The organism is uncultured Sphingomonas sp. (assembly GCF_964021865.1).
Taxonomy (GTDB): Bacteria; Pseudomonadota; Alphaproteobacteria; order Sphingomonadales; family Sphingomonadaceae; genus Sphingomonas.
This window is the reverse complement of the sequence record NZ_CAXIAM010000015.1, coordinates 1-55,495: the sequence shown is the minus strand read 5'-3', so window position 1 is coordinate 55,495 and position 55,495 is coordinate 1. Positions and strand designations below refer to the sequence as shown.

Below are 55,495 nucleotides of genomic sequence, written 5' to 3'. Positions count from 1 at the left end.
GGCTCGGGGCTGGGACTGTCGATGGTCTATGGCTTCGTCAAACAGTCCGGCGGGCATGTGAACATCTATTCGGAGCCTGGGCACGGCACGACGATCCGCCTCTATCTGCCGCGGGCGATGGAGCGCGAGGACGTCGAGGTGGTGCTCGACAATGGCCCGATCGCGGGCGGCACCGAGACGGTGCTGGTTGTGGAGGACGATGACGAGGTCCGCGCCACCGTGGTCGAGATGCTGGGCGATCTCGGCTATCGCGTGCTCAAGGCAGTGGATGCGCAGAGCGCGCTGAGCGTCGTCGAGAGTGGCATCGCGATCGACCTGCTCTTTACCGACGTGGTGATGCCGGGGGCGATGAAGAGCCCGGAGATGGCCCGCAAGGCGCGAGAGCGGCTGCCCGACATCGCGGTATTGTTCACCAGCGGCTATACCGAGAATTCGATCGTGCATGGCGGACGACTGGATGCGGGCGTCGAACTGCTGTCCAAGCCGTACACGCGCGAGGCGCTGGCGCGGAAGGTGCGGCATGTCCTTGCCCAGCAGGGGCAGCGCCGCGAGAGCGTCGCGCCGCGCCCGCAGCCGATGCCGCGCGTCGCCGAGCCGACGAGTGAGCGGCGTACGATCCTGTTGGTCGAGGACGATATGCTGATCCGCAGTGCGACCGCCGAGGTGTTGCAAGAGGCGGGGCATGTCGTGGTCGATGCCGCGAGTGCCGAGGAGGCGATGGCGGCGTTGCAGACCGCGCCGATCGACGTGCTGGTCACCGACGTGCACCTGCCTGGATCGTCGGGGTTGGAACTCGCGAGCCGTGCGGCGGAACTGCATCCCGGGATCCGGATCGTTGTGGCGAGCGGGGACATCGGTGCGGTTGAGGTGCAGGAGCCGAACATGCATCTGCTCGCCAAGCCATATGGTGCGCGGGAGCTGTTGGCATTGCTGGACGTGGAGGCCGAGCGCGAAGTTGCGCGCGAGGGTGAGGGGGACATGGTTTAGGTTCACGCCTTCCCTTCAGGGGAGGCCGGGAATGGGCATCTTCCGGACGCCGAACGCTGGCGAACTAGCCCTATTCCAACCCCTACGTGAAGGAGATGAGCTTTTTGCGGGTCGAGTTCGGGGCGACACTTCAACCCGCGGTGAAGGTCATCCCGGCGCGCGCGATCAGGCGTTGGCGGAGCGGCGCGCCCATGATCGCGCCCGGCGTCCAGATACCGCCCGCGGTGTCAACGTCGCGGAGCAGGCACAAAGCGCTTTCCGCCAGCATCTTCGACGTACAGCCGTAACCGGGATCGCTGTCGCCGGTGACGACCGCGTCGATCCGTGTGCCGTCGGGCATCAGCCCGGCGAAGAGGATGTCGAAATGGCCGGTGTCGCGCTCTTCCTTCGAGGGGCCTTCGCCGGGCTTCGGACCCTTGTCGCCCGCGAAGGGATTGAGTTTGGCCAGCGCCTCTGCCGCGGCCTTGCCGAGATCGCCCAGCCCGGCGACCACCATCTCGTCATAGACCAGATCGCCCCAGCGGTAGCCTAGCAGGAAATTGGTACGGTGGACGTTCTTGGTGTTGATCGGCGCCATGATGAACGGCGCGACCCAAGACTGGAGCGTCGGGTCGTACTCGGGAAGCAGGCTGCCCGGCTGAGGCGGGCCAGCATGGCCCGGGGTGAGCGCGAACGGGTCGCGGAGCAGCCCCAAAAGCGACGGCTGGCGCGCGGCGGCGGCGAGCGTCGCCTTGAGGCTGGCCGCGGTGCCGCCGGAGAAGCCACCCTTCATGTGCCGGACACGCGCCTTGATCCGCGGAACCGGCGTGCCGAAGCGGGCGAGCGCGGCCTCCTGCAAGGTCAACACGCCAAGATCGAACGGGATCGAATCAAAGCCGCACGAGAAGACGATTCGGGCGCCACTGCGCTGCGCCTCCTCGTGGTGCGCGTCGATCATCCGACGCATCCATGCCGGTTCGCCGCACAGATCGACATAGGCGGTGCCGGTCGCGGCACAGGCGGCAATCAGCTTGCTCCCGTGGAGCTGATACGGTCCAACGGTGCTGATGACGACCGCGGTTCGGCGGCACATCGCCTCCAGCGCGGCGGCGTCGTGACTGTCCGCGATAACGATAGGAACGTCGATCGCGAGTTCGTCGCGGGCCGCAGCGAGCTTGTCGGCAGCGCGCCCAGCGATCGCCCAGTGTAGCCCATCGGGATCACGCTGCGCGAGACAGTCGGCGACCAGCTTGCCGGTGAAGCCGGTCGCGCCGAACAGGATGATGTCGAACTCGGACGCCAAACGTCAGTCTTTGCCGACACCCGTCAGTGGTGCGCCGGAGCCGCCGGGGCGATCGTCGCTCGGGTCCTCGCCGTCATGACCGCCGCCGGCGCTTGCGCCGCTACCGCGGACCGCGCCCGTTGCAGGGTCGAACGAGGCGCGGCGACCTGCATCGCCTTCCGAAGGAGCGAGCTGCGACGGTCGGTTAGATACGGAGCCGGCGGGCATGTCGGCGGCGAGCTTGCGCTCCTCGTCAAGCGTGTAGCCCTGTCCGAACTTGCCGGTGTCCTTGTCGAAGGCGGTCCGGCGGCGATGCTGGGGGTCGACGGGGTCGGTCATGGTTGGGGGAACGCGCGGGTTGGGGTGACGATCCGTTGGCCGCCGTTGTTCCTTTACGGGCCAGAAAGGCGCGGTCCCGGATCAAGTTCGGGACAACGGGGAGACTATCGCTGCGCGGGCTGTTCCGCGGCGAGCGCCATTGCCTGCGCCGTTCCGGTGGCGGGTTTGACGCGAGCGGCGGGTTCGTTGCGGCCGAGCGTCAGATAGAGGACGCCTACGATCAGGACGCAGATTGCGAGCAGGGCAGGCCAGCCGGCGCTGCTGCGCTGGCCGATCGGGCGATGGTCGTGCGACATGGCTGTTCTCCGGCGATCAAAACAATCGTCGGGTGTAATAACCTGTGTTGCGGGCGTGTTCCGGGCTGGAAGGTGAGGTTTTGTTGCTGTCAGGCCGCGTGCTGATGCGCGTCGCGCGTCGACAGCGCCGCCTCGGCCTGCGCCAAGGCGCGGGCGTCGTCGACGTCGAGCCACCAGGCGTCACCGATGTCGAGCACTTTGGCGTCCCCGCGCTGTGCGAGCGCCTGAACCCCGGCCGAGATCGATCCCGGGCCGCCCGCCGCGATCGAGGCACGCAGCGCATCGTGGAAGCGGGCATCGACCGCGAAAACGCCGGTGTCGAAGCAATTATAGTCGGGCAGGTGCTTGCCGATCGCGACGATCCGGTCGTCCTCCGCCCGCACGCGCGTGACGTCGTCCATGTCGACGAGCGGATTGTCGAGCCGACAGTCGACGCCGAGCGTCAGCGCCGCCTCGGGCGCTGCGATCACAGAGGCGATCAGCGCGGGATCGACGAGATGGTCGGCCATCATCAACAGATGTCGCCGCGCACCGATCGCCTCCGCGCCGGTCAGCACCGAATGGCCGTTCGACAGCGACCAGTCGGGGGTACGCACGCAGCGCACCGGCAGGTCGAGCGTCGCGGCGGCCAGCGCCAGATGGCGTTCGAGCCGCTCCGCTTCATGGCCGGTGACGACGGTGACGTCGGTGACGCCGCCTGCGCAGGCGGCGCGCAGCACGCGCTCGATCAACGCGACGCCGTTCACCAGCGTCAGCGGTTTCGAGGGTGACACCTCGCGCAGCCGGCTGCCATAGCCGGCCGCGACGATCAGCGCGTGCAAGGTCGAAGGGCCTTATTCGGCGGCGAGGCGTGCGTCGGCGTGGATGAACTCGTTGGTCATCGCGGCCGCCACATCGTCGGTCACCTGCTGCGGCGGGTGCTTGCAGAAGAACGCCGACGGGCCTTCCAGCGCGCCACCGATCCCACGCTCCATCCCTAGCTTCACGCAGCGGATCGCATCGACCACGACCGCCGCCGAGTTCGGCGAATCTTCGACCGACAGGCGCAGCTCGAGATTCATCGGCACGCCGCCGAACAGGTCGCCCTCAAGCCGCAGGAAGCACAGCTTGTTGTCGCCCAGCCAGGGGATGTAGTCCGACGGGCCGACGTGGATGTTCTCGTCCGCCAGCCGCTCGGCGATCACCGCCTGCACCGCCTCGGTCTTCGACTCCTTCTTGCTCGCCAGCCGGTTGCGGTCGAGCATGTTCATGAAGTCGGTGTTGCCGCCGGTGTTGAGCTGATAGGTGTGATCGATCGTCACGCCGCGCTGGCCGAACAGGTTCGACAGCACGCGGTGAACGATCGTCGCCCCGACCTGCGCCTTCACGTCGTCGCCGATGATCGGCAGGCCGGCGTCGGCGAACTTCTTCTCCCACTCCGGGCGCGACGCGATGAACACGGGCATGCAGTTGACGACGCCGAGGCCGGCCTCAAGCGCGCACTCCATGTAGAATTCGGTCGCGTCCTGGCTGCCGACCGGCAGAAAGTTCACGAGGATCTCCGCACCCGAGTTCTTCAGCTCGGCAATGATCTCCGCCCTCTCGGCATCGCGGGTGTCGTTGATCTCGAAACCGCGATCGTTGGCGGCGGTCAGCATGTGCGGCGCGACGCCGTCCAGCTTGGCGCCCATCTTCACGATCGTGCCGGTCTTGGGCACGTCGGCATGGAAGACCTTGGTGCAATTCGGCTTCGCGAAGATGGCTTCACCCAGATCAAGCCCGACCTTGCGCGAGTCGACATCGAAGGCAGCGACGAATTCCAGATCGCTGACCTTGTATCCACCGATGTCCTCGTGGATCAGGCCCGCGGCGGTATTGCTGCCGGCATAGTGATATTTACCCTGAATTAGGCTGCTTGCGCAGTTGCCGACACCGATAACCGCAACCTTGATCGTCGCCATTCTACCCCACTTGCCGACGCTTAGTCGGACGAAAAGCCATTTTACGTTGCCGCTTCGTGACAGATACGTGGCATCTGTCAAGCGAGCCGATGCGCTGTATAGGCGCACCGGGGCAATCTCGCGAGGGACCGCGTGAACGAATCTGAAACGGCTGTGGCGGGAAAGCCGCGTGAGCTGCAAGGTTTTTTGAACAGGGTGCTGTACCATCCGCTGGCGCATCGGCTGGCGAAGGCGCTGGTGCCGACTCCGGTGACGCCGAACATGGTGTCGATCGCGGGCGCGGTAATGGTGATGGTGACCGCGGTGCTCTACGCCTGGGTCGCGACCCCGATGGCGATCGCGGTCGCCTTCGCGCTGCATTGCGGGTGGCATGTCGTCGACGGCGCGGACGGTGCGCTCGCGCGGATGTCGGGGCGGGCTTCGCCGTCGGGCGAGATCGTCGACGGCCTGTGCGACTATGCCGGGCATGGCGTGCTCTATCTGTTGTTGGCGGGGACGCTGGACGACACCGTGGGCTGGATCGCGTGGCCCATCGCGATCGCTGCGGGGCTGAGCCGCGCAGTGCAATCGGTGTTCGCAGAGAGCCAGCGACGGACCTATCAATGGTGGGCGTACAATACGCCGTGGCTGCAGAATGCGAAGGCAGACGGGCGCGGGATCGGGGTAGCGCTGTCCAACCTTTATCTCAGCGTGTGGCACGCGCTGTCACGCCCGACGCAGCGCGTCAACGCGCTGGTGGCGAGCGCTGAGGCGGATCCGCCCGAGCGGCGACGGATCGCGGCGATCGCGCGCTCGATCGGGTCGCGCGCGCTGCCGCTGCTGGCGGCGCTGGGCGCCAACCCGCGCACGATCCTGTTGGGGCTGAGCATGATCGCGGGGACGCCTTTGTGGTTCTTCCTGATCGAGATCGTGGTCCTCAACATCGGACTGGTGCTGGCGATCATGCAGGCCGCCTATCTGGGGCGGCGGATCGCGGCGCTGATCGCGGATGGCCATCAATGACGCTGCCGGAACCCGCCCGCACGACAGCGGGTTGGCGCGGAAGATCATAGGCCGAAGATTATAGGGAGGAGCGACGATGCGACAGGTTGTGACGTTGACGGGGATCGGATTGGCGGCGCTGATGCTGGCGGCGTGCAATGATGAGGGCAAGATGGACACCGGCACGCCGGTCGCCGGCGGCGCGCGCGCGGTGGCGATGCTGGCGACCGCTACCGGCGCGCCCGTCGGCCGCGCGAGCGCGACGGATGTGGCGGGCGGCGTGCGCTTCACGATCGATGCAACGGGGATGCCGGTGGGGACGCATGGCGCGCACGTCCACATGGTCGGGCGTTGCGACGCACCGGACTTCACGAGCGCGGGCGGTCACTGGAATCCGACGCAGAAGAAGCACGGAACGATGAACCCGCAGGGGCCGCATCAGGGCGATCTGCCCAATCTGGTGATCGGCAGCGACGGTCGCGGGACGATCGGCGCGGTGATCCCGGGCGCGACGCTGGCCGGGCTGCTCGACGCCGATGGCGCGGCGATGGTGATCCATGCCGGGCCGGACGACCTGATGACCGACCCGAGCGGCAATTCGGGTGGCCGGATCGCGTGCGGGGTGTTCCAGGCGTCGTGAGCTAGATTGGCTCCCCCGCTGTCCGCGCACGCTCTTCACGTGTGCGCTCGGCGGCGGGGAAGCGCCGGTAGGCGATCAGCCCTGCCGTAACGGCGATTGGCACGCTGAGCAGCAGCGACAGCATCCCGGTCGACAGGTTGCCGCTGAGCGTCGAAATTCGCCCGGCCAGATACGGGCCGAGCGCCAGCCCGATCAGCGTCGTGCCGATGAAGAAGGTCGCGGTCGCCGTGCCGCGCATCCGGGGCAGTACGAGGTCTTGCGTCGCAGCGGCCGCCGCACCGAGCCCCCAAGCCGCGAACACCTGCGCGCAGAACACGCAGACATAGAGCACCGTCGGCACCGCGGTGGTGTAGCCGGCGATCATGAATGGGACCGGCAGCACCGCGCTGGCGAGTACCGGCACCAGCCGACCGGCCGGGTTGGTGCGCCGCAACCGGTCGGCGATCAGCCCGCCGGTGGTGACGCCGATGAACCCCGCTGCCGCGCCCGCGCCGCCGATGAACAGCCCGGCCTGCGCGGGTGCGACGCCAAGCACACGGATCGCGTAAGGCGCGGCCCAGAAGCTGGAGGCATAGGCCATGAAGGCGTTGAGCCCATAAGCGACCACCGTGCAGAGGAAGGCGGGCGTGCCGAGGATCAGCGTGAAGGTCGGCGGGTCGCGATGCCGCAGCGCGCAGGCCCAGGAGAAGACCGCATAGCCGCCGACACCGACCGCGATCCACTGCGGCAGCGGCTCGCCGAGTGCGTGAAGCAAGGCGACGAGCGCCACGGTGATCGTGAGCCCCGCGAGGTTGACGAGCAAGGCGCGTCGCCCGAGCCGCGCCGCGCCGATCAGGGTGAGCGGCGGCAGGATCGTGATCAGTTCGTCGCGGAACGCGCGGAACGGGGCCGGGTGCGGCGGTGGGGTGGGGAGCCCCTCGACCGCGCCGCGCGCCGGCTCGCGCAGCGTCGCGACGACCAGTGCGAGCACCAGCCCCGGCACGCCGACCGCAAGGAACGCCGCCTGCCAGCCGGAGAGCCCGAGCGGGCCGCCGCCGGGGTAGGCACGGTTCCAGTTCTGGACGATCAGCCCGCCGATGAACAGCGAACAGCCGCCGCCGACATACAGCCCGGCGGAATAGATCGACAGCGCGGTGGCGCGCAGCCGCTTGGGGAAATAGTCGGAGATCAGCGAATAGGCGGAAGGCGACGCGGTTGCTTCGCCCACTCCGACTCCGACGCGCGCGGCGGCGAGCTGCGCGCCGTTGGCGGAGAGCCCCGACAGCGCGGTCATCGCCGACCACAGCGTCAGCCCGGCGGTCATCAGGCGGACGCGATGCCAATTGTCGGCTAATCGCCCGAGTGGGATGCCGAACAAGGCGTAGAATACCCCGAAGGCGGTGCCGTAGAGGAAGCCGAGATCCTCGTCACGCAGGTTCAGATCGCACTTGATGTCCTCGGCGAGGATCGAGATTACCTGACGGTCGACGAAGTTGAGGACATAGACCAGGAACAATAGCCCCAGCACATACCACGCATAGCCGCTCGCGCGGGCGTCCTGCTCTCCGGCCATGCATCCTCCCGATTTTCCGGCAGCGTATCAGAGTAATGAGGCGAGGGAAGAGGATGCTCCCGCTTTTCTTCGTCATCCCGGATCAGGTCCGGGATGATCGTCACTCATCCAGCGGCCAGCGGGCCACCGCCTCGTAGCGTGCGCCCTCGTGGCCGAGGATGCTCTCGAAAAGCGTCAGATGCGGCATCGTGAAGTCGGGAGAGGCGAGGGCGGCATGATCGGCGATCCAACGGTTGATCAGCACCGGGTCGCCCGCTGTGCGCGAGAGGCGTGCGAGCGTGACATGGGGCAAGTAGCGGCGCGGATCGGGGGCGACGTCGGCGCGGGCGAGCGCCTGGTCGACCTTGCGGTGGAGCGCGGCGAGCGGCTCGGCAGGGACGACGCGCGCCCACACCGTGTCGATCCTACCGCGTTTATCGAACGTGCCTGCGCCATCGATGCGCACCGTCGGGGCGGGGGCGGCGATCCGCGACAGCGCGATGGCGACGTCCTCGGCCTGTCGGCGATCAACCTCGCCGATGAAGCGCAAGGTGAGGTGAAGCTGTTCATCGTCCTGCCATCGCGCACCGACGAGGCCCTCCATCACCTCGAGCAGCAAGGCACGGATCGCCGGTGGCGCGCGCAGTGCGACGAACAGGCGGTGCATGGTGCTGTAACGAACCTTTGCTGGATCGGATGCGCCGCGGCGGTCGCTTGAAAAGCCGGGACCGACGCGCGATATTCACCCTATCCGATCCATTCGTTCGGATGAAGGAGCAAAGAGACAATGGCCAATTGGTCCGATCCCCGGCCCTCCGCTGCCCCGTTTGGCGGGGCCGCGTCGGGCACCCGCACGGAGGCGCGCGACGCCGGCCTGCGGTCGTACATGCTGTCCGTTTACAACTACATGGCCTCGGGCGTGTTGCTGACCGGCATCGTGGCGCTTGGCTTCGCGCTGTCGGGTTATGCCCAGGCAGTGTTCGGCACGCCGTTGCGCTGGGTGGTGGCGCTGGCGCCGTTGGCGTTCGTGTTCGCGATGAGCTTCGGACAGGGCAAGTTCTCAACCTCGACGCTCAAGGCGATGTTCTGGGGCTTTGCGGTCGCGATGGGCCTGTCGCTGTCGTCGATCTTCTTCGTCTATTCGCCGCTCGCGATCGCGCAGGCGTTCGCCGCCACGGCAGCCGGTTTCGCTGCGCTGAGCCTGTACGGCTATACGACGAAGCGTGACCTGTCGGCGTTCGGCACGTTTTTGATCATCGGCCTCGTCGGCTTGATCGTCGCGAGCCTGATCAATCTGTTCGTCAATTCGGGGCCGCTCGGCCTGCTGATCTCGCTGGTCGGCGTGCTGCTGTTCGCGGGACTTACCGCCTACGATACGCAGCGTACCAAGAGCCTGTATTTCCAGGTCGCGGGTTATGGCCCGGAGATGGTGGGCAAGGCGGTCGTCATGTCGGCGCTGAGCCTGTATCTCGACTTCATCAACATGTTCCTGTTCATCCTGCGCCTGTTCGGCGGGAACCGCGACTGATCCGCGGGATTGAGCGACGGAACGTCACAGGGCTCGGCGGGTGACCGCCGGGCCCTTTCTCTTATGTGGAAGGGGCGAGATGCGCCTGTCGATCGAAGCCGTGCTGGATTACGGCTTTCCCGCCCCCGCCGATGTGTTGCTGCAAATCGAGGTGGCGGCGCTGCCCGACCAGTTGCTGGAGACGCAGTCGCTGGTGATCGAGTCGGATCAGGCGATCCGCGCGGTCGCGGGCGAGGACGGGATCGGGCAACGCTGCTGGGCACGAGCCGAGCACCGGCTGGTGGCGCGGTACAATGCGATCGTCGCGATCGACCGCCCGGCCGTCCGGCTCGACCTGTTGCCCGCGACCCCGGCGGCGCGGCTGCCCGCCGCGACGATCCCCTATCTGCTACCGAGCCGCTATTGCGAAGCCGACCGGTTCGATCATTTCGTGCGACGTACCTTCGACGGACTGAGCGGCGGCGCGCTGGCGGTGGCGCTCGCCGATTGGGTGCGCGACAATCTCGATTACGCCCCAGTCGCGCCCGGTGGTGGTGCACTGCATACCTTTGCGGAGCGGCGCGGGGTATGTCGCGACTATGCGCATCTGGTGGTCGCCTTGGCGAGGGCAGCGGAAATCCCGGCGCGCTGCGTGTCGGTCTATGCGCCAGGTGTCGATCCGCCCGACTTTCACGCTGTCGCCGAGGTGTGGCTGGACGGCGCGTGGCATTTGCTCGACGCCACCGGCATGGCACGCCCTGACGAAATCGCCTTGGTGGGGGTCGGGCGCGACGCTACCGACATCGCGTTCATGACGATCTTCGGCACCGCCAGCTTGTGGGAGCAGCGCGTCCGGGTGACACGGTTGCCGTAGGAACGGGCGCCATAGGAACGGGGGCGCATGAGCGGCGTTGGGATGTGAACCAATGTGTCCGGATGAGGAGGGTATGATGACCGAAGCGAGCCCGATCGACGAACGCGCGCTCGACAGCCTGTCGGTGGCGCCCGATGCCGGCAATGCTGGCGGATCGAAAGACGCGCGACAGGATGCCGGGCAGGACCGGTCCATCGATAAGAGATTGGCCAAGCACCCGAGTAGTGAGGATGCGCGGCTGGACGCAGGGCTCGACGAGACGATGGACGCGTCGGACCCGGTGTCGATTACGCAGCCCGGCCGTAGCGAGCCTGCGCCATCCTCGGGCTTCGATGCCGCAGAAGAAGCGGAGCGTCAGCGCGACGCGTGACGCTGGTATGTTCATGTCGGCGATCCGAATCGAAACCGGATCGGCGGCATGTTGATTCTTGCGCAACGTCATCTCAAGCCTTCATATCTGACGTAACTACTCCATTCGTCGCATCTATGTTGCGGTGCGGCACAGGTCATGCTGATTTGTGACAGTCGGAAGACGGCGCCGTTAAGCCAGATGTTAACCACTTTGGCGCACTCTTCCGGGCATTGGATCATGCACGGCGGGGTGTGACGATGGGTAGAATGAAGGCGGCCGAAGGGGCGATGACATTGGCCGAGATGAAGGAGTTCGCGACCTTCCCGGCGGCGACGCAGCGGTACATCCGGCGCAGCCTCGATGTCGGTCTCGATCGTGACGACGCACTGGCGCGCTGGTCACGCGACATCGTCGAGGCAGCGAGCATCCGCGCGCAAGCGCAGCATTATCGCCGCCTTGCCGGCATTCGCGCGCTGGTTCCCGATGATAGCGGACTCGACGCGGCCGAGCAGGTGCTCGCTCCGCTGATCACGCTGGCGGCGTTCGACCTGGGGCAGGGGCGGATCACGTCCTTCTCGGCGTTCCGCTTTCTATTCGAACGGCTGGTCGGTGCGAAGGTCCGTCCGTGGCTCCCCTCCGCGTTCTGCTCGGCGGCGGCGATGCCGCACCTGCACCCGGAATTGCGGCGTCAGTTGCTCCAGTCGATCAGCGAAGCGGCGGCGACCGCCTCGGGCTGGTCGTCACGGCAGCCCGCCTTCTTCCCGCATTGGGTCGAGAAGGTCGACACGGCCGCGCTGCCGCACTGACGCTCAGATGAAGCGGAAATCGATCGTCATACCCGTATCGCGCGCGGCATCGGCGAACACGCGGCGGACGCGGTCGAGATAGGCGGTCAGTGGCTCGGGGAGGGGCGTACTGACCGCGATCTCGATGGTGAGTGGCGGTCGGACGCGATTCTCTCCCGCCACCAATCCGTCGTACAGCGCATCGAGGTTGGGGCCGTGCCAATCGGGCGCGCCCAGCGCCGGGAGCAGCGCCGCCCAGAAGTCCGCGCGGCAATGCCAATCGCGCGCATCAAGCGATATCAGCGACATGCGCGCCAGCCTTTCTCGCCCCTCGCGGCCTGATCAAGATGGAAGTGATCGCGGTGCGCGGCATTGTAATCGGGCGACAGCACCGTCGCGAACAGCCCGCAGGCGCCGTCGCGAACCTCGCGCAGGAACGCGGCCTTTTGTCCGCTGCCGTTCCAGTCTCGCGCGACGCTGATCCGTGTGCCGTCCGACAGGCGGAAGCCGGCGATGTCGATCGCGTCGGCGGTTGAATGTTCGCTCCACGCCCCGGCATCGCGGCCGTAGAGGCGACGACACGAATAGCTGCCGTAATGGTCGATGCGGGTGACGCGCGCGTCGAAGTGGCGGCGCGCGGCGGGGACGAGCACGTTCCACTCCCACATCACCAGCGCCGCCGCGACCGGGCAGGAAATGCCGAGGTTGGCGGGTGACAGCGCCGTGCTGTGCGCGCCGCCAGCGGTCAGCCGCACCGCATCGTCATAGCCGCACTGGCCGTCGCGGCGCACAGGCAGGGCAGTGAAACGCACCCCGGCCTGTGTCAGCAAGCCACGACATAAGGCGGCATCGCCGGTCAAGCCGGCCAGCTTGCGCCCGGTGAACAGCCCCACGGGTTGGCCGAGGTCGAGCGGCGTCCACGGTAGATCCTGTGGACGTCCTCGCAGCGTGCCCCAGGCGATGAGGGCGAGCGTGCCGATCAAGGCGAGCGCGACGGTCCAGCCGGTGAGGCGGCGAACCGCGCGTGCTACCCGCGCCGGACCAGATCGCGGCGCTCGGCGGTGACGGGGTAGCCGAGATCGTCGGGAATGCAGAGATATTCCTCCCCATCGCGGGTTTCGGACCACGGCACCACGACGCGGATTGGATAGGCGCGCGCCTGCGCCACCGCTGCGGCATGAGACGGGAACAGGGCAAGCCGCTCGAGGTTGCGGCGGGTCGGAAAGATCAGCGACAGGCGTCCCGCATCGGCATCGTCGAGCACCGCCTGTGCGCTCGACCAACAGAGGCGGACATTCTCGGTCCCGTCGACCTGCGGTGCGGGCGCGTCGGGGGGCAAACGGGCGACGTAAAAACGCGTATCGTAGCGTCGAACGGGGCTAAAATCAGGGCACCAGCGCGCGAACGGGACCAGCGCATCGAGGTTCAGCGTCGCTTTTATCGCACGCAGTGCCTCCCGGAAGCGCATTTGGCCGCCGAGCGCGGCGCGGATCGTCGCCGTTGCGGCGGCGTCGGGGGTGCGCGCGAAGCCGATCGGCAGCCCGGCCTCCTCGATCGTTTCGCGGATCGCGGCGATCCGGGCAGCGGCCTCGTCGATGTCGGCTGAACCGAGCGCCTGCGCGAGATCGTGGTCGCCGGGATCGACGCGTCCGCCCGGGAAGACCATCGCGCCCGGCGCGAACGCCATCACGCCGGCCCGCTCGACCATCAGGATGTCGGGCGCCGCATCGGCACGATCGCGCATCACGATCAGCGTGGCGGCGGGACGGGCCTCAGGTGATTTTGAGCGAGGTTCGGTCATCGGTGGCGGGTGGTGGAGCTGAGGGGAATCGAACCCCTGACCTCTGCAGTGCGATTGCAGCGCTCTCCCATCTGAGCTACAGCCCCGCCAGCCGATACCCGGCCTGGCCGGGAGCGACGCCCTTAAACGCGATCCGCGGGTGACGCAACAGGGGTTCGCGCCGAAATTCGAAAAATCATCGACGGCCAGCCGGTGCACGCACGCGACGAAAACAATGTTGTGCGAGTGTAACGACAGGAACGAACTGCGCCAGATCAGCTTTCTGATCGCACTGGCGTGACGCCGCAACGCGGTGCGCGACCCGTGTCTGACGCAGGAGAATCATGATGGGCTACGAACGCTATCCGCGCGGTACCGACCCCAAGGGCGATTATTACGGGCGCAGCGAGACGCAGGATTATGGCCGTGACTATGGCGCCGGTCGCTCCGGCGGCTATTCGAGCGCGCGCGACTATCAGGCAGCGGGCGCATTCGACCGCGACGACGATCGCGGCGATCGCAGCCGTGGTCAGCGCGACGATTATTCGCAGCGCGGTTACGGGCGCGACAGCTACGGGCGCGACAGCTACGGACAGGGCAGCTACGGCCGCGACAATTACGGTCAGCGCGAGAGCTATGGCCGTCAGCAGGGCGGCTTCGGCAGCTATGATCGCGATCGCGAGGATCGCGGCTATTCGAGCGGCCAGCGCAGCGACTATCGCGATCGCTACAGCGAGCGCTCGGGCGGCGGCTATGGCCAGCAGCAGCGTTACGGTCAGTCGTCGGGCTATGGCCAGGGCGGCGAGTATCACGGCAGCTACGGTTCGGACGGGCGTCGTTTCAACGACGTCGGATCGCATCGCCACGACGACGACGATAACTATCGCGGCGGCGCACAGAGCCGTCATCGCGACCGCGGCGCGGATTACGGCCGCCAGCCGCAGGGCTACGACTATGACGATCGCGGCTTCTTCGCCCGCGCCGGCGACGAGGTCCGCAGCTGGTTCGGCGACGAGGATGCCGAGCGTCGTCGCGAGGCCGACAGCCGCTATGACGAGCGCTATTACCAGCAGCAGGGCCGCTCCGACCGTGACGGGGACTATCATAACTGGCGTTCGGGGCAGATCGCCGCGCTCGACCGCGACTATGACGAATATCGTCAGGAAAACCGCTCGCGGTTCGAGAATGAATTCTCGACCTTCCGTACCGAGCGACAGACGCAGCGCGCCTCGCTCGAAAAGGTCGAGGAGCATTTCGAGGTGGTCGGTTCGGACGGCAGCCATGTCGGCACCGTCGACAAGGTGCGTGGTGACCGCATCCTGCTGACCAAGAACGACGTCGACGCCGGCGGTCAGCACCATTCGATCCCGTCACGCTGGATCAAGTCGGTCGAGGACAAGAAGGTGACGCTGTCCAAGACCGCCGACGAAGCCAAGCAGCACTGGCGCAACGAAGAGTCGAACCAGGCAATGTTCGGCTATGGCGATCGTGGCAATGATCGCGACCGGTCGCAGGGCTCGACGACTGCTACGTCGTCGACGACCGCCAGCGGCACGACGACGACCGGTTCGAGCACCTCGGGCACGACCACCGGTGCGACCGATCAGAAGGACACCAATCTGAACAGCAGCTTCTCCGGCACGTATTGAGCTGGTGCGGCACGCGCCGCCGGAGGGTGGCGCGGCTGTAACGGAAGGCCCCGGACCGGATGGTCCGGGGCTTTTTCGTGCGCGGCGGCAAAGGTGGCATTTCACGGTCGAAAGCCCCACATCAATCTTGCATGATGTATCCCCGCCGCACGCAATCGCAGATCATCCGCGTCATTGATCTCGAAACCACCGGCGCCGCCCCGCCCGCGCACGCGGTATGTGAGGTCGGCTGGCAGGATGTCGCGTTGGGAACGGACGGGCGCTGGGAGCTGTATGGCGACGGGGGCAACATCCTCGTCAACCCGGGCCGCCCGATGCCTGCGATCACGCAGGCGGTCCATCATATCCGCGACGAAGATGTCGCCGAGGCACCGTGGTGGCACGATGTGGCGCGACAGGTGCTCGATCCCTATCCCCGCCGCATCGCGCTGGCGGCGCATCGTGCGGCGTTCGAGGAGCAATTCTGCACGCCCGCGCTGACGCATGGGGCGGACTGGATCTGCACCTGGAAGTGCGCGCTACGGCTGTGGCCGGATTCGCCCAGCTATTCCAACCAGGTGCTGCGTTACTGGCGCAAGCCGGTCGGGCTGGATCATGAACGCGGGCTGCCCGCGCACCGCGCTTTCCCCGACGCCTATGTGACCGCGCACCATCTGCGCGATCAGCTGAACGAGGCGTCGGTGGCGCAGTTGATCCAATGGTCGAGCGAGCCGGGGCTGCTGCCGCGCGTCCGCTACGGGCCGGATCGCGGCAAGGAATGGCGTGAGATCGAGGAGGAAAGCCTCGTCAAGTTCATGACCGACCGTGACCCCGACGTTCGCTTCACCGCCGAGACCGAGATGGCGCGGCGGCGTGGCGGTGGGCATGTCGGGCGGATGACCGCGCAGGAACTGCTGCTCTAGGACCGATCGACATCCGACGTCAGGATGCCGGGCGTCAGGCGACGGGTTGGATCACGCGGAGACGCGAGGAACGCGGCGCTATACCGCGTAGGGCAACCGCACCCCTGTCGTTCCCGATCGCGAGTGGATGAGCGACAGATGCGGCGAGCGCACCAGCTCCGCGTCTTCCGCGCCTCCGCGTCGAATCTCTTACCCCTTGCGCCTTCTTTTGACGCTGAATGTCGATCGGTCCTAGAGCGTGATGACGTCAACGCGATTCGTCATTGCGAGCGCAGCGAAGCAATCCACGGCGTCCCGGTCCGGCTCTGGATTGCTTCGCTGCGCTCGCAATGACGGATGGGCGCTTCCAGCCCATGTCATGCCGCTCCAGCGTCCACGACGGGTTCGGCCCAACTTACGTCAGTGGCGCTGCATCTTCGCTGGCGCGGCACGCCGGCAAGCGATAACGGAAGCGTAATGGCCGATCCGCCTGCCGCCGCTCCGACCAATCGCACGCTTGCGCGGCGCATGACCGCGTTGATGGCGTTCGGCTTCATCGCGCTGCTGCTGGTCGGCTATGCGGCGGTGCGGGTCATGCAGCGAAACGAGCTGCACACGGGGCTGGTCGAGCACACCTATCAGGTCGAACGCGCGGTGCTGGATGTTCGCCGGCTCGTCGAGGAAAGCGAGGCGGCACGTCGCGGGTTGATGCTGATCCCCGATCGCGCCGTGACGCGGGCCAATTTCCAGCGCGCGCGCGCCCAGATGACGCCCGCGCTGGCGCAGATCGAAGGGCTTATCCGCGACAATCCGGCGCAGCGCCGCTACCTGCAGGGATTGCGGCTGCAGCTGGGCAGCCTGCTGGCGCGTCAGGACCGGACACTCGCCTTGCTGGGGGCGGGGGATCAGCGCGGCGCGATCCTGGCCTTTGCCGACGATGCCGAGGTGCGCGACATCGTGACGATCCGCAACGTGCTCGATCGGATGGCGCAGGTCGAGCGGCGGCTGATGACGCATCGGGACGCCGAGCTGCGTGCCAGCCAGCGCGCCTTTTACACGTTGATCGTGCTGGGCGGCGTCGTGCTGGCGGTGGTGGCGGTGATCTCGACGCTGACGATCCTGTCCTACACGCGCGACCTGTCGCGTTCGGACGAGGCGTTGCGCGAGCTGAATGCCGGGCTGGAGGATATGGTCGCGGCGCGCACCGAGGACCTGACGCGCGCCAACGAGGAAATCCAGCGCTTCGCCTATATCGTCAGCCATGATCTGCGCTCGCCTCTGGTCAATGTGATGGGCTTTACCGCCGAGCTGGAGACCGCCGCGTCGTCGCTGCGCGCGCTGGTCGAGCGCGTCGATGCCGAGGCGCCCGCGGTGGCGAGCGAGGAAGCGCGGCTGGCGGCGCTCGAGGATTTGCCCGAAGCGATCGGCTTCATCCGCACCTCGACGCAGAAGATGGACCGGCTGATCAATGCGATCCTGCAATTGTCGCGACAGGGGCGGCGCGCGCTGGCGCCCGAGAAGATCGACGTCGCCGCGCTGATCCAGCAGATCGGCGAAACGCTGTCGCATCGGTTGTCGGAAACCGACACCATCCTGTCCGTCGAGGGATCGTTGCCGGTGGTGGTGAGCGATCGCCTCGCGCTCGACCAAATTTTCTCGAACCTGATCGAAAATGCGGTGAAGTATCTGCGGCCGGGCGTGCCGGGCCGCATCACCGTGAGCGGACGGCGCGGGCGCGATCGTCTTCACTATACGATCCGCGACAACGGCCGCGGGATCGATCCGCGCGACCATCAGCGCGTGTTCGACCTGTTCCGCCGGTCGGGCGCGCAGGATCGGCCGGGCGAGGGGATCGGGCTGGCCACCGTCCGCGCGCTCGTCTTCCGGCTGGGCGGCTCGATCGACGTCGTCTCCGAACTCGGGCAAGGGGCGGCCTTCACCGTGTCGCTGCCGCTTGTCGTCGCCAAACAGGAAATCAACCCATGAATGCGCCGCAATCCGTCAATATCGTGATGATCGAGGATGACGAAGGTCATGCGCGGCTGATCGAGAAGAATATCCGCCGTGCCGGGATCATGAACCCGATCCGTCATTTTACCGACGGCACCAGCGCGCTCGACTATATCTTCAACGATACCACCGGGCCGCAGCTCAACGGCCCGGCGCTGGTGCTGCTGGACCTCAACCTGCCCGATATGAGCGGGACCGACATCTTGGCGAAGATCAAGACCAGCGACGGCCCGGTGAAGCGCACCCCCGTCGTGGTGCTGACCACCACCGACGACAGCCGCGAAATCCAGCGCTGCTATGATCTGGGCGCCAACGTCTATATCACCAAGCCGGTGAATTATGAGAGTTTCGCGCAGGCGATCCGCCAGTTGGGGTTGTTCCTGTCGGTCATTCAGGTTCCCGACCTGGGCGACGCGACCTGACAATGGACGCGCCGCGCATCCTCTATATCGACGATGATGCGGGCATCCGCCGGCTGGTGACGCGTGCGCTGGAGCGGCGCGGATACAAGGTGACGGTCGCCGATGGCGGCGAGGCGGGGGTGGCGCTGGCCGCGGCCGAACCGTTCGATGTCGTCGCGGTCGACCATTATATGCCGGGGATCGACGGGCTGGAGACGATGGCGCGGCTGTCGGCGCTGCCCGATGCGCCGGCGATGGTCTATGTCAGCGGCTCGGAGGAGACGCAGGTCGCGCTGGCGGCGCTGCGCGGCGGCGCGGCGGACTATATCGTCAAGACGCCGGGCGACGACTTCTTCGACCTGCTCGACGCGACGTTCCGGCAAGTGATCGAGCGCGCGCACCTCACCCGTGCCAAGGCGCGCGCCGAGGACGACCTGCGCGCGAGCAATGCGCGGCTGGAGGCGTTGCTGGCGGAGGTGAACCACCGCGTCGCCAATTCGCTGCAACTGGTGTCGGCGATGGTGCGGATGCAGTCGAGCGCGCTGACCGACGAGGCGGCGCGCGCCGCGCTGGAGGATACGCAGCGTCGGATCAGCGCGATCGCGCAGGTCCACCGGCGGCTGTACACCGGCGACGATGTCGAGAGCGTCGACATGCTCGATTATCTGACGCAGCTGATCGACGAGCTGACGCAGACCTGGTCGACCGACGAGTGCCCGCGCGCGCTGGTGCTGCATGCCGAACCACTGCGGCTGCCGACCGATCGCGCGGTATCGCTGGGGGTGATCGTCACCGAGCTGGTGAGCAATGCGTGCAAATATGCCTATCCCGGCGGCCCGGGCGAGGTGCGCGTGCGGCTGTCGCGCGATGGCGACGCGCGGTTCCGGCTGACCGTCGAGGATGACGGGATCGGGCTGGGCGACGAGCCGCCGAAGGGGACCGGTGTGGGGACGCGGTTGATCCGCGCGATGGCGCAGAGCCTCGATTCGATCGTGGAATATGATCGTACCCACGTGGGCACGCGGGCGATCGTTGCGGCGGCGATGGGCTAGGTCTTCCTCGCTGTGGGCCGTCGCCCCTGCCTGCGCAGGAACGACGGTGATTTTGGCGACCTGACCGCGGTCAATCGAGGTTGGGGCGGAGCAGGCGGGTGGCGCGCTCCTTGTCGACGCCGAGCCGCTGGGCGTAGTCCGCCAACTGGTCCTCGCCGATCCGCGCGACCCCGAAATATTCCGCCTGCGCATGACCGAAGTAGAAGCCGCTGACCGCCGCGGTCGGCAGCATGGCGAAGCTTTCGGTCAGTTCCAGACCGACGTTCTTCTCGGCATCGAGCATCTCGAACAATCGCACCTTGAGCGAATGTTCGGGGCAGGCGGGATAGCCCGGCGCGGGGCGGATGCCGCGATACTGCTCGCGGATCAGCGCGTCGTTGGTCAGTTGCTCGTCGGGCGCATAGCCCCATAGTTCCTGACGGACATGCTGGTGCAGCGCCTCGGCGAACGCCTCGGCGAGACGATCGGCGAGCGCCTTCAGCAGGATGTCGTTGTAGTCGTCGTTGTCGGCCTTGTAGCGCGCGAGGTGCGCGTCGATGCCGTGGATGCCGACCGCGAAGCCGCCCATCCAGTCGCCCGCCGGATCGATGAAATCGGCGAGGCACATATTGGCGCGGCCCTCGCGCTTGGCGATCTGCTGGCGCAGGAACGGCAGCCGCGTCGAATGTTCGTTGCGGCGGTCGAGATCGGGGACGTTGAAGCCCTCCGGCACGCTTCCGCCGTCGGGCGAGCGATGGTCGACGCTGTGCCGGTCATGGACCCAGACGTCGTCGTCGTGGCGGTGGCATGGCCAGAGTCCGGCAACGCCGCGCGCGGTCAGCCATTTCTCCGACACGACCCGGTCGAGCATCGCCTGCGCGTCCGCGAACAGCGACGACGCGCTTTCGCCGACCACCTCGTCGGTGAGGATCGCGGGATAATTGCCCGCCAGTTCCCAGGCGCGGAAGAAGGGCGTCCAGTCGATGAACTCGCGCAGATGCGCCAGATCCCAATCGTCGAACACGTGCACGCCCGGCTGCGCGGGGGCGGGCGCCTTGAGCGCCATGTCGGCGACGAAGCCGCGCTTGCGCGCCTCGTCGAGCGGCAGCAGCTTGTTCTGCCCCTTGCCCTCGCGCGCATCGCGCACCGCCTGATAATCGGCGGCGACCCCGGCGACATAATCGTTGCGGATCGTGTCGGAGACGAGCGTGGTCGCGACGCCGACCGCGCGGCTGGCGTCGAGCACATGGACGACCGGCCCTGTGTAGGCGGGCGCGATGCGCAGCGCGGTGTGGACCTTCGACGTGGTCGCGCCGCCGATCAGCAGCGGCATCTGCATCTGCGCGCGCTGCATTTCCTCGGCCACGGTCACCATTTCGTCGAGCGACGGGGTGATGAGGCCGGACAGGCCGATCATGTCGGCGTCATTCTCGTTCGCGGCGGCGAGGATCTTCGACCAGGGCACCATCACGCCGAGGTCAATCACCTCGAAGCCGTTGCACTGGAGCACGACGCCGACGATGTTCTTGCCGATATCGTGGACGTCGCCCTTGACGGTCGCCATCACGACCTTGCCCTTGCCCTTTGCGCCGGGCTCCTTGGCGGCCTCGATGAACGGCATCAGATGCGCGACTGCCTTCTTCATGACGCGCGCCGACTTCACCACCTGCGGCAGGAACATCTTGCCCGATCCGAACAGATCGCCGACGACGTTCATCCCGTCCATCAGCGGCCCCTCGATCACCTCGATCGGGCGCGCGAACTGCTGGCGGCATTCCTCGGTATCCTCGACGACATGCGCGTCGATGCCCTTGACCAGCGCATATTCGAGCCGCTTGCGCACCTCCAGCGAGCGCCATTCGGCGGCCTGCTTCTCGGCCGCCGCATCGGTGCCGCGAAACTTCTCGGCGAGCGCGACCAGCCGGTCGCCGGCCTCGGGATCGCGGTTGAGGATGACGTCTTCGCACGCCTGCCGCAGCTCAGGGTCGATCGCGTCATAGACGTCGAGCTGCCCGGCGTTGACGATCCCCATGTCCATGCCGGCAGGGATCGCGTAATAGAGGAACACCGAGTGCATCGCGCGGCGCACCGGCTCGTTGCCGCGGAAGCTGAAGGACAGGTTCGACAAACCGCCCGAGATATGGACGTGCGGGCAGCGCGCCTTGATCTCGCGGCATGCCTCGATGAAGTCGACGCCGTAGTTGTTGTGCTCCTCGATGCCGGTGGCGACCGCGAAGACATTGGGGTCGAAGATGATGTCTTCGGGCGGAAAGCCGATGCCGGTCAGCAGCTTGTAGGCGCGCTCGCAGATTTCGACCTTGCGTTGCCGGGTATCGGCCTGCCCGACCTCGTCGAACGCCATCACGACGACCGCGGCGCCATAATTCATGCACTTGCGGGCATGGGCGAGGAATTGCTCCTCACCCTCCTTCATGCTGATCGAATTGACGATCGGCTTGCCGCTAACGCACTTCAGCCCGGCCTCGATCACGTCCCATTTCGACGAGTCGATCATCACCGGCACGCGCGCGATATCGGGCTCGGCGGCGATCAGCTTCAGGAAGGTCGTCATGGCGTGGTGCGCGTCGAGCAGCCCCTCGTCCATGTTGACGTCGACCACCTGCGCGCCATTCTCCACCTGCTGGCGCGCGACCTCGACCGCGCGGGTGTAGTCGCCGGCAAGGATCATCTTCTTGAACGCCGCCGAGCCGGTGACGTTGGTGCGTTCGCCGATGTTGACGAATTGGGTGGAGGAGGTGGTCATCTAAATCCCGTCGCCCCTGCGGAGGCAGGGGCCTATCTCTGGTTCGGCAAACACTGTCGCTCGTTGAGAGAGACATGGGCCCCTGCCTGCGCAGGGGCGACGGCGCTTATGCCGCCATCGTGAACGGCTCCAGCCCGGCGAGCCGCGTCCGCACCGCGGGCACCGCTACCTGCCGCGGGGCCATGCCGCGGACGTGGTCGGCGATCGCCTTGATATGCGCGGGCGTCGAGCCGCAGCAGCCGCCGAGCACGTTGACCTGCCCTGCGAACGCCCATTCGCCGACCAGCCCGGCGGTCGTCTCCGGCGCTTCGTCGTAGGCGCCCAGTTCGTTGGGCAGCCCGGCGTTGGGATAGACCATGATGAGCGTGTCGCAGAGTTCGCTGAGCACCTTGACGTGCGGGCGCAGCTGCTCGGCCCCGAACGAACAGTTCAGCCCGATCGTCAGCGGGCGCGCGTGGCGCACCGCGTGCCAGAACGCCTCGACCGTATGCCCCGACAGGTTGCGCCCCGACAGATCGGTGAGCGTCATCGACAGCATGATCGGCAGATCGCGGCCCAGCGCCTCGCCGGCCTCGATTGCGGCCATGATCCCGGCCTTGGCGTTGAGCGTGTCGAACACCGTCTCGATCAGCACGAAGTCCGCGCCGCCCTCGACCAGCGCGTCGATCTGCTCGCGGTACACGTCCTTGAGATAATCGAAGTCGATCTCGCGATAGCCCGGATCGTTGACGTCTGGCGAGAGCGACAAGGTCTTGTTGGTGGGGCCGATTGCGCCCGCCACGAAGCGCGGCCGGCCGTCCTTCGCCTGATATTCGTCGGCGATGCGGCGCGCCAGCTTCGCGCTTTCGACGTTGATCTCGCGCACCAGCCCTTCGGCGCCGTAATCGGCCTGGCTGATGCGGTTGGCGGAGAAGGTGTTGGTCTCCGCTATGTCCGCTCCGGCCTCGAAATAGGCGCGGTGGATCGCCTCGGGCACCTCGGGCTTGGTCAGCGCGAGGATATCGTTATTGCCCTTCTGATCGTGGCCGAGCGTCAGCGTGCCGGCGTAATCGGCCTCCGACAGCTTCCAGTTCTGGATCTCGGTGCCGAACGCACCGTCAGTGATGAGGATGCGCTTGGCCGCCTCGGCATTGAAGGTATCGCGAATGGTCATGCCGCCGCCCTTTCCTGCGCCGGGCGGGTGCGGACGCCCAGCAGGTGACAAATGGCAAAGCTCAACTCCGCCTTGTTCATCGTGTAGAAATGGAGCTGCTTGACCCCGCCGGCATAGAGTTTGCGGCACAGCTCGGCAGCGACCGTCGCGGCGACCAGCTGGCGCGCGGCGGGATGATCGTCGAGCCCTTCGAACAGCCGCACCAGCCAGCCCGGCACGTCGGTGTTGCACATCGACGCCATCCGCGTGACCCCGGCGAAGCTGCCGATCGGCATGATCCCGGGGACGATTTCCGCGCCGATCCCCGCGGCAGCGGCCGCGTCGCGGTAGCGGAAGAAGGTTTCCGGCTCGAAGAAGAATTGCGTGATCGCGCGGTTGGCGCCCGCGTCGAGCTTGCGCTTCAGATTGTCGAGGTCGGCGGCAAGATCGGCCGAACTCGGGTGCATCTCCGGATAGGCGGCGACCGAAATCTCGAACGGATGCAGCCGGCGCAGCCCCTCGACCAAAGCGGCAGCGTTTGCATAGCCGCCGGGGTGCGGAGCGTAATCGGCGGCGCCCGCGGGCGGATCGCCGCGCAGCGCGACAATGTGGCGGACGCCCGCCGCCCAATATTCCTGCGCGACCGCGTCGATCTCCTCGCGGGTCGCCTCGACGCAGGTGAGATGCGCGGCGGCGGGCACCTTGGTTTCACGCGCGATCCGCGCGACGGTCGCGTGGGTGCGGTCGCGGGTCGAGCCGCCCGCGCCATAGGTTACCGACAGGAAGCGCGGCCCCAGCGGGCACAGCGTCTCGATCGACTGCCAAAGGTTTTCCTCGGCCTTGTCGGTCTTGGGCGGCGAGAATTCGAAGCTGACCTCAACGTCGCCGCCGACGTCGGCGTAGAGCGGCGCTTCCAGCGCGCGCCGCGCCTCTTCGAGCTGATTGACCGAGAACGTCATGCCGCCTTCACCTCCCGCACCGGGACGCCATGCTTGCGCCCGAGCCACAATTTTACCGTCAGTTCGCCGCCCTCGAGCGTTTCCACCTGCTCGAGCGACAAGCCCGCCTTCTCAAACCAGCCCGCGATCTGCGCATCCGCGAAGCCGAGCCGGGTATGCGCGTCGCGCGCTCGCAATTCCTCGCGGTCATGGCTCGCGAAATCGGCAATCAGCAACCGGCCATAGCCATCCAGCACGCGCGCCGCCTCGGCGATCGCGGCGCCCGGCTGCTGCGCAAAATGCAGCACGTTATGGAGGATCGCCACATCGATCCCGGCGTCGGCTACCGGAAGAGCGTAAAGATCGGCTTGCCGCAATTCGGCCTGCTCGCCGACCCGCGCGCGCGCCAGCCGCAGCATCTCGCTGCTTTTGTCGATGCCCAGCACATGCGTTGCGGCGGGGGCGAACAATTCGATCATCCGTCCGGTGCCGGTGCCGATGTCGATCAGCCGCCCGAGCGGCGCAGCGCCGAGCAGCGTACGCATCGCGGCCTCGACCTGATCCTCCGCGACATGCAGCGAGCGGATCGCGTCCCACTCGCCGGCATGCGCCTCGAACCACGCCGCCGCCGCCGCCGCGCGATCGGCGCGCACCGCCGAGAGCCGCGCGATATCCGCCTCGACCTCGCCCGCGACGCCATAAGCGTCGAGCGCCGCCAGTACTGGCGCGACGCGCGCACGCTTACCGAGCGCGACGAACACCCAGCTGCCTTCCTTGCGGCGCTCGGCAAGCCCGGCGTCGCAGAGAATCTTGACGTGGCGCGAGACGCGCGGCTGGCTTTGTCCCAGCACCTGCGCCAGTTCGCCGACCGACAATTCCATGGCGCCGAGCAGCGCGACGATCCGCAACCGCGATTCGTCGGCAAGCGCACGGAAGATATCGAGGGCCAGCTTCATGGCACCACATATAAAGATATCTTTATATGGGTCAACGCAGGAGGCGTGTTGAACCTTTTGGCGGGATGTTTCGTTCGCCTTGCCGCTGCGGCTATTTTGCCGGCGTAATAAAACAGGGAGAAACCCGATGAAGCGTCTTTTCACCACTGGCCTGATCGCCGCCACCGCACTGGGCCTCGCCGCGTGCAGCGAGCGCGCGCAGAACGAGACCGCGCAGGCGGGCAATGCGATCGCCGCCGACACCGCTGCGACCACGTCGAACGCCGTCAACGACGTTGATGCGGCGACCGATCGCGCGCTCGACAAGGCCGAGAACAGCCTCGATCGCACCGGTGACGCGCTGAAGAACACCGGTGACCGTGCCGCCGATGCAACCGGCAATGCGATGGTGCGCGCAGGCGAGGATCTGCGCGACAAGAACTGATGTAATTGCCGCCGCGGCTGATCGCAGTCGCGGCGGTTGCTCCGGCCGAAAGACGATGATGACCGAAAAGCGGCGCCTTGGCGCATCCGACCTGCGGATTATGCCGCTCGTGCTCGGTGGCAACGTCTTCGGCTGGACCGCCGATCGCGACGCGTCGTTCGCGGTGCTCGACGCGTTCGTCGCGGGCGGCGGGACGATGATCGACACCGCCGACGTCTATTCCGCTTGGGTCGACGGCCATCGTGGTGGCGAGTCGGAAGCGATGATCGGCGAGTGGCTGCGTGATCGCGGCGTGCGCGACCGTGTGCTGATCGCCACCAAGGTCGGGATGCTGCCGGGCGAGGGCGGTGAGAAGCTAGCGCCGGCGCGAATCGTGGCGGCGTGCGAGGCGTCGCTGAAGCGGCTCGGGACCGACCGGATCGACCTCTATTTCGCGCATCAGGATGACGAGGATCAGCCGCAGGAGGCGGTCGCGCAGGCATTCGCGACGCTGGTGCAGGCCGGCAAGGTTCGCGTGCTGGGCGCGTCCAATTTCCACGCCGCGCGGCTCAAGTCGGCGATCGAAACCGCACGCGCGGCGGCGCTGCCGCGTTATCAGGTGCTCCAGCCCGAATATAATCTGGTCAGCCGCCACAAGTTCGAGGGTGAGCTGCAGGATTATTGCGTCACCGAGAACGTCGGCGTGGTACCCTATTACGGGCTGGCTTCTGGGTTCCTGACCGGCAAGTACCGGACGAAGGACGATTTTTCGAAGAGCGTGCGCGGCGCACGGATGGGCGACCTGCTCGAGGGCAAGGGTGCTGCCGTGCTCGACGCGATGGACGCGATCGCGGCGGAGAGCGGCGCGACGCTGGCGCAGATCGCGCTGGCATGGCTGATCGCGCAGCCGGGTGTTACCGCGCCGATTGCGAGCGCCACCTCGGCGACGCAGGTCGAGGAGTTGCTCGGCGCGACCGCGATCCGGCTGAGCGACGATCAGCTCGAACGATTGACCGTCGCGGGTGCCTGACAGGGGGCTGCGACGCTGGCTGGTGCGGCTGTCGCTGCTGCTGGTCGCGTTCGCGGCATGGCCGGCACAGGCGGCGGTGACGATTACCTTCTGGAGCCGTGATTTCGGCAACAGTTTCCCGCACGCGTTCTTCATGCTGCGCGGCACCCCCGACGCGGGCGGGACGCCGGTCGACGCCGCCTATGGCTTCACGGCGCGATCGCTCACCCCGGCAATTCTGTTCGGCAATGTCGCCGGGAGGGTGGAGCGGCCCAAGCCGGGCTATATGGCGGGCAGCCACGTCCGCTTCTCCCGCACGCTGACCGACGCGCAATATGGTGCGATCGTCGCACTGATCCGCGAATGGGACGAGCGGACCGGCGATGCGACCTACAATCTCAACAAGCGCAATTGCGTGACCTTCGTGCGGGAGGCGGCGCGGCGGTCCGGGCTGACGAAGGTAGAATTTCCCAAGCTGATGAAGAAGCCCAGCGGCTATCTGCGCGCGGTGGTCGCCGCGCAGCCGCAGGCGGTGACGGTGGTTGAGCAGACGGGGAAAGACTATCTCGCGACGCTGCCGCCGATCGACGGTGTGGTGCCGGTCGACGCGCCGGTGAGTACGCCGGGCACGATGCAGGGCAAGCGGCAGTAGCCCTGTCGATCGCCCCGACAGACATTCGGGGGCGATGGCTTATGCGGCAGGCACCAGTTCCAGTACGTCCAGCGTCGACTCGAATGCCGGATAGGGCATCACCAGCCGCCAGCGGTGCGGGCCGATCCGTTCCATCCAGCCGGCCACGTCGCGGGTCGCGTCGGCGCCATAGCCGTAAGCGCGCGACTCATCGCCGAGCATCAGCGTGCCGAGGAACGCGGCGCGGGTCGGGTCGGCGCGATAGAGCAGCCCGACCTGCCGCTGTGAGCCGGTCACCTTGACCAATTGCGCCGCCCCGTCGGGCGCGGCGGTGATCCGGCAATCGAACCATGCGTACGCCGTGAAGCCGGTGCTGACCTTCCCCTTGCTGCCCAGCTTGAAGGTGCGGCAGCGATAGGTTCCCACCGGCGGGACCGGATCGTCGAGCGCGGCGTCGATCGTGAACAATGCTCCCTGTGCGGCGAGGTCGGCGGCAGCGACCGGACGTGCCTGCGCCAGCGCCGCGATCCATGCCTCGTACCAGCGACGCAAACGGTCTCGATCGGCGGCGGTGGCGAGCCGCCGCCAGTCGGGCGCAGTGGTCAATTCGTCGGGTGGAGGCGGGGCAGTGGGCGGAACAGTCGAGCGTGCGCCGCATCCACCGAGACACAGAAGCAGTGCACCGGCGACACGCCTCACGCCGCGGTCCAGCCGCCGTCGACCGACAGGTTCGCGCCGGTGATCGCCTTTGCCTCGTCACGGCAGAGAAACAGCACGAGAGCCGCGACCTGTTCGGGGGTGACGAACTCCTTGGTCGGTTGCGCGGCGAGCAGCACGTCGTCGATCACCTGTTCGCGCGTCAGCCCGCGCGCCTTCATCGTGTCGGGAATCTGCTGCTCCACCAGCGGCGTCCAGACATAGCCGGGCGAGATGCAATTGGCCGTGATCCCCTGCTGCGCGGTTTCCAGCGCGACGGTCTTGGTCAGCCCGACCAGCCCGTGCTTGGCGGCGACATAGGCCGACTTGTTGGGACTGGCGACCAGGCTGTGCGCCGAGGCGGTCGAGATGATCCGGCCCCAGCCCCGCGCGCGCATGTGCGGCACCGCGGCGCGCATCATGTGGAACGCACTCGACAGGTTGATCGCGAGGATGGCGTCCCACTTGTCCACGGGGAAGTCGGCGATGCCGCAGACATGCTGGATGCCGGCGTTGTTGACGACGATATCCGGCCCGCCCCACGCCGCATGCGCGCGCGCCACCATCGCCGCGATGGCGGCGGGGTCGGTCATGTCGGCGCCGTCGTGCAGTGCCTCGCCGGGGCCGAGCGCGGCGACACCGGCGCGCGCTTGCTCGATCGCCTCGGGCTCGCCGAAGCCGTTGAGCATGACGTGCGCGCCCTCCCCGGCCAACGCGCGCGCCACCGCCAGTCCGATGCCCGAGGTCGATCCGGTGACGATCGCACTCTTGCCGTTCAGGAACATTGCCGGGCCTTTCACACCTGAGTCTCGCCCATCCATCGGCGAGCGGGGCGGCGGTTGCAACCCGCAGCGGGGTGCACGCATTCATGCCGCAACGGTAACGACTGGCCTTTGCAGGGGAGGCGGACATGCGGCTCGACGATTATGACAATGATATCAACGTCGGCGAAGCCCGCGGTGGTGGCGGGCTTGGCGGCGGCGGTGGGGGTGGATTTCTGCTGGGGCTGCTGCCGCTGATCGGCAGCCGCTTCGGCTGCGGCGGAATCGTGGTGGTGTTGCTGCTGCTCGCGGTGTTCGGCGGGCTCGGCAATCTTGGCGGGATGCTCGGCGGGGGCAGCGGCACCGCGCCGCAGGTGAGTGCACCGTCACGCGAGACGGTGCAGCAGGTGTGCGACGCCTCAACCGCGCGCCGTGATACGTGTCGCGCATTCAGCAACGCGCAGAATACGTGGGAAAAGATTTTTGCGAGCCAGAACCAGCAATTCAGCCCGCCGAAGCTGCAATTCTTCAGCGGCAGCGGCCAGTCGGGTTGCGGCGCGGCGATGTCGGCGATGGGCCCGTTCTACTGCCCGACCGATCGCGGCATCTACCTCGACACAAGCTTCTTCGACGAGCTGGCCAACAAGTACAAGGCGAGCGGCGACTTCGCGCAATATTACGTGATCGCGCATGAGTTCGGCCATCACATCCAAAACCTGCTCGGGACATCGACCGAGGTGCAACAGGCGCAGCGGCGCGCGAGCGAGGCGGAGGGCAACGCGTTGTCGGTGCGGCTCGAACTGCAGGCCGATTGCTATGCCGGCGTCTGGGCGTCGATGAACCGTGACCGGCTCGATCCGGGTGATGTCGAGGAAGGGATGCGCGCGGCGCAGGCAATCGGCGACGACACGTTGCAGCGCGAGGCGCAAGGGCGTGTGGTGCCCGACAGCTTTACGCACGGTACCTCGGCGCAACGGCAGGCGTGGCTGCGGCGCGGGATCGAGAGCAACGGCAACCCGGGAGTGTGCGACACCTTCTCGGGCGCGATCTGAGAAGTTTAGGGGCGAGCGGAGTGTCGCTCGCCTCGACCCGCGGTCGTCATTGCGAGCGTAGCGCGGCAATCCAGAGCCTCCTCATCCGGCCCTGGATTGCTTCGCTACGCTCGCAATGACGAGTAGAGCAGTCGCCCCGGATCACGTCCGGGACGACAGGTCAATAGCGCTCCCCGCTCCGCTCAGCGGCGGAACGGGTCCTCGAACGCGGGACGTGCCGTGGCGTCGCTCTCCACACCATTCTCCGCATCGCGCGCGGCCTGCTCGCGCTGTGCGCGCAGCGACGCGATCAGCGCCTCGCGGTCGCCGTCGAGGCGCGTGTCGGTCGGTGCCTGCTCGATGCCGGCTGCCTTCGCTGCCTTGTTGACCGCGGCGTCCAGCTCGCGCTGCGTGGTCAGGCCCAGCGTCACCGGATCCTTCGGCGTGATGTTGCCGATGTTCCAGTGGCTGCGGTCGCGGATCGCCGCGATCGTCGTGCGGGTGGTGCCGATCAGGTTGCTGATCGCGCCGTCCGAGATTTCCGGGTGGTTGCGGATGATCCACGCGATACCGTCGGGCTTATCCTGCCGCTTGCTGACCGGCGTGTAGCGCGGACCCTTGGTACGGCGCACCTGATCCGGGCCCTTGGTCATGGTCATGCGATAGTTCGGATTGGCCTGCGCCTTGTCGATCTCTTCCTGCGTCAGCTCGTGCGCGCGGACCGGATCGCGGCCGGTCAGCTTGGTCGCGGCGGTGTCGTCGGCGATCGCCTGCACCTCGAGGATGTGCAGCCCGCAGAAATCGGCGATCTGTTCGAAGGACAGCGCGGTATTGTCGACGAGCCACGAGGCGGTCGCGTGGGGCATGAGCGGCTGGGCCATGCGGACAGTCTCCATAAATGCAAAGGGCCGCCCCTTCCCGGAGCGGCCGCCTGTTACCGAGGGACTTAGTGTGTGGCGCGCGTTAGGGCAAGCGCGCGCTCACGCTGCCTTCGCCAGCGCGGAGCCGAACGGTTGCAGCGCGTCGAGAAACTGCCGCGCGCTGGCCGGCCAGGTGAAGCGCGCGCCTGCCGCGGCGCAGGCGGTGCGGTCGAGCGTCAGCGCGCGCGCGATCGCGGTGGGAAGGTCCGCATCCATCGCACCGGTTTCGGTGGTCAGCACGTCGACCGGCCCTGCGACCGGGAAGGCTGCGACCGGCGTGCCGCACGCCAGCGCCTCGATCATCACCAGCCCGAACGTGTCGGTGCGGCTGGGAAACACCAGCGCATCGGCGGCGCGATAAGCGGCGGCGAGCGCTTCGCCGAACAGCGCGCCAAGGAAGATCGCGGCCGGATATTGGCGTTCGAGCGCCGCGCGCGCCGGACCGTCACCGACCACCACCTTCGTTCCGGGTACGTCGGCGGCGAGGAAGGCCGCGATATTCTTTTCGACCGCGACCCGCCCGACATGGAGCAGCACCGGCCCGGGCAGCGCGGCCATGACGGCGTTGCGCTCGCCCTCGGGTCGGAAGAGCGGTGCGACGCCGCGGCCCCAGCGACGGACGCGGGTCAGGCCATGTGCGCCGAGCGCGCGCTCGATCGTCGGGGTCGATGCGAGCACGGCGGCGGCGGGGCTGTGGAACCAGCGGACGTAGCGCCAGATCCATTCCGGGTTCGCACCGGTGCGCGCCGCAACGTAATCAGGGAATTGCGTGTGATAGGCGGTGGTGAACGGCAGCCGGCGCGACAGGCACCAGCGCCGCGCCGCGACACCCAGCGGGCCTTCGGTGGCGATATGAACCGCTTCTGCACCGAAGCCGGTAATGCGCCGCCCGATCGTCGCCGGGGGCATGAAGGCCAGCCGGATTTCGGGGTAGGTGGGGCAGGGGATGGATGGCGCATCGGCGGGCGAGACGACCAGCACCTCATGCCCGCCGGTGCGCAGCTCCGCGATCACATTCTCGAGCGTGCGGACCACACCGTTGACCTGCGGCGCCCAGGCATCGGTGACGATCGCGATCCGCATTGCGTCAGGCGGCGAGGGCGGTGACAGGGGCCGCGTCACGACGCGCGATTTCTTCGCCCCAGTTGAGGATTTCCATCGTTCCGTCGAAATGCTCGACCAGGGCGTTGCACCCCTCCACCCAATCGCCGTCGTTGTAATAGGCGATCCCGGCGATGTTGCGCATCTCGGCGGTATGGATGTGGCCGCAGACGACGCCGTCGACGCCGCGGCTGCCCGCCGCCTCGGCGACGATCTCTTCGAAGCGCGAGATGAACGCCACCGCGTTCTTGACCTTGGCCTTGGCGTGCTTGCTCAGCGACCAGTAAGGCATCCCGAACTTGCGACGTACCGCGCTGACAACGCGATTGAGCGTCATCAGCGCGGTATAGGCGGCGTCGCCGACATGCGCGAGCCAGCGGTGCGACAGGGTGATCGCGTCGAACTCGTCGCCGTGGAGGACGAGCAGGCGACGGCCATCGGCGGTTTCGTGGACGGCCTTGCGCCGGATCTTGATCCCGCCGAAATCGAGACCCGCGAACTGGCGGAACATCTCGTCGTGGTTGCCGGGGATGTAGATCATCCGCGTGCCGCGCCGCGCGCGCTTCATCAGCCGCCAGATGACATCGTTATGCGCGGCCGGCCAATAGAAGCGCTTCTTGAGCTGCCAGCCGTCGACGATGTCGCCGACCAAATACATGGTGTCGCTGTCGACATGGTCGAGGAAGTCGATCAACATGTCCGCATTGCAGCCGCGGGTGCCGAGATGCACGTCGCTGATCCAGATCGTGCGATAACGGCGGCGCTCGCCGACCGGCTCTTCCGGGCGGTGCGGGCGCGAATGGGCGAAATCGAACAGATCGGTGACGTCGGCGATATGCCCGGAGATGGGCGCGAGCGTGTCGGCGATCGGCGGCATGAGCGGCTCTCCCTCGCCGCCCTTATGCCGCCTTCATGTGACGCCCCCATCTCGCCGCGGTGACGGCGATATGGCCGATCCGTGACGGTTCCGCGTCAGTGCGTCAGCTGCAACAGAGCGTCGATCGTGATCGCGATCACGCCCCAACTCGCCACGGCCAGCCCGGCCAGAACAGCGAAGCGCCGACGCGTGGAAAAGTTGTAACCGGCAACCATCTTCAGAAATCCTCATCCTCGTTCTTATGACAGGAAGGTGACACGTCCGCGTGGTGGCGAAAAGTACGGATTGCTGCCGTTTCTCGCGCAAAAATTCGATCACTGAGAACGATGGCGGGCGCGGTGATCGAGCGGCTGTGTTGCCACGCGTGGACGCGCCGCTTAGTCAGGGTCGATGACCGACACCTTGACCGCGACCACGCCGACCGTTTCCGCCACGACCGCCGGAGAAAAGCGCCTTGCCGCACGTATGGAGCAGGGCGCGAAGTTCCTCGGCAGCGACGTGGCGATCATGGCCGGCGCGATGTCGTGGGTATCGGAGCGGCACCTCGTCTCGGCGATGTCGAATGCGGGTGGCTTCGGCGTGATCGCGTGCGGTGCGATGACGCCTGCGCTGCTCGATGCCGAGATCGCCGCGACGAAGGCGATGACCGAAAAGCCGTTCGGCGTGAACCTGATCACGATGCACCCCGACCTGACGGCGCTGATCGCGGTGTGCGCGACGCACAAGGTCGGGCATGTCGTGCTGGCGGGCGGGCTGCCCCCCAAGGGGTCGCTGGAGGCGATCAAGGCGAGCGGGGCGAAGGCGATCTGCTTCGCGCCGACGCTGGCGCTCGCCAAGAAGCTGGTGCGCTCGGGTGTGGATGCGTTGGTGATCGAGGGGATGGAGGCCGGGGGCCATATCGGGCCGGTGTCGACCAGCGTGCTGGCCCAGGAGATGTTGCCCGAACTGTCTGACGTCGTGCCGGTCTTCGTCGCGGGTGGGATCGGGCGCGGCGAGGCGATCGCGGGCTATCTCGACATGGGCGCTTCGGGGGTGCAGCTGGGTACGCGCTTCGTCTGTGCGAGCGAGAGCATCGCGCATCCGAACTTCAAGAAAGCGTTCATCCGCGCGTCGGCGCGCGACGCGGTGGCGAGCGTGCAACTCGATCCGCGGCTGCCGGTGATCCCGGTGCGCGCACTGAAAAACGCGGGCGGTGAACTGTTTACGACGCGGCAACGCGAGGTGGCGCAGGCGCTCGACCAGGGCAGCGTGGCGATGGCCGAGGCGCAGTTGCAGATCGAACATTACTGGGCCGGCGCGCTGCGGCGGGCGGTGATCGACGGCGATGTCGAGCATGGCAGCGTGATGGCCGGGCAGTCGGTGGGGATGGTCACCAGGGAAGAACCGATCGCCGACATCATCGCGGCGCTGATGGCCGAGGCGGCGCAAGCGTTTGAAAAGCGGGCGGGGTAGACGGGCGGCTGGGCGACATCGACTCGCCTCGACGTGTCTGACGCACGGCGGGGCGGCTTGAGTCTATCGCGAACCGTTCCGCGATGAGATTGCGGCAAGGTTGCGTTTTATAAGGGGTTTCACGATGCGCGTGCGCCTGTTCGCCGTGGGGGCGGCATCGCTGCTTGCCGCCGCCTGTTCGCATACGCCGCCTTCCGCGCCGCCGCCTCCGCCGCAACCCATTGTAAAGATGACGCTTGCGCCGATGCCGGTGGGGGCGCGGGCGGGGATGCGGATACCGGCGAAGCTGGCGGACGGGCGGTGGGCGACGCCGAATGTCGGGCTGTCGTCAGCGGGGAGCGTCTGGCATCTGCGCGCGGCGCTGAACGTCGCGGTGCTGGCCTGTCGCGGCGCGGATCAGGCGGTGATGGTCAATGAATACAATGCGATGCTGGGCGCCCGAAAGGTCGAGCTGGCCGCCGCGCAGACCGCGTTGCAGCAGGAATATCGCGCCACGCGGGGCACGCAGTGGGAAGATGCGTTCGACGATCAGATGACGCGATTGTACAATTTCTTCGCGCAGGATTTCGCCCACGGCAGATTCTGCGTCGCCGCGCGTGACACATTGGCTGCCGTCGGGACCGTACCGGCCGCGGAAATACCCACGTTCGCGGCGCAGCGGTTGCCGGTTCTGGAGGCGCCGTTCACCGATTTCTTCACCGCGTACGATCGCTGGCAATCAGGTGCGTTGGTGCGCGTCGCCGCGACCGGGTAATCGTTGCGCGCTTGCATCGAAATGGCGCGCGCCGGGTTTGAGCGTGCATGACCGACCTGTTGCCGCCCCCGCCTTCGCTGTTGACCGACGCCAGCCTGTTCCTCGATTTCGACGGGACGCTGGTCGAGATCGCCGAGACGCCGGACGGGGTGGAGGTCGCGGACGACCTGGCGGCCTTGCTCGAACGGCTCGGCACCGCGCTACCCGGCGGCGTCGCGATCGTCAGCGGGCGTCCCGTTCACGAGATCGGCGCGTTGATCGCGCCCGCTGTCCCACCGATCGCGGGCAGCCACGGGCTGGAGGTCGCCGCGCCCGACGGCAGCATCACCGCGCCCGACCGGTCGGCCGCGCTCGACGCCGCGCTGGCCGAGGCGCAGGCGTTCGCCGCCGATCATCCCGGCACGTTGATCGAGGACAAGCCGTTTGGTGTCGGGCTGCATTTCCGCGGCGCGCCCGAGGCCGGCGAGGCGATGACCGCGCTGGCCGAACAGCTGGCCACCGTCCACGACCTGCACCTGCAACACGGCAAGATGGTGGTCGAGCTGCGGATGGCCGGGCGCGACAAGGGCGCGGCGGTCGAGCTGTTGATGCGGGAACCGTTACGGCAGCGCACGGTTCCTGTGTTCGTGGGGGACGACGTGACCGACGAGGCCGGCTTCGCCGCGGCCGCCGCATTGGGCGGCGCGGGCGTGCTGGTCGGCCCGGCGCGCGACACCGCCGCCACCTACCGGGTCGAGGGCGTCGCCGACGTGCTCGCCTGGCTCGACGCCGCGTGCAGGGAGAAGACATGACGACGCTGGATCTGTGGCCGATCGGCAATTGCCAAGTGAGTGCGCTGGTCGATCGCGAGGGACGGTTCGTCTGGGGCTGCGTCCCGCGCGTCGATGGCGATCCACTCTTCTCCGCGCTGCTGGGCGGCGAGCAGCCGGACACCGGCTATTGGGGGATCTGCCTCGAAGACAGCGTGTCGATCGAGCAGGAATATATTCGCAACACGCCGATCCTCGTCACCACGCACCGTGATTCGCACGGCGGCGCGATCGAGGTGATCGATTTCTGTCCGCGCTACCAACGGGAGGGGCGCACCTATCGCCCCGTCGCGTTCGCGCGGATCGTGCGGCCGATCGCGGGCAGCCCGCGAGTCCGCATCGCGCTGCGCCCGACCTGCGGCTGGGGCGGGGGATGCCGCGAGCAGATCGGCGGGTCGAACCACCTGCGGCTGTTAATGGACACGATCGCGTTGCGGCTGACCACCACCGCGCCGATCGCGATGGTGCAGGGCGAACATGCGTTCCGCGTCGAGCGGCCGCTCCACTTCTTCCTCGGCCCGGACGAGAGCTTCCAGGGCGATCTCGCCAGCACCGTCGACCTGATGCTGTATCGCACGACGCAGGAATGGCAGGGCTGGGTGCGCGGGCTGGCGGTGCCGCTGGAATGGCAGGAAGTGGTGATCCGCTGCGCGATCACGCTGAAACTGTGCCAGCACGAGGAAACCGGCGCGATCGTCGCCGCGCTGACCACCTCGGTCCCCGAACATGCCGGGTCGCAGCGCAACTGGGACTATCGCTACTGCTGGATCCGCGACGCTTATTATACCGTACAGGCGCTCAACCGGCTCGGCGCGCTCGACGTGCTGGAGGGCTATCTCGGCTACCTGCGCAACATCGTCGACGGGGCGCGCGGCGGGCATATCCAGCCGCTGTACGGGGTGCTGGGCGAGGCGCAGCTACCCGAGCGGATCGAGGAGTCGCTCGCCGGCTACCGCGGGATGGGGCCGGTGCGCGTCGGCAATCAGGCCGCCGAGCAGATCCAGCACGACGCCTATGGGCAGATCGTGCTGTGTTCGGTCCACGCGTTTTTCGATCACCGGCTGTTCCGGAAGAGCGGCATCGAGGATTTCGAGGCGCTGGAGCGCGTCGGCGAGCGTGCCTGGGCCAATTACGACCAGCCCGATGCCGGGCTGTGGGAGCTGCGCACGCGGCAGAGCGTCCATACCTATTCGAGCGCGATGTGCTGGGCGGCGTGCGACCGGCTCGCCAATGCCGCCGAGCGGCTGAAGCTGCCCGAGCGCGAGGCGCTGTGGTCGGAGCGCGCGCAGGTGATCCGCGAACGGATCGAGAGCGCGGCATGGCGCGAGGACACGCGGCGGATGTCGGCGACCTTCGCGGGCGACGATCTCGACGCCAGCGTGTTGCAATTGCTCGACCTGCGCTTTCTGGAGGCGGACGATCCGCGCTTCCTCGATACGCTGGTGGCGATCGAGAAGGGGCTGCGCCGCGGCTCGACGATGCTGCGTTACGACACCGAGGATGATTTCGGGCTGCCGGAGACGGCGTTCAACGTCTGCACCTTCTGGCTGATCGAGGCATTGTTCCTGACCGGCCGCAGCGACGAGGCGCGCGCGCTGTTCGAGGAAATGCTGTCGCGCTGCACCGCCGCCGGGCTGCTGTCCGAGGACATCGATCCGCAAAGCGGCGAGCTGTGGGGAAATTATCCGCAGACCTATTCGTTGGTCGGCATGATCAACTGCGCTGCCATGCTCAGTAAACCTTGGAGTAGTATCCGTTGAATCGCCTGATCGTCATCTCCAACCGCGTCACCGCGCCCAAGGGCTCGACCGCCGGCGCACAGGGGGGGCTGGCGGTCGCGCTCGCCGCCGCGCTGCGCGATCGCGGCGGCATGTGGTTCGGCTGGTCGGGGGAGCAGACCGACCAGTTCAACGGCCACATCAATTTCCAGCGCAACCAGGGTGTCACCACCGCGACCGTCGACCTGGAAGAGCAGGACGTTCAGGAATATTACGACGGCTACGCCAACCGGACGCTGTGGCCGCTGTTCCATTACCGCATCGACCTGGCCGAATATGAGCGCGACTTCGCTGGCGGGTACAAGCGCACCAACCAGCGGTTCGCGGACACCGTCCGCCCGCTGATCGAGCCGGACGATGTGATCTGGATCCAGGATTATCACATGTTCCCGCTGGGCGCGGAGTTGCGCGAGCGCGGCTGCACCAACCGGATCGGCTTCTTCCTGCACATTCCGTGGCCGCCGCGCCGGCTGCTGGGGACGCTGCCCAACGCACGCGAGCTGGTGGAATCGCTGTTCGCCTATGACCTGATCGGCTTTCATACCGAGGAGTGGCTCGAGTCGTTCTGCGACTTCGCCCGGCACGACATGGGCGCGACGATCGAGAACAATATCGCGCGGCTCGGCGACCGGCAGGTCGAACTGATCGCCTGCCCGATCGGGATCGACGCGGTCGAATTTGCGGAAATGTCGAAGAGTGTGCCCGCGCGGCTCGCCTATCGCCGAATGCGCGACAGCGCCGACGGGCGCGACATGATCGTCGGCGTCGACCGGCTCGATTATTCCAAGGGGCTGGAGGAGCGCTTTCTCGGCTACGAGCGCTTCCTCAACGAGCATCCCGAGGAGCGCAAGGAAGTGTTCCTGCTCCAGATCGCGCCGCCCAGCCGCGTCTCGGTCGAGAGCTATCAACGCATCCGTCAGTCGCTCGAAGGATTGTCGGGGCGGATCAACGGTGCCTATGCCGATGTCGACTGGGTGCCGATCCGTTACGTCAACCAGGGGTATCCGCGCGATCATCTGGCCGGCATCTATCGCGCCGCCAAGATCGGGTTGGTCACTCCCTTGCGCGACGGGATGAACCTCGTCGCCAAGGAATATGTCGCCGCACAGGACCCGGAGGACCCCGGCGTACTGGTGCTGTCGCGCTTCGCGGGATCGGCGGAGCAGATGGCGGACGCGCTGCTGGTCAATCCCTATAGCGCCGAGGAAGTGTCCGACGCGATCTATCAGGCGCTACGGATGCCGCGCGAGGAACGCGTGCGGCGCTGGGAGAAACTGATGGCCGGGGTGCAGGAATTCGACGTGACATGGTGGGCAAAGACCTTCCTGACTGCCCTTGAAAAGAGCAAGATCACCGCCGAGGCCACCGGCTGAATGAAATAAACATGCATTGACGTCATTGTTTCGGTTGCTGCCGCTGCCGCTTGGTCGCACGGGCTGCTAATCGAGAATCACCGTGGTGCGTATGTGAGTGGTGCGATCTACGCATTGATCGTCAATATTTGCGTCGCGGTGCTGTTCGCGGTGACGTTTGCGGTCCTGCGTGCCTCCTATCCCCAGCAGCGTAGCACCGGGTGGTTCCTCGCGACCTATGCGGTCGGCGTGCTGGCGCCGCTGAGCGAACTCGGGGTGCGCTTTACCGCGACGCCGCTGCTGTTCACCGCCACCAGCTACCTGGCGCTGGTCGTCTCGATGCTGTGCTTCACGCGCGGCGTGGCGGCGCTGACCGAACATCGCCGGGCCGGGGCGGCGGCGCCGGTGATCGCGGGTCTGGCGCTGATCGGGCGCCTGCTGCTCGATGACCGGTCCCGCAACACGATCGGCTATGGGCTGGTCTATCAATTCCCTTTCTATGCCATGCTGCTGCTGTGCACCACGATGGCGATCGGCGCGGTACGCCGGCAGCGTGATCCGTGGTGGGCGGCTTTGGGGGTCGTGTTCGCGATCACGGCGAGCTATTTCGCGGTCAAGCCGTTCTTCGCCGCCGCGTTCGGATCGGGCGAGACGATGCGCGACTATGCGGCGAGTTCCTATGCGCTGTTCTCGCAGGCGGTGGGAGGATTGCTGACGATCACGACCGCTTTGTCGGTGCTGCTGATGATCGTGCGCGCGATCCTGCGGACGACCCGCGCCGAATCCGAGACCGACATGCTGACGGGCATCGCCAACCGCCGCGGGTTCGAGCGGCGGGCGACCGCGTCGATCGCCTTGTCGCGGCGCTATGGCGAGGCGATGGCCGCGATCATGCTGGATCTCGATCATTTCAAGCAGATCAACGATCGCTTCGGTCACGCGACCGGCGATGCGGTGCTCCACGCGGTCGGGCAGGTGCTGGTCCGCACGGTGCCGCGCGATGCGCTGGTCGCGCGGCTGGGCGGCGAGGAGTTCGTCGTGTTGCTGCACCGCACCGACCTGCGCGGCGCGGAAGCGACGGCCGAGGCGATCCGCACGGCGGTCACGCGGCTCGGGCGCGCGCTGCCGTGGGTGACGGTGAGCGGCGGGATCGCCGAATTGCGGCCGCACGACACGTTGGTCACGCTGCTCGATCGCGCCGACCGCCATGCCTATGACGCCAAGCAGGCCGGTCGCGATCGCATCTATCCCGTGCCCTCGACGGCGACATAGGCGCGGCGGCGGAGCATGGCGCCGGGCTGTTCGGCGCGGATATGCGCCAGCAATGCCTCGCGCACGTCGCAGCGCAGGTCGAAGGCGGTCGCGGCGTCCTTGGCGGTCATCAGCCCGCGCAGCTCGACCGAACCGTCGGGCTTCACGTCCGTCACCTGCAAGTTCCAGAACCGCCCGTCCCAGCGCGGGTTGGCGGTGACGATCTCGCCCAGTTTCGTGCGCAGCGCCTCAACGTCGGTGTCGGCGTCGACGTACCAGAAGACGCTGCCGAGCAGCGCGCTCGACTGGCGCGTCCAGTTCTGGAAGCTCTGTTCGAGGAACTTGGAGACGGGGACGACCAGCCGCCGCTCGTCCCAAATCTTGACGACGACATAGGTCAGCCGGATCTCCTCGATCCGTCCCCATTCGTTGTCGATGATGACGACGTCGTCGATGCGGATCGGCTCGGTAAAGATCATCTGGAAGCCGGCGATCAGGTTCTTGAGCGCGGGCTGCGCCGCGGCGCCGACCGCAAGGCCGGCGAGACCCGCGGAGGCCGCCAGCGTGACCCCGAGGCTGCGGACGCTGGGGATCGTCATCAGCATCGTGCAGATCGTCACCAGCATGATGATCGACACGAAGATCCGCTGGAAGATGCCCAGCCGGGTGCGGCGGCGGCGCGCGCGCAGATTGTCCGCGACGCTGATGTCGGCGTGGCGGATCATCACGTCGGTGATCGTCCCGACCGCGACGATCGCGCACCAGCCCATCAGGCCGGGCACCAGCAATGCGGCGAGGCGACCCCACAGGATCGCCTGCCCGCGGGTGAGGTCGAGCGCGGGCTGCACCGCCGCCAGCGCGATCGCGAGCATCAGCCAGCGCAGCAGCTTGCGGATGCGTTCGACGAACAGCGCGCTGGCGCTGTCGGGGCGCGCAGCGGTGGCGCGGCGGGCGACCCAGACGACGACACGGTGGAGCACCAGCGCCAGCGCGAGCGCGGCGACGACGTAGAAGATGTCGGACAGCCAGCCGGGCAGATCGTGCAGCCAGCCGCGCGCGGTCCTGATCGCGTCCGCCATTGCCCCTCTCAATCCATCGGTGATCGGGGGCGTAACGAGGTGGCGGGGCGCGGTGTTCCGGTTATTCGGGCAGGCGATAGTCGGCGAATTGCCGGCGCAGCAGCTTCTTGTCGATCTTGCCGGTCGCGCCGAGCGGGATGGCGTCGACCACCAGCACGTCGTCGGGTATCCACCAGCGCGCGATCTTGCCGCCCAGCCAGGCGAGCAGATCCGCCTTGTCGGGGATTTGCCCCGGTGCGGGCTGGACCAGCAGGATCGGGCGTTCGTCCCATTTCGGATGCGCGACCCCGATCACCGCCGCGATCGCCACCGCCGGGTGGCCGCTGGCGATATTCTCGATCTCGATCGAGCTGATCCATTCGCCGCCGGACTTCACGATGTCCTTGGCGCGGTCGGTGATGTGCATATAGCCGGCGGCGTCGATCGTCGCGACGTCGCCGGTGTCGAAGAAGCCGTCGGCGTCGAGCACCGGCGTATCGTCACGGAAATACCCGCTGGTGATCGTCGCGCCGCGGATCAGCAATCGCCCGGCGGTCCGGCCGTCGTGCGGGAGCGGCTGGCCGGCGTCGTCGACCAGCCGAAAGTCGAGCCCGACCTGTAGGCGCCCCTGCATCGCCTTGCGCCGCACCTGTTCCTCATAGGGTTGCGCCAGCGCCTCGGCAGTGGGGGTGGAAAGGGTGGCGAGCGGCGACGTTTCGGTCATGCCCCAGCCCTGCACCACCTCCACCCCGTAATCGTCCTGAAAGGCGCGGATCAGTGCGGGCGGGGGTGCCGCACCGCCGATCACGACGCGGTGAAGCGTCGAGAAAGCGCGCCCGGTGCCGCGCAGATAGTGGAGCAACCCCTGCCAGACGGTCGGCACCGCGGCGGAGAAGGTGACGCCCTCCGCCTCGATCAGCTCGTAGAGCGACTCGCCGTCCATCCGCGCGCCGGGCAGCACCAGCTTCGCGCCCGCCGCGGGCGCGGCATAGACGACCCCCCAAGCATTGGCGTGGTACATCGGCACGACCAGTAGCACCGTGTCGCGCTGCGTCAGCGCCAGTGCGTCGGCCTGCAACGCCATCATCGTGTGGAGGTAATTGGAGCGGTGCGAATAAAGCACGCCCTTGGGATCGCCGGTGGTGCCCGAGGTGTAGCACAGCCCGCACGCCAGCCGCTCGTCGAACCCGCCCCATGCCGCGCTGCCGGCGTGCGGGGCGATCCAGTCGTCGAAGGCGACCGCCGGATAGTCGGTCGCGGGCAGCGCGGCGCGATCGCACAGGAACACGACCCGTTCGATCGACGGCACGTCGCGCACCAGCCGCGCGGCGAGCGCGGCGCAGGCGGGGTCGGCGAGCAGCAGCCGGTCGCCCGCGTGCGCGGCGATCCACGCGATCTGTTCGGGAAACAGCCGCGGATTGAGCGTGTGGAGCACCGCGCCGATGTTGGTGGTGCCGTACCACGCCGCCATGTGGCGCGCGCCGTTCCAGCCGAGCGTCGCCACCCGCTCACCGGGCGCGACCCCGGCGGCGAGCAGCGCATCGGACACCTGTCTGGCCGTGTGATGCAGGCGGCGATAGTCGGTGCGGGTGATGCTGCCGTCCGCTTCGCGCGAGACGATCTCGCGGTCGCCGTGCCAGGTCGCGCCGTGATCGAGGAAGCGGTCGACGGTGAGCGCAGAGTCCTGCATCAATCCGAACAACTCAGCCATCAATGCTCCCCGATACGCACCAACGAAAACGGCGGCGCCCGAAGTGTCGGGTCGCCGCCGTCTTGCTGCCAGAAGGTCACGCTTTTGTCGCGTGTCGATTGATGTCGATTACTGGACGCCGTGCATCCACTTCCGGATGACCGGTGACAGCGCGATCAGCAGCAGGCCGATCGCCGTGGCGGCGAGGCCGATCGTCCAGAACACGCCGTTATAGGTGTCGAGGCTGACCTTGAGGTTGGTGACCTGCCCGCCGACCGTGTCGACGCTCGCGACCTGTGCGACGATCCCGGCGACATATTGCGCCACCGATACCGACAGGAACCACACGCCCATCATCAGCCCGACGACGCGCGCGATCGACAGCTTGGTGATCATCGACAGCCCGACCGGCGAGATGCACAATTCCGCGACCGAGTGGATCAGGTACAGTCCGGCCAGCCACCAGATCGCGACCTTGAAGTCCGCGCCCGCGAAACGCCCGCCGAAGACGAGGAACAGGAAGCCGAAGCCGACCAGCATCAGCGCGATGCCGAACTTGACGGGGATCGACGGCTCGCGCCCCGCGGCGGCCAGTTTCGTCCACATCGCCGCCATGATCGGCGCGAAGACGACGATGAAGAAGGCGTTGAAGAACTGCGTCTGTCCCGCCGACAGCGAGAACAGGCCGAAGATCGACAGATCGGTGTTGCGGTCGGCATAGAGCGTCAGGCTCGACCCGGCCTGTTCGAACAGCGTCCAGAACACGACGTTGAACACGATCAGCACCATCGCGGCCAGCATCATCTGGAACTCGGCGCGCGAGCCGTTGCTGAACGACCAGATCAGAATGCCGGGCACCGCGATCAGGAACGTGCCGAACAGCAATTTGCCCATCAGCGGCAGCGCGATGATGTAGCCGAGCAATCCGGCGCCCGCGACGGGCTCGGGCGCGTTCATCAGATTGGTGAACAACAGGTAGAAGAGCGGTACGCCGATCAGCGCGGCGGCATAGATGCCCAACGCGCGGTCGCGCTGGCCGGGCTGCACCGGCGACTCGCCATAGCCGTTGAGCCGCCCGCCATCGAACTGGATCAGCGACCACGACGCCAGCATCCCGATCGCCGCCAGCCCGAAGCCCGCCCACCAGCCGACCATCGTCGCAAGCAGTGGGCAGAGCAATTGCGACAGCGTCGAGCCGATGTTGATCCCCATATAGAAGATCGTGAACCCGGTATCGCGGCGACGGTCGCCGACCGGATACAGCTCGCCCACCATCGTCGAGATGTTCGGCTTGAAGAAGCCGTTGCCGACCGACACCAGACACAGCGCCAGCAGCATGACGGTGACGTAGAACGGGCTGCGCTCGCCGTCCGACTGGAACGCGCCCTTGGCGACGGTGCGCTCGGGCTGACCGTCCGCCCCGAGCAGCGCGACGGTGCCGTCGTCATTGCCCTTGATCGCCAGCCGCTTCGCGCCATCGAGCACGTAGCGGGTCTCGACGCCCTCGGCGTTCTTCTCGATCGCGACCTCGTAGCGCTGACCATCGACGGTCGCGAAAGGCTTGGCGGTTTCACCGCCGAAGCAGAGCGTGAAATAGCCGATCGCCATCAGCACCGCGCCGAATTTCACCGCGCGCTTCGAGCCGAGATACTGGTCGGCGAGATAGCCGCCGATCAGCGGGGTCAGATAGACGAGCGCGGTATAGCCGCCGTACAGCCCGGTCGCCTGCCGATCCCCGAACAGGAAATGCTGCGTCAGGTAGAGCGTGAGCAGCGCGCGCATGCCGTAGAAGCCGAACCGCTCCCACATTTCGGTCGTGAACAGTCGGGCGAGCTGACGCGGATGGCCGAACCAGGTCGCTTCCTCGGCCGGATTGACGTGGCTGATATCCGGCTCGCGCGGGCTGTCCGCGGTTGGGGTGTCCACCATGAGGGGCAAAGGCTCCTGAATACGGGTCATCGTCCGCGGAAGATCGCGGGGACAAGGTTGCGGCGGAGACTAACGGCAAAGCGGGCGCTGTAAATATCCTGTCACATCGCCTATCCACCGTAACACGATGTTCAATGACCTTTCCTCGCCGCTGTCACTGCTGACCACGCGCCGTTCGGGCAAGCCGCGCGACCTGATCGCGCCGGGGCCGGATCACGCGCAACTGGTCGAGATGATCCGCATTGCCGGGCGCACCCCCGATCATGGCAAGCTGGCGCCGTGGCGGTTCGTGATCGTCGGCGACGATCGCCGCGACGCGCTCGCCGCGTTGCTGGTCGATGCCTATCGCGCAGAGCGTCCCGCCGCGGGACGCGCCGAGATCGAGACGATGGAGCAATTCGCGCGACAGGCGCCGGCATTGGTCGTCGCCTTGTCCAGCCCGCGGCCGGAGAGCCACATCCCGTTGTGGGAGCAGGAATTGTCGGCAGGGGCGGCGTGCATGAACCTGCTCCATGCGGTGCACGCGCATGGCTTTGCGGGCGGGTGGCTGACCGGCTGGCCGGCGTTTTCGGACCGCGTTCGCGACGCCTTCGGTCAGGCACCGGAGCGGATCGCGGGGTTCATCTTCATCGGTACGCCCGGCCGCGCGCTCGACGAGCGCCCGCGGCCCGAGGAGGCGCGCTTATGGAGCGATTGGCAGGGCTGATCTCGACAGCATGAGCCCTATGCTGTATTAAGGCAGCATGGCAGCGCTCAGCAACGACGACTCGCCCGTCTATCTCCGCCTGCGCGGCACGATCGCGGCGGCGATCCTGCGCGGCGAGTTCGGCGCGGGCGACCAGCTTCCCTCGGTGCGGGCGCTCGCCGCCGAACATGGCGCGAACCCGCTGACGGTCGCAAAGGCTTATCAGAGCTTTCAGGACGACGGCTATGTCGAGGTGCGGCGCGGGGTAGGCATGTTCGTGCTGCCCGGTGCGGCGGAACGCCTGCGCACCGTGGAGCGCGAGGATTTCGTCGCGCAGCAATGGCCGCGGATTCGCGAGCGGATCGAGTTACTCGGGCTGGATGCCGCGGTGCTGCTGGAACGTGCGCCGGCGTGACGCTATTGATCCGGTGATGCGTGCCTTTCTCCTTCCGCTGACGCTGGGCGTCGTGCTGGCCGGGTGCCAGCGTGAGCCTGCCGCGCCGACACCGACCCCCACCGCAGTCGCGCCGTCACCGACGCCGAGCGCCGCGCCGTCGCCGGCGGCCGGTCTGTCTGCCTATGTCGGCGAATATCCGACCGAGCCGAAGGGGACCGCGCCCAGTTTCCTGCGTCAGCCGCAGGTGCGCGAGGCGGTGGCGGCGGTGGTGCCCGACAAGGACGTGCGCGCGCTGGTGCTCGGCAGCGACGTGACCGCGACGCCGATCGCGCTGGTCGAGGGGAAGCTGGTCGCGTTCGGGTGCGAGCCGCACAATTGCGGGCCGCACAACTGGGCGGTGGCGATCCGGCCGGATGGAACCGACGCGGCGGTGTGCCTGTACGATCAGGATCGCAGGGTCGCGCGCTGGTATCCGGAGAAGGCGGGGCCGGCACCGGTCAATGGATGTCCGTCGGGAGAGTGATACTTCCGCCGTCGCCCCGGACTTGATCCGGGTCCCCGCTTCTTTTCTTACGTCTGCGAAAAAGAAGAAGCGGGGTCCCGGGTCAAGCCCGGGACGACAAATCAGAACGCCTCCGCCGGTAGTGCGTACAACACCGACGCATCGGCGTTCGCCGCCGCTTCCAGCCCCAGCGCCTCGGGCACGATCTGGTCCAGGTAGAACGTCGCCGCCACCTTCTTCACCTGACCCGCGCCTTCGACGCGTGCCTGTCGCTCCATCAGCCATCCGCACGACGCAACCGACAGCATCGTCAGGAAGGGATAGCTCGCCGCATGGCGATCGTCGGCGTTCGCGCCCTGCAACCGCCGACCGACGCGCTCGCAGGCGTCGATCAGCCGCACCAGCGTCGGCGCCTGCGCCTCGGTGCGCATGTCCGCGATCAGGTCCGCGAACGCGCCGCCGTTCGACAGCGCCAGCTTGCGGCCGACCAGATCGGCGGCCTGGATGCCGTTGGTGCCCTCGTAGATCGGGGTGATGCGGGCGTCGCGGAAGAATTGCGCCGCGCCGGTTTCCTCGACATAGCCCATCCCGCCGTGGATTTGGATGCCGAGGCTCGCGACCTCGTTGCCGATGTCGGTGGCATGCGCCTTGGCGAGCGGGGTCATGATCTCCAGCCGCTCCTTGGCGCGCGCATCGCCGAGCGTCGCGCGGTCGACCTGCCCGCAGGCGTAATAGACGAGCGCGCGCGCCGCCATCGTCTGCGCCTTCATCCGCAGCAGCATCCGACGGACGTCGGCATGTTCGACGATCGCCGCCGCCTTGCCGTCGCGCGCGCCCTGTACACGGTCGCGCGCATAGCCGACCGCGGCCTGCGTCGCCGCCTCCGCCGACTGCACGCCCTGTAGCCCGACGTTGAGGCGGGCGTTGTTCATCATCGTGAACATTGCGCGCATCCCCCCGAACTCAGGGCCGATCAGTTCGCCGCGGCAATCGTCGTGATCGCCGAACGACAGCACGCAGGTCGGCGAGGCATGGAGCCCCATCTTGTGCTCGATCGACACCACGCGCACGTCGTTGGGCGTGCCGTCCAGCCGCACCTTGGGCACGAGGAACAAAGAGATGCCGCGCGTGCCGGCGGGCGCGTCGGGGGTGCGCGCGAGGACGAGGTGGACGATATTCTCGGCCATGTCGTGATCGCCGAAGCTGATGAAGATCTTCGTGCCCTTGATCGCGAAGGTGCCATCATCACGCGGAGTCGCGGTGGTGCGCAGCGCGCCGACGTCGCTGCCCGCCTGCGGCTCGGTGAGGTTCATCGTGCCGGTCCATTCGCCGGTCGCGAGTTTGGGCAGATAGGTCGCCTGCTGCTCGGGGGAGCCGTGGTGCGCCAGCGCCTCTATCGCGCCGACCGTCAGCGTCGGGCACAGCGCGAAGGCCATGTTCGCGGTGCCGAGCGTCTCCAGCACCGCGGCCTGCACGACGAACGGTAGCCCCTGTCCGCCCCATTGCTCGTCGACGCCGATCGTGCCCCAGCCGCCCTCGACATAGGCGCGGTACGCTTCGGGGAACCCGGCGGGCATTTTCACGCCGTCGGGGGTCCATTTCGCGCCGATCGTGTCACCCGCGCGCAAAAGTGGGGCCCATTCTCCGGCCGCGAAGTGCGCCACGCCGTCCAGCACCGCCTCGATCACGTCGGGCGAGGCGGCGGCGAAGCGGTCGGCGGCGGCGATCTCGTCCAGCCGGACGACATGGTCGAGCACGAAGCGCTGTTCGGCAGTGGCGGCGGCGAAGGGCATTTCTCTCTCTCCTGTCCAGCCGCTATAGCCGAGCGCGATGTGTGCTCAAGACCCTGTCATTCGACGTTACGGCATGGCGGCTGTAGAAGAAGCCGCCGGCATTATTCGTGCCGGCGGTATCGTCGCGGTGCCGACCGAGACGGTCTACGGACTTGCCGCCGACGCGCGTGATTCGGCGGCGGTGGCGCGGATCTATGCGGCCAAGGGGCGACCGAGCTTCAACCCGCTGATCGTCCATGTGCCCGATCTGGCGGCGGCAGAGCGGATCGCGGTGTTCGATGCCGACGCGCGTGCGCTGGCGGCGCGGTTCTGGCCGGGGCCGCTGACGCTGGTGCTGCCGGTGCGTGCGGAGGCGGGGATCGCGTCGCTGGTGACGGCGGGGCTCGACACGATCGCGATTCGCGTGCCCGCACACCGCGCGATGCAGGCGTTGCTGGCGGCGAGCGGCGCGCCACTTGCCGCGCCGTCCGCCAATGCGAGCAACGCGATCAGCCCGACGCGCGCGGCGCATGTCGCGGCGAGCCTGGGCGAGGCGGTGCCACTGATCCTCGACGACGGGGCGACGGCGACGGGGGTCGAGTCGACGATCGTCGCCGGGCGTATGATCCTGAGGCCGGGGCCGGTGACCGCGGAGATGTTGCTGGACGTGTTGCCGGTCGCGGCAGGCAGGACGGCGCAGGTCAGCGCGCCGGGGCAACTGGAGACGCATTACGCGCCCCGCAAGCCGTTGCGTCTGGAGGCGGCGGCGCGCGAAGCGGGGGAGTGGTTGATCGGGTTCGGTGCGGTGGCGGGTGACGACACGCTGTCGGCGACCGGCGATCTGGAGGAGGCGGCGGCGCGGCTGTTCGATGCGCTGCATCGCGGGGATGCGAGCGAGCGTGCGAGGATCGCGGTCGCTCCGATCCCGGAGACGGGGGTGGGGGTCGCGATCAACGACCGCCTGCGCCGCGCCGCGCACCGGTAAAGTACGACCGTCACGGCCGCGTAGGCGGGGTTCAGATGACGTCCGAGGTTCTGGATTCCCGCCTGCGCGGGAATGACGAAGGGGCCTGCCGTCGCTCCTGCGCAGGCAGGAGCCTGTGACTGTTTCGTTCTGTGAGACCTTTGACACAGAAACGTCGCGCCTGTGTCAGATGGTCTGACGCACTATGCAGACATGGACCCCTGCTTGCGCAGGGGCGACGGATCAGGCGGTCACTGCCTTGCTGCGCGCCGCGAAGCTCTTGCGCAGCTTCTGCAGCTTGGGCGGGATCACCGCCATGCAATAGGGGTTCGAGCGGCCAGACGTCTCCCAATAATCCTGGTGATAGCCCTCGGCAGGATACCAGTCGCCGAACGGCTCGATCGTCGTCACGATCTTGCCGGACGCCGTTTCCTGCGCGCGCGCGATCGCCTGATTGGCCTGTTCCTCCTGCATCACCGTCTCGGGAAAGATCGCCGAGCGATATTGCGTGCCGACGTCATTGCCCTGGCGGTTGAGCTGCGTCGGATCGTGCGTCGCGAAGAAGATATCGAGCAGATCGGCATAGCTAACCTGTTCGGGATCGAAGCCGACGCGGATCGCCTCGGCATGGCCCGTGTCGCCGCCGCACACCTGCTTGTAGGTCGGGTTAGGGACGTGCCCGCCGATATAGCCGCTCTCGACGCTCTCGACGCCGATCACGTCCTTGAACACGGCCTCGGTACACCAGAAGCAGCCGCCTGCCAGCGTCGCATATTCCGTCATGAAACTCGTCTCCTTTGCGTCCCATGTAGGAAGTCGCTACGCGGCGGCAACTTTTCGGGAGACTGACATGACGACGTTGAACGGCAAGGTGATGGTGACGGGCGGCGCGGGCTATATCGGCAGCCATGCGGTGCTGGCGCTGCTCGATGCCGGCTACGAGGTCGTGGTGATCGACAATCTCGTCACCGGGTTCGACTGGGCGGTCGATGGGCGCGCGGCGTTCGTCCAGATTGCAGTCGAAGATCCCGGCGTCCGCCACGTGATCCGCGAACATGACGTCAAGGCGATCATGCACTTTGCCGGGTCAGTGGTGGTGCCCGAATCGGTCAGCGACCCGCTCAAATATTATCGCAACAACACCGCCGCGACGCGCACGCTGATCGAGAGCGCGGTAGCGGAGGGCGTGCCGCATTTCATCTTTTCCTCGACCGCCGCAACCTATGGCACGCCCGAGCGCGTGCCCATTTCGGAGAACGATCCGAAGTCGCCGATCAATCCCTACGGCATGTCGAAGCTGATGACCGAGTTCATGCTGCGCGACGTGTCGGCGGCGCATCCGATGAACCATTGCTGCCTGCGCTATTTCAACGTCGCGGGTGCCGATCCCGAGGGGCGCAGCGGTCAATCGACGATCGGCGCGACGCACCTCATCAAGATCGCGGTCGAGGCCGCGACCGGCAAGCGCGACAGCGTCGGGGTGTTCGGCACCGATTTCGACACGCGTGACGGCACCGGCGTGCGCGACTACATCCACGTCAGCGATCTGGCGGAGGCGCATGTCGCCGCGCTCAAGCTGTTGATCGACCAGCCGGGCGAGAGCCATGTTCTCAACTGCGGCTATGGCCGCGGCTTCTCGGTGCTCGAGGTGCTGGATGCGGTCGACCGCGTCACCAACCGGACGATCGAGCGCAAGCTGCAGGGGCGGCGACCGGGCGATCCGGGCGAGCTGGTCGCAGACAACAGCGCGATCCTCCAGACGATCGAATGGACGCCGAAGCGCGACGATCTCGAAGGTATCGTCCGCGATGCGCTGGCTTGGGAGCGGAAGCTGGCCGAGCGGCAGGGCTGATCGTCATCGCGAGCGACGCGCGGCAATCCACGGCGTCCTGATCCGGCTCTGGATTGCTTCGCTACGCGCGCAATGACGAATTTGTCGCCAGCCGCGACCGCAACGCCGCCGCGATCCACCACCACAACGCCGCCCAACCGGTGCCGGCGCACCAGCCGGCCAGCACGTCCGACGGCCAGTGGACGCCGAGATAGACCCGGCTCACCCCGATCGCTCCAACCAACACCATTGCGAGCGCCAGCACGTAACGGCGAACGACGCGGTGTGGCGTGACCTGCGCGACCAGCCCGGCGAGCGTCAGGTAGATGATCGCGCTGTTGGTGGCATGGCCGCTGGGAAAGCTAAGCCCGGTGACCTGCACCAGATGGTCGACCAGCTCCGGGCGCGGTCGCCCGACCCAATATTTGGCCTGCCCGGCGAGGAGCGAGCCGCCGAGCGTCGCCGCGAGCACCAGCGCAGCGGTGAGCCGCATCCGCTGCACCAGCAGCAGGCCCGCGACCGCGACGACGACGCTGGTCAGGACCGTGCCGCTGCCCAGCGCGGTCATGTTCACCATCACCTCGTGCAGCCACGCGGGGCCGAGCGGTTGCGCTGTGTCGCCGGGAGTGCGCAGCGCGAGGATGATCGCGCGGTCCCAGCCGAGCGGCGCGCCGTCGCCGATCTCGAACGCGAGCAGTGCCGCGGCGATCAGCCCGGCGAGCGCCAGCGCGATCCACGCCAGCCGCGGTGCGGCGGGGGTCGATCGCGGCTCGGCCTCGGGTAGCGCGTCGCTCAGCTCTTGAGCTTCCAGCCGCGGCGCAGCAGCGTGTAGCAGAGCAGCCCGAGCGTGATGTCGATCGCAAGGATCACGATGCTGCCGGTTGCTATGGGCGAGTCGGCAGTGCCGAGGAAGCCGTAGCGAAAGCCGGAAATGACGTAGAAGAACGGGTTCACATGGCTGAACGCGCGGAACGCGGGCGCGAGGTGGTCGACCGAATAGAAGGTCCCGCTGAGCAGGGTCAGCGGCGCGATCACGAAATTGGTGACCGCCGCGGCATGGTCGAACTTCTCCGCCCAGATCGATGTCAGCACGCCCGCGAGGCTGAGGAACACCGCGCCGAGCAGCCCGAACCACAGCACTGCCCACAGATGCTGCGGCGTCACGTGCACCCCGGGCCATAGCGCCATCGCAAGCCACACCGTCGCGCCGACGCAGAAGGCGCGTGTCACCGCGCCGCCGGTGAGCGCGGCGAGCAGCTCCGCGGTCGACAGCGGCGGCTGCAGATAGTCGACGATCGTGCCCTGGATCTTGCCGACCAGCAGCGAGAAGCTGGCGTTGGCGAAGGCGTTGTTGAGCATCCCCATGACGATCAGCCCGGGAGCGATGAAGTCCGCGAACGCCACGTCGTTGCCGCCGACGCGCACCGGGCTGCGCGCGCCATTCGCGACCGTGAAGATCACCAGGAACATCAATGTGGTGATCGCGGGCGCCCAGATCGTCTGGAGCTGCACCTTGAAGAAACGGCGCACCTCCTTCACATAGAGGGTCTTCAGGCCGCCCCAGTTGACGTTCCGGATGACCGGGACGCCGGGGGCGTTCCTGACGCCTGATGGAATTTGTCCGATAGGGGGCTGGCTGCTCATCGCAAACGCGGGTACCCGCTGCCGCCGCCGCCCGCAACCGGAACGCGAACGAGGAAGACGATCATGTCCTGGACCGAGGAGCGCATCGATACGCTCAAGACGATGTGGGAAGGCGGCCAGACCGCCAGCCAGATCGCCGAAGCACTGGGCGGCGTGAGCCGAAACGCGGTGATCGGCAAGGCGCATCGGCTCGGCCTGCAATCGCGCCCGTCGCCGGTGGTCAGCAAGGAAGAGGCGCGCGTCGCTGCCGAGAAGGCGAATGCCGCCGCGGCATCGGCTGCGCCGGCCGCCGCCGCCGCGCCGCCCCCGCCGCCCGAGCCGAAGCCGGAGCCGCGCCCCAAGCCGGTCGCCGCTGCGCCGGTCGCCGCGCCGCCGCCCCCCGCGCCTGTGGTCGAGGCCGACGAGGAGGATGAAGACGACGCGCCCTTCGCTGCCGAAGAGGCGACGCCCGCCGTGCCCGCATCGGAGCGCGCGCCGCAGCCGATCCTGCGCTCTGTCGGGCCCGGCGGGTTCGTCCGTCAGGCGCCCGGCGAGCAGCAGCCGCCGATCGCCCCTGCGCCGCCGCGCCGGCTGGTGCCCGCACGTACCGCGCCGGAATATGCCGACAAGACGTCGCTGCTCGATCTGAACGACAAAATCTGCAAATGGCCGCTGGGGCATCCGGGTGAGCCGGACTTCCACTTCTGTGGCGAGAAGGTGAACCCGGGATTCCCGTATTGCGTGACGCATTGCGGGCATGCGTATCAGGCGCAGCTGCCGCGGCGTGACCGGCGCGCGCCGCCGCTGCCGTTCGGTGGGCCGCGGATGCGCTGACGGCCGGTCGCGCAAGCTCCAGTGAAGCGGGAGCGCGCAATCGCCGATCAGCCCGGCCGGCGCGGCGTAGCGCCGCGTCCGACGGCGCGGGCTTTGCCCGCGGCGGGCCTTGTTGAAGCGATACATCTGACATGCGCGATCCCCGGCAAAGGCCGGGGTGGGTGTGCCGAGGCGCGGTCTACGTCCTCAAGTCCCGCCGCGGGCAAAGCCCGCGTCGTCAGACGTAGCTGGCGCTACGCTGTCCGGGCTTGGGTGTCCTGCGCCGGTGTGGCGCAGGACACCCGTCGCCTTAAAACCTGAACGCCGCCGTTGCGCGCAGGCTGTGCCAGTTGAACTTGTCGTCCGACCGCCGGAAGTCCGTCCCGTTCACCGTCCCGCCGTTGTTGGCATTGGTGAACGGCGTGCCAGCCGGACCAGCGGCGCGGACGCGGAAGTCGTTGTCCTGGTACTGGTGATAGACATATTCCATGCCGACCGAGAAATGGTCGCCAATGCGCTGCTCGATGCCGCCGCCGCCCTGGAAGCCGAACTGGTTGCGCTTGCCGCGCTGTTCGAAGCTGTTGGTGCTCTGGCTCGAGGAGAAATCTCGATCGATGCGGGCGAGCGACGGGCCGAACGTCCCGTAGAACAGCGTCGAATCATTGGGCGTGAAGCCTGCACGAGCGCGCACCGCGGCTTCCCAGCCGATCTCGCGCGTCATCACGTAATTGGCGGGCGTCGAGGAGAAACCGGTGACGCTGTCGTTGATGTGCGACTTTCCGAATTCGCCGACGACGCCATAGACGATCGGGCCCGATTGATGATCGAAGCCGACGCGGGCGTTATAGGACCAGCCGTCCTTGTCGTTGCGGCAACCGGGACCGCCGTTCTGGGGGCCGGTCGCCGCCTGTGCGCGGCCGCCGCAGAAGCCCGGGCCGAACGCGTTTGCACCGGCGCCGGTGAGGACGGTGTCGCCGAAGCGGCCGTCTAGGTTGCGGTCGAACAGGATGGTCGAGCCGCCATCGTTGGGCTGGACATCATAGCCGCCCGACGCGCCGACATAGATGCCCGAGAAGCCGCCGGTCACCGCCGGGTCGCCATTCGTGCCGTCCTGCGCGAGCGCGGGCACCGAAACCAGCGCGGCGACCGCCGCCAAAAGATACGCCTTCATTCACTAACTCCCTGAGAACACGAGGCGGCAACGGGACGCTTCCACGATAGGTTGCGTGACGAACGGTTGCTGTCGGCGTGCGGTGGCGCAGGCGGTGTCCGTTCCGTATATACCCCCCATGTCCGATCTCTTCGCGTCCGCCACTGCCACCTCCGCCAGTTACGATGCGTCGTCGATCGAGGTGCTGGAGGGGCTGGAGCCGGTCCGCCGCAGGCCCGGCATGTATGTCGGTGGCACCGACGAGCGGGCGCTCCACCATCTGGCCGCCGAGGTGCTCGACAATGCGATGGACGAGGCGGTCGCGGGACATGCGACACGCATCGAGATCACGCTGGAGCCGGGCAATCGCCTGACGATCCACGACAACGGTCGCGGCATCCCGGTCGACCCGCACCCGAAATTTCCCGACAAGTCGGCGCTGGAGGTGATCCTGTCGACGCTCCACTCGGGCGGCAAGTTCGCAGGAAAAGCCTATGCGACGTCAGGCGGGTTGCATGGCGTCGGCGTGTCGGTGGTAAATGCGCTGTCGAGCGAGACGGTCGTCGAGGTCGCGCGCGACCGGCAGCTTTACCGCCAGCGCTTCTCGCGCGGGGTGACGCTGGGGCCGCTGGAGACGGTCGGTGCGGCGCCCAACCGGCGCGGCACGACGGTCAGCTTCGTCCCCGATACCGAGATTTTCGGGCCGGAGCTGCATTTCAAGCCGGCGCGGCTCTACAAGCTGGCGCGATCGAAAGCGTATCTGTTCGCCGGAGTCGAGATCCGCTGGAAGTGCGCCGCGTCGTTGCTGATCGACGAGACGCCCGCCGAGGCGGTGTTCCAGTTTCCCGGCGGGCTGTCCGATCACCTCAAGGAGCAGATCGGCGCCCGCGAATGCGCGACCGCCGATTTCTTCGCGGGGCAGCAGGATTTCGCCGACAGCCAGGGCAAGGTCGAATGGGCGGTGGCGTGGCCGCTGTGGAGCGAGGGCAGCTATAGCTGGTATTGCAACACGATCCCGACCCCCGACGGCGGGACGCACGAACAGGGGCTGCGGCAGGCGCTGGTCCGGGGCTTGCGCCAGTTCGGCGATCTGGTCGGCAACAAGCGCGCCAAGGAATTGACCGCCGACGACGTGATGGTCGGCAGCGAATTGATGCTGTCGGTTTTCATCCGCGATCCGCAATTCCAGTCGCAGACCAAGGACCGGCTGACCTCGCCCGA

General features: G+C 67.3%; 57 protein-coding genes and 1 tRNA gene (1 of these 58 cut by a window edge). 30 read left to right on the top strand and 28 right to left on the bottom strand.

Annotated elements, in window-relative coordinates:
- A protein-coding gene (locus AADI75_RS06205; protein ID WP_341208168.1) for a PAS domain-containing protein crosses the window boundary here: on the top strand, positions 1-987 show its final stretch. The gene continues 2,115 nt to the left of window position 1, outside the view; the window shows 987 of its 3,102 coding nt (coding positions 2,116-3,102); its start codon lies off the left edge, out of view; the stop codon is at positions 985-987.
- Between the two features lie 130 nt (positions 988-1,117).
- Here the strand turns inward: AADI75_RS06205 and AADI75_RS06200 are convergent, their stop codons facing one another.
- The 5 genes from AADI75_RS06200 to AADI75_RS06180 all read right to left on the bottom strand — a co-directional run bounded on the left by AADI75_RS06200 (position 1,118) and on the right by AADI75_RS06180 (position 4,823).
- Complete coding sequence (locus AADI75_RS06200; RefSeq protein ID WP_341208167.1) at positions 1,118-2,269, bottom strand: saccharopine dehydrogenase NADP-binding domain-containing protein; 1,152 nt, start codon at positions 2,267-2,269, stop codon at positions 1,118-1,120.
- Positions 2,270-2,272: 3 nt separating this feature from the next.
- Positions 2,273-2,587 (bottom strand): hypothetical protein, encoded by a 315-nt coding sequence (locus AADI75_RS06195; protein ID WP_341208166.1) that lies wholly within the window; start codon positions 2,585-2,587, stop codon positions 2,273-2,275.
- 104 nt (positions 2,588-2,691) lie between these two features.
- Complete coding sequence (locus AADI75_RS06190) at positions 2,692-2,883, bottom strand: hypothetical protein (protein WP_341208165.1); 192 nt, start codon at positions 2,881-2,883, stop codon at positions 2,692-2,694.
- A gap of 89 nt (positions 2,884-2,972) precedes the next feature.
- Entirely contained in the window at positions 2,973-3,704 is a 732-nt protein-coding gene (locus AADI75_RS06185; RefSeq protein ID WP_341208164.1) for an NTP transferase domain-containing protein, read from the bottom strand.
- A gap of 12 nt (positions 3,705-3,716) precedes the next feature.
- The gene (locus AADI75_RS06180) at positions 3,717-4,823 is read right to left on the bottom strand and encodes an inositol-3-phosphate synthase (protein WP_341208175.1); all 1,107 of its coding nucleotides are present in this window, start codon (positions 4,821-4,823) and stop codon (positions 3,717-3,719) included.
- Positions 4,824-5,018: 195 nt separating this feature from the next.
- Between AADI75_RS06180 and AADI75_RS06175 the strand changes: the two genes are divergently transcribed.
- The gene (locus AADI75_RS06175; RefSeq protein WP_341208174.1) at positions 5,019-5,825 is read left to right on the top strand and encodes a CDP-alcohol phosphatidyltransferase family protein; all 807 of its coding nucleotides are present in this window, start codon (positions 5,019-5,021) and stop codon (positions 5,823-5,825) included.
- A gap of 76 nt (positions 5,826-5,901) precedes the next feature.
- Positions 5,902-6,444 carry a superoxide dismutase family protein gene (locus tag AADI75_RS06170; RefSeq protein WP_341208163.1) on the top strand — a complete coding sequence of 181 codons (543 nt, stop codon included), beginning with the start codon at positions 5,902-5,904 and terminating at the stop codon, positions 6,442-6,444.
- A gap of 1 nt (position 6,445) precedes the next feature.
- Here the strand turns inward: AADI75_RS06170 and AADI75_RS06165 are convergent, their stop codons facing one another.
- Complete coding sequence (locus AADI75_RS06165; protein WP_341208162.1) at positions 6,446-7,996, bottom strand: MFS transporter; 1,551 nt, start codon at positions 7,994-7,996, stop codon at positions 6,446-6,448.
- Positions 7,997-8,096: 100 nt separating this feature from the next.
- Positions 8,097-8,642, bottom strand: a complete 546-nt coding sequence (gene thpR, locus AADI75_RS06160) for an RNA 2',3'-cyclic phosphodiesterase (protein ID WP_341208161.1) — start codon at positions 8,640-8,642, stop codon at positions 8,097-8,099.
- Between the two features lie 120 nt (positions 8,643-8,762).
- On the opposite strand from thpR, the gene AADI75_RS06155 reads away from it, so the two are divergent.
- From AADI75_RS06155 to AADI75_RS06140, 4 genes are all read left to right on the top strand, one after another.
- Complete coding sequence (locus AADI75_RS06155) at positions 8,763-9,503, top strand: Bax inhibitor-1/YccA family protein (RefSeq protein ID WP_335309104.1); 741 nt, start codon at positions 8,763-8,765, stop codon at positions 9,501-9,503.
- Between the two features lie 79 nt (positions 9,504-9,582).
- Positions 9,583-10,356 (top strand): transglutaminase family protein, encoded by a 774-nt coding sequence (locus AADI75_RS06150; RefSeq protein ID WP_341208160.1) that lies wholly within the window; start codon positions 9,583-9,585, stop codon positions 10,354-10,356.
- A 76-nt stretch (positions 10,357-10,432) separates the two neighbouring features.
- Positions 10,433-10,726, top strand: a complete 294-nt coding sequence (locus AADI75_RS06145) for a hypothetical protein (protein ID WP_341208159.1) — start codon at positions 10,433-10,435, stop codon at positions 10,724-10,726.
- Between the two features lie 239 nt (positions 10,727-10,965).
- Complete coding sequence (locus AADI75_RS06140) at positions 10,966-11,514, top strand: hypothetical protein (protein ID WP_333914401.1); 549 nt, start codon at positions 10,966-10,968, stop codon at positions 11,512-11,514.
- A gap of 3 nt (positions 11,515-11,517) precedes the next feature.
- Here AADI75_RS06140 and AADI75_RS06135 read toward each other — a convergent pair whose 3' ends face one another.
- From AADI75_RS06135 to AADI75_RS06120, 4 genes are all read right to left on the bottom strand, one after another.
- Complete coding sequence (locus tag AADI75_RS06135; protein WP_341208158.1) at positions 11,518-11,802, bottom strand: barstar family protein; 285 nt, start codon at positions 11,800-11,802, stop codon at positions 11,518-11,520.
- Positions 11,793-12,473, bottom strand: a complete 681-nt coding sequence (locus AADI75_RS06130) for an extensin family protein (RefSeq protein ID WP_341208173.1) — start codon at positions 12,471-12,473, stop codon at positions 11,793-11,795. The genes AADI75_RS06135 and AADI75_RS06130 overlap by 10 nt, the downstream gene beginning before the upstream one ends.
- 47 nt (positions 12,474-12,520) lie before the next feature.
- The gene (locus AADI75_RS06125) at positions 12,521-13,294 is read right to left on the bottom strand and encodes an NUDIX domain-containing protein (protein ID WP_341208157.1); all 774 of its coding nucleotides are present in this window, start codon (positions 13,292-13,294) and stop codon (positions 12,521-12,523) included.
- Positions 13,295-13,304: 10 nt separating this feature from the next.
- Positions 13,305-13,380, bottom strand: a tRNA-Ala gene (locus AADI75_RS06120).
- Between the two features lie 237 nt (positions 13,381-13,617).
- Here AADI75_RS06120 and AADI75_RS06115 point away from each other — a divergent pair.
- The 5 genes from AADI75_RS06115 (at position 13,618) to AADI75_RS06095 (ending at position 19,266) form a co-directional block, all read left to right on the top strand.
- Positions 13,618-14,922, top strand: coding sequence for a DUF2171 domain-containing protein (locus AADI75_RS06115; protein ID WP_341208156.1), 1,305 nt, complete (start codon positions 13,618-13,620; stop codon positions 14,920-14,922).
- Between the two features lie 131 nt (positions 14,923-15,053).
- Positions 15,054-15,824, top strand: coding sequence for a 3'-5' exonuclease (locus AADI75_RS06110; RefSeq protein ID WP_341208155.1), 771 nt, complete (start codon positions 15,054-15,056; stop codon positions 15,822-15,824).
- 456 nt (positions 15,825-16,280) lie between these two features.
- A complete protein-coding gene (locus AADI75_RS06105) occupies positions 16,281-17,789 on the top strand; it encodes an ATP-binding protein (protein ID WP_341208154.1) in 1,509 nt (502 codons plus the stop codon).
- Positions 17,786-18,235, top strand: a complete 450-nt coding sequence (locus AADI75_RS06100; RefSeq protein WP_341208153.1) for a response regulator — start codon at positions 17,786-17,788, stop codon at positions 18,233-18,235. The genes AADI75_RS06105 and AADI75_RS06100 overlap by 4 nt, the downstream gene beginning before the upstream one ends.
- A gap of 2 nt (positions 18,236-18,237) precedes the next feature.
- Positions 18,238-19,266 carry a histidine kinase dimerization/phosphoacceptor domain -containing protein gene (locus AADI75_RS06095; RefSeq protein ID WP_341208152.1) on the top strand — a complete coding sequence of 343 codons (1,029 nt, stop codon included), beginning with the start codon at positions 18,238-18,240 and terminating at the stop codon, positions 19,264-19,266.
- Between the two features lie 70 nt (positions 19,267-19,336).
- Here AADI75_RS06095 and metH read toward each other — a convergent pair whose 3' ends face one another.
- From metH to AADI75_RS06075, 4 genes are all read right to left on the bottom strand, one after another.
- Positions 19,337-22,009 carry a methionine synthase gene (gene metH / locus AADI75_RS06090; RefSeq protein WP_341208151.1) on the bottom strand — a complete coding sequence of 891 codons (2,673 nt, stop codon included), beginning with the start codon at positions 22,007-22,009 and terminating at the stop codon, positions 19,337-19,339.
- A gap of 106 nt (positions 22,010-22,115) precedes the next feature.
- Entirely contained in the window at positions 22,116-23,162 is a 1,047-nt protein-coding gene (locus tag AADI75_RS06085) for a homocysteine S-methyltransferase family protein (RefSeq protein ID WP_341208150.1), read from the bottom strand.
- A complete protein-coding gene (metF, locus tag AADI75_RS06080) occupies positions 23,159-24,100 on the bottom strand; it encodes a methylenetetrahydrofolate reductase [NAD(P)H] (protein WP_341208149.1) in 942 nt (313 codons plus the stop codon). The genes AADI75_RS06085 and metF overlap by 4 nt, the downstream gene beginning before the upstream one ends.
- Positions 24,097-25,035 (bottom strand): metalloregulator ArsR/SmtB family transcription factor, encoded by a 939-nt coding sequence (locus AADI75_RS06075; protein WP_341208148.1) that lies wholly within the window; start codon positions 25,033-25,035, stop codon positions 24,097-24,099. The genes metF and AADI75_RS06075 overlap by 4 nt, the downstream gene beginning before the upstream one ends.
- 127 nt (positions 25,036-25,162) lie before the next feature.
- Here AADI75_RS06075 and AADI75_RS06070 point away from each other — a divergent pair, with 127 nt between their 5' ends.
- From AADI75_RS06070 to AADI75_RS06060, 3 genes are read left to right on the top strand one after another with little or no spacing between them, the layout of a single operon-like run.
- Complete coding sequence (locus AADI75_RS06070; protein WP_341208147.1) at positions 25,163-25,459, top strand: hypothetical protein; 297 nt, start codon at positions 25,163-25,165, stop codon at positions 25,457-25,459.
- A 58-nt stretch (positions 25,460-25,517) separates the two neighbouring features.
- Positions 25,518-26,468, top strand: a complete 951-nt coding sequence (locus AADI75_RS06065) for an aldo/keto reductase (RefSeq protein ID WP_341208146.1) — start codon at positions 25,518-25,520, stop codon at positions 26,466-26,468.
- Positions 26,461-27,099: a hypothetical protein gene (locus AADI75_RS06060; RefSeq protein WP_341208145.1), complete on the top strand. Its 639-nt coding sequence runs from the start codon at positions 26,461-26,463 to the stop codon at positions 27,097-27,099. The genes AADI75_RS06065 and AADI75_RS06060 overlap by 8 nt, the downstream gene beginning before the upstream one ends.
- Positions 27,100-27,138: 39 nt before the next feature.
- On the opposite strand, the gene AADI75_RS06055 is transcribed toward AADI75_RS06060, so the two are convergent.
- Positions 27,139-27,684, bottom strand: coding sequence for a DUF4893 domain-containing protein (locus AADI75_RS06055; protein ID WP_341208144.1), 546 nt, complete (start codon positions 27,682-27,684; stop codon positions 27,139-27,141).
- 89 nt (positions 27,685-27,773) lie between these two features.
- Positions 27,774-28,559, bottom strand: a complete 786-nt coding sequence (locus AADI75_RS06050) for a 3-hydroxybutyrate dehydrogenase (RefSeq protein ID WP_341208143.1) — start codon at positions 28,557-28,559, stop codon at positions 27,774-27,776.
- Positions 28,560-28,684: 125 nt separating this feature from the next.
- On the opposite strand from AADI75_RS06050, the gene AADI75_RS06045 reads away from it, so the two are divergent.
- Entirely contained in the window at positions 28,685-29,587 is a 903-nt protein-coding gene (locus tag AADI75_RS06045; protein WP_341208142.1) for a neutral zinc metallopeptidase, read from the top strand.
- 182 nt (positions 29,588-29,769) lie between these two features.
- On the opposite strand, the gene AADI75_RS06040 is transcribed toward AADI75_RS06045, so the two are convergent.
- From AADI75_RS06040 to AADI75_RS06030, 3 genes are all read right to left on the bottom strand, one after another.
- Positions 29,770-30,447 carry a DUF1013 domain-containing protein gene (locus AADI75_RS06040; RefSeq protein ID WP_341208141.1) on the bottom strand — a complete coding sequence of 226 codons (678 nt, stop codon included), beginning with the start codon at positions 30,445-30,447 and terminating at the stop codon, positions 29,770-29,772.
- 99 nt (positions 30,448-30,546) lie between these two features.
- The gene (locus AADI75_RS06035; RefSeq protein ID WP_341208172.1) at positions 30,547-31,569 is read right to left on the bottom strand and encodes a glycosyltransferase family 1 protein; all 1,023 of its coding nucleotides are present in this window, start codon (positions 31,567-31,569) and stop codon (positions 30,547-30,549) included.
- Between the two features lie 4 nt (positions 31,570-31,573).
- Positions 31,574-32,464 carry a UDP-2,3-diacylglucosamine diphosphatase gene (locus tag AADI75_RS06030; protein WP_341208140.1) on the bottom strand — a complete coding sequence of 297 codons (891 nt, stop codon included), beginning with the start codon at positions 32,462-32,464 and terminating at the stop codon, positions 31,574-31,576.
- A gap of 390 nt (positions 32,465-32,854) precedes the next feature.
- Here AADI75_RS06030 and AADI75_RS06025 point away from each other — a divergent pair, with 390 nt between their 5' ends.
- The 6 genes from AADI75_RS06025 to AADI75_RS06000 all read left to right on the top strand — a co-directional run bounded on the left by AADI75_RS06025 (position 32,855) and on the right by AADI75_RS06000 (position 39,881).
- Positions 32,855-33,916 carry a nitronate monooxygenase gene (locus AADI75_RS06025; protein ID WP_341208139.1) on the top strand — a complete coding sequence of 354 codons (1,062 nt, stop codon included), beginning with the start codon at positions 32,855-32,857 and terminating at the stop codon, positions 33,914-33,916.
- 124 nt (positions 33,917-34,040) lie between these two features.
- Complete coding sequence (locus tag AADI75_RS06020; protein WP_341208138.1) at positions 34,041-34,670, top strand: hypothetical protein; 630 nt, start codon at positions 34,041-34,043, stop codon at positions 34,668-34,670.
- A gap of 47 nt (positions 34,671-34,717) precedes the next feature.
- A complete protein-coding gene (gene otsB, locus AADI75_RS06015; protein ID WP_341208137.1) occupies positions 34,718-35,461 on the top strand; it encodes a trehalose-phosphatase in 744 nt (247 codons plus the stop codon).
- Positions 35,458-37,239, top strand: a complete 1,782-nt coding sequence (locus AADI75_RS06010; RefSeq protein ID WP_341208136.1) for a glycoside hydrolase family 15 protein — start codon at positions 35,458-35,460, stop codon at positions 37,237-37,239. Before otsB ends, AADI75_RS06010 begins: the two co-directional genes overlap by 4 nt.
- Positions 37,236-38,630: an alpha,alpha-trehalose-phosphate synthase (UDP-forming) gene (otsA, locus tag AADI75_RS06005; RefSeq protein ID WP_341208135.1), complete on the top strand. Its 1,395-nt coding sequence runs from the start codon at positions 37,236-37,238 to the stop codon at positions 38,628-38,630. Before AADI75_RS06010 ends, otsA begins: the two co-directional genes overlap by 4 nt.
- Positions 38,631-38,723: 93 nt before the next feature.
- Positions 38,724-39,881 carry a GGDEF domain-containing protein gene (locus tag AADI75_RS06000; protein ID WP_341208134.1) on the top strand — a complete coding sequence of 386 codons (1,158 nt, stop codon included), beginning with the start codon at positions 38,724-38,726 and terminating at the stop codon, positions 39,879-39,881.
- On the opposite strand, the gene AADI75_RS05995 is transcribed toward AADI75_RS06000, so the two are convergent.
- The 3 genes from AADI75_RS05995 to AADI75_RS05985 all read right to left on the bottom strand — a co-directional run bounded on the left by AADI75_RS05995 (position 39,854) and on the right by AADI75_RS05985 (position 44,537).
- The gene (locus AADI75_RS05995) at positions 39,854-40,939 is read right to left on the bottom strand and encodes a mechanosensitive ion channel domain-containing protein (protein ID WP_341208133.1); all 1,086 of its coding nucleotides are present in this window, start codon (positions 40,937-40,939) and stop codon (positions 39,854-39,856) included. The two genes, AADI75_RS06000 and AADI75_RS05995, sit on opposite strands and share 28 nt — an antisense overlap.
- Before the next feature lie 61 nt (positions 40,940-41,000).
- Positions 41,001-42,629, bottom strand: coding sequence for a long-chain-fatty-acid--CoA ligase (locus AADI75_RS05990; protein ID WP_341208132.1), 1,629 nt, complete (start codon positions 42,627-42,629; stop codon positions 41,001-41,003).
- A 108-nt stretch (positions 42,630-42,737) separates the two neighbouring features.
- The gene (locus tag AADI75_RS05985; protein ID WP_341208131.1) at positions 42,738-44,537 is read right to left on the bottom strand and encodes an oligopeptide:H+ symporter; all 1,800 of its coding nucleotides are present in this window, start codon (positions 44,535-44,537) and stop codon (positions 42,738-42,740) included.
- 127 nt (positions 44,538-44,664) lie between these two features.
- Here AADI75_RS05985 and AADI75_RS05980 point away from each other — a divergent pair, with 127 nt between their 5' ends.
- Genes AADI75_RS05980 through AADI75_RS05970 form a run of 3 tightly spaced genes read left to right on the top strand, consistent with a single transcriptional unit; the run spans position 44,665 to position 46,142 of the window.
- Positions 44,665-45,243 carry a nitroreductase gene (locus tag AADI75_RS05980; protein ID WP_341208130.1) on the top strand — a complete coding sequence of 193 codons (579 nt, stop codon included), beginning with the start codon at positions 44,665-44,667 and terminating at the stop codon, positions 45,241-45,243.
- A gap of 37 nt (positions 45,244-45,280) precedes the next feature.
- Positions 45,281-45,637: a GntR family transcriptional regulator gene (locus AADI75_RS05975; RefSeq protein ID WP_341208129.1), complete on the top strand. Its 357-nt coding sequence runs from the start codon at positions 45,281-45,283 to the stop codon at positions 45,635-45,637.
- A 16-nt stretch (positions 45,638-45,653) separates the two neighbouring features.
- Entirely contained in the window at positions 45,654-46,142 is a 489-nt protein-coding gene (locus AADI75_RS05970) for a hypothetical protein (protein ID WP_341208128.1), read from the top strand.
- 101 nt (positions 46,143-46,243) lie between these two features.
- On the opposite strand, the gene AADI75_RS05965 is transcribed toward AADI75_RS05970, so the two are convergent.
- Positions 46,244-47,914, bottom strand: coding sequence for an acyl-CoA dehydrogenase (locus AADI75_RS05965; RefSeq protein ID WP_341208127.1), 1,671 nt, complete (start codon positions 47,912-47,914; stop codon positions 46,244-46,246).
- 73 nt (positions 47,915-47,987) lie between these two features.
- Here AADI75_RS05965 and AADI75_RS05960 point away from each other — a divergent pair, with 73 nt between their 5' ends.
- Complete coding sequence (locus AADI75_RS05960) at positions 47,988-48,878, top strand: L-threonylcarbamoyladenylate synthase (RefSeq protein ID WP_341208126.1); 891 nt, start codon at positions 47,988-47,990, stop codon at positions 48,876-48,878.
- A 222-nt stretch (positions 48,879-49,100) separates the two neighbouring features.
- Here the strand turns inward: AADI75_RS05960 and msrA are convergent, their stop codons facing one another.
- Positions 49,101-49,640 carry a peptide-methionine (S)-S-oxide reductase MsrA gene (msrA, locus tag AADI75_RS05955; RefSeq protein ID WP_341208125.1) on the bottom strand — a complete coding sequence of 180 codons (540 nt, stop codon included), beginning with the start codon at positions 49,638-49,640 and terminating at the stop codon, positions 49,101-49,103.
- A 67-nt stretch (positions 49,641-49,707) separates the two neighbouring features.
- Between msrA and galE the strand changes: the two genes are divergently transcribed.
- Positions 49,708-50,709 carry a UDP-glucose 4-epimerase GalE gene (gene galE / locus AADI75_RS05950; RefSeq protein WP_341208124.1) on the top strand — a complete coding sequence of 334 codons (1,002 nt, stop codon included), beginning with the start codon at positions 49,708-49,710 and terminating at the stop codon, positions 50,707-50,709.
- Between the two features lie 61 nt (positions 50,710-50,770).
- On the opposite strand, the gene AADI75_RS05945 is transcribed toward galE, so the two are convergent.
- Positions 50,771-51,256 (bottom strand): phosphatase PAP2 family protein, encoded by a 486-nt coding sequence (locus AADI75_RS05945; protein ID WP_341208123.1) that lies wholly within the window; start codon positions 51,254-51,256, stop codon positions 50,771-50,773.
- A gap of 73 nt (positions 51,257-51,329) precedes the next feature.
- Between AADI75_RS05945 and AADI75_RS05940 the strand changes: the two genes are divergently transcribed.
- On the top strand, positions 51,330-51,491 hold the full coding sequence (locus tag AADI75_RS05940; RefSeq protein WP_341208122.1) for a hypothetical protein: 162 nt from the start codon (positions 51,330-51,332) through the stop codon (positions 51,489-51,491).
- Here AADI75_RS05940 and AADI75_RS05935 read toward each other — a convergent pair.
- Positions 51,481-52,332: an ABC transporter permease gene (locus tag AADI75_RS05935; RefSeq protein ID WP_341208121.1), complete on the bottom strand. Its 852-nt coding sequence runs from the start codon at positions 52,330-52,332 to the stop codon at positions 51,481-51,483. The two genes, AADI75_RS05940 and AADI75_RS05935, sit on opposite strands and share 11 nt — an antisense overlap.
- A 63-nt stretch (positions 52,333-52,395) precedes the next feature.
- On the opposite strand from AADI75_RS05935, the gene AADI75_RS05930 reads away from it, so the two are divergent.
- Complete coding sequence (locus AADI75_RS05930; RefSeq protein WP_341208120.1) at positions 52,396-53,145, top strand: GcrA family cell cycle regulator; 750 nt, start codon at positions 52,396-52,398, stop codon at positions 53,143-53,145.
- A 289-nt stretch (positions 53,146-53,434) separates the two neighbouring features.
- Here AADI75_RS05930 and AADI75_RS05925 read toward each other — a convergent pair whose 3' ends face one another.
- Entirely contained in the window at positions 53,435-54,295 is an 861-nt protein-coding gene (locus AADI75_RS05925) for an outer membrane beta-barrel protein (RefSeq protein WP_341208119.1), read from the bottom strand.
- 118 nt (positions 54,296-54,413) lie between these two features.
- Here AADI75_RS05925 and AADI75_RS05920 point away from each other — a divergent pair.
- Positions 54,414-55,495 (top strand): ATP-binding protein (locus AADI75_RS05920; protein ID WP_341208118.1); only part of this gene is annotated, 1,082 nt, incomplete at its 3' end.

Coding starts and splice junctions, on each gene's coding strand:
- AADI75_RS06020 (WP_341208138.1), top strand. CDS start 34,041: ATGCGCGTGCGCCTGTTCGCCGTGGGGGCGGCATCGCTGCTTGCCGCC.
- AADI75_RS05945 (WP_341208123.1), bottom strand. CDS start 51,256: ATGACCGCGCTGGGCAGCGGCACGGTCCTGACCAGCGTCGTCGTCGCG.
- AADI75_RS06095 (WP_341208152.1), top strand. CDS start 18,238: ATGGACGCGCCGCGCATCCTCTATATCGACGATGATGCGGGCATCCGC.
- AADI75_RS06150 (WP_341208160.1), top strand. CDS start 9,583: ATGCGCCTGTCGATCGAAGCCGTGCTGGATTACGGCTTTCCCGCCCCC.
- AADI75_RS05985 (WP_341208131.1), bottom strand. CDS start 44,537: ATGGTGGACACCCCAACCGCGGACAGCCCGCGCGAGCCGGATATCAGC.
- AADI75_RS06085 (WP_341208150.1), bottom strand. CDS start 23,162: ATGACCATTCGCGATACCTTCAATGCCGAGGCGGCCAAGCGCATCCTC.
- AADI75_RS05965 (WP_341208127.1), bottom strand. CDS start 47,914: ATGCCCTTCGCCGCCGCCACTGCCGAACAGCGCTTCGTGCTCGACCAT.
- AADI75_RS05940 (WP_341208122.1), top strand. CDS start 51,330: ATGATCGCGCGGTCCCAGCCGAGCGGCGCGCCGTCGCCGATCTCGAAC.
- AADI75_RS06115 (WP_341208156.1), top strand. CDS start 13,618: ATGATGGGCTACGAACGCTATCCGCGCGGTACCGACCCCAAGGGCGAT.
- AADI75_RS06125 (WP_341208157.1), bottom strand. CDS start 13,294: ATGACCGAACCTCGCTCAAAATCACCTGAGGCCCGTCCCGCCGCCACG.
- AADI75_RS06190 (WP_341208165.1), bottom strand. CDS start 2,883: ATGTCGCACGACCATCGCCCGATCGGCCAGCGCAGCAGCGCCGGCTGG.
- AADI75_RS06170 (WP_341208163.1), top strand. CDS start 5,902: ATGCGACAGGTTGTGACGTTGACGGGGATCGGATTGGCGGCGCTGATG.
- AADI75_RS05925 (WP_341208119.1), bottom strand. CDS start 54,295: ATGAAGGCGTATCTTTTGGCGGCGGTCGCCGCGCTGGTTTCGGTGCCC.
- thpR (WP_341208161.1), bottom strand. CDS start 8,642: ATGCACCGCCTGTTCGTCGCACTGCGCGCGCCACCGGCGATCCGTGCC.
- galE (WP_341208124.1), top strand. CDS start 49,708: ATGACGACGTTGAACGGCAAGGTGATGGTGACGGGCGGCGCGGGCTAT.
- AADI75_RS06030 (WP_341208140.1), bottom strand. CDS start 32,464: ATGCCGCCGATCGCCGACACGCTCGCGCCCATCTCCGGGCATATCGCC.
- AADI75_RS06045 (WP_341208142.1), top strand. CDS start 28,685: ATGCGGCTCGACGATTATGACAATGATATCAACGTCGGCGAAGCCCGC.
- AADI75_RS05970 (WP_341208128.1), top strand. CDS start 45,654: ATGCGTGCCTTTCTCCTTCCGCTGACGCTGGGCGTCGTGCTGGCCGGG.
- AADI75_RS06110 (WP_341208155.1), top strand. CDS start 15,054: ATGATGTATCCCCGCCGCACGCAATCGCAGATCATCCGCGTCATTGAT.
- AADI75_RS06165 (WP_341208162.1), bottom strand. CDS start 7,996: ATGGCCGGAGAGCAGGACGCCCGCGCGAGCGGCTATGCGTGGTATGTG.
- AADI75_RS06135 (WP_341208158.1), bottom strand. CDS start 11,802: ATGTCGCTGATATCGCTTGATGCGCGCGATTGGCATTGCCGCGCGGAC.
- AADI75_RS06070 (WP_341208147.1), top strand. CDS start 25,163: ATGAAGCGTCTTTTCACCACTGGCCTGATCGCCGCCACCGCACTGGGC.
- AADI75_RS05990 (WP_341208132.1), bottom strand. CDS start 42,629: ATGGCTGAGTTGTTCGGATTGATGCAGGACTCTGCGCTCACCGTCGAC.
- AADI75_RS05995 (WP_341208133.1), bottom strand. CDS start 40,939: ATGGCGGACGCGATCAGGACCGCGCGCGGCTGGCTGCACGATCTGCCC.
- AADI75_RS06140 (WP_333914401.1), top strand. CDS start 10,966: ATGGGTAGAATGAAGGCGGCCGAAGGGGCGATGACATTGGCCGAGATG.
- otsB (WP_341208137.1), top strand. CDS start 34,718: ATGACCGACCTGTTGCCGCCCCCGCCTTCGCTGTTGACCGACGCCAGC.
- AADI75_RS06180 (WP_341208175.1), bottom strand. CDS start 4,823: ATGGCGACGATCAAGGTTGCGGTTATCGGTGTCGGCAACTGCGCAAGC.
- AADI75_RS06065 (WP_341208146.1), top strand. CDS start 25,518: ATGACCGAAAAGCGGCGCCTTGGCGCATCCGACCTGCGGATTATGCCG.
- AADI75_RS06155 (WP_335309104.1), top strand. CDS start 8,763: ATGGCCAATTGGTCCGATCCCCGGCCCTCCGCTGCCCCGTTTGGCGGG.
- AADI75_RS06050 (WP_341208143.1), bottom strand. CDS start 28,559: ATGTTCCTGAACGGCAAGAGTGCGATCGTCACCGGATCGACCTCGGGC.
- AADI75_RS05930 (WP_341208120.1), top strand. CDS start 52,396: ATGTCCTGGACCGAGGAGCGCATCGATACGCTCAAGACGATGTGGGAA.
- metH (WP_341208151.1), bottom strand. CDS start 22,009: ATGACCACCTCCTCCACCCAATTCGTCAACATCGGCGAACGCACCAAC.
- AADI75_RS05975 (WP_341208129.1), top strand. CDS start 45,281: ATGGCAGCGCTCAGCAACGACGACTCGCCCGTCTATCTCCGCCTGCGC.
- AADI75_RS06195 (WP_341208166.1), bottom strand. CDS start 2,587: ATGACCGACCCCGTCGACCCCCAGCATCGCCGCCGGACCGCCTTCGAC.
- AADI75_RS06010 (WP_341208136.1), top strand. CDS start 35,458: ATGACGACGCTGGATCTGTGGCCGATCGGCAATTGCCAAGTGAGTGCG.
- AADI75_RS05980 (WP_341208130.1), top strand. CDS start 44,665: ATGTTCAATGACCTTTCCTCGCCGCTGTCACTGCTGACCACGCGCCGT.
- AADI75_RS06040 (WP_341208141.1), bottom strand. CDS start 30,447: ATGGCCCAGCCGCTCATGCCCCACGCGACCGCCTCGTGGCTCGTCGAC.
- AADI75_RS06145 (WP_341208159.1), top strand. CDS start 10,433: ATGACCGAAGCGAGCCCGATCGACGAACGCGCGCTCGACAGCCTGTCG.
- metF (WP_341208149.1), bottom strand. CDS start 24,100: ATGACGTTCTCGGTCAATCAGCTCGAAGAGGCGCGGCGCGCGCTGGAA.
- AADI75_RS06100 (WP_341208153.1), top strand. CDS start 17,786: ATGAATGCGCCGCAATCCGTCAATATCGTGATGATCGAGGATGACGAA.
- AADI75_RS06025 (WP_341208139.1), top strand. CDS start 32,855: ATGACCGACACCTTGACCGCGACCACGCCGACCGTTTCCGCCACGACC.
- AADI75_RS06075 (WP_341208148.1), bottom strand. CDS start 25,035: ATGAAGCTGGCCCTCGATATCTTCCGTGCGCTTGCCGACGAATCGCGG.
- AADI75_RS05935 (WP_341208121.1), bottom strand. CDS start 52,332: ATGAGCAGCCAGCCCCCTATCGGACAAATTCCATCAGGCGTCAGGAAC.
- msrA (WP_341208125.1), bottom strand. CDS start 49,640: ATGACGGAATATGCGACGCTGGCAGGCGGCTGCTTCTGGTGTACCGAG.
- AADI75_RS06105 (WP_341208154.1), top strand. CDS start 16,281: ATGGCCGATCCGCCTGCCGCCGCTCCGACCAATCGCACGCTTGCGCGG.
- AADI75_RS06035 (WP_341208172.1), bottom strand. CDS start 31,569: ATGCGGATCGCGATCGTCACCGATGCCTGGGCGCCGCAGGTCAACGGT.
- AADI75_RS05960 (WP_341208126.1), top strand. CDS start 47,988: ATGGCGGCTGTAGAAGAAGCCGCCGGCATTATTCGTGCCGGCGGTATC.